This is a genomic window from Nonomuraea sp. NPDC004186, assembly GCF_053603495.1.
In genome coordinates this window covers 57,240-112,423 of sequence record NZ_JBSGFQ010000004.1, presented here as the reverse complement: position 1 = coordinate 112,423, position 55,184 = coordinate 57,240, and the positions used below count along the sequence as shown (strand labels likewise).

Annotated in this window: 54 protein-coding genes (1 of these 54 only partly in view); 29 read left to right on the top strand and 25 right to left on the bottom strand. The window is 71.6% G+C overall.

All coding sequences use genetic code 11. The features are described from left to right. The 6 genes from ACWEPL_RS04740 to ACWEPL_RS04715 all read left to right on the top strand — a co-directional run. Positions 1-115: the 3' end of a hypothetical protein gene (locus tag ACWEPL_RS04740; protein ID WP_363981876.1), read on the top strand. 401 nt of this gene lie to the left of the window's left edge; only the last 115 of its 516 coding nucleotides appear in the window; its start codon lies beyond the left edge, outside the window; its stop codon occupies positions 113-115. A gap of 118 nt (positions 116-233) precedes the next feature. Beyond that, complete coding sequence (locus tag ACWEPL_RS04735) at positions 234-827, top strand: MBL fold metallo-hydrolase (RefSeq protein ID WP_452435225.1); 594 nt, start codon at positions 234-236, stop codon at positions 825-827. Positions 828-923: 96 nt separating this feature from the next. Beyond that, the gene (locus tag ACWEPL_RS04730; RefSeq protein ID WP_452435224.1) at positions 924-2,366 is read left to right on the top strand and encodes an ABC transporter substrate-binding protein; all 1,443 of its coding nucleotides are present in this window, start codon (positions 924-926) and stop codon (positions 2,364-2,366) included. Beyond that, positions 2,363-4,120, top strand: a complete 1,758-nt coding sequence (locus ACWEPL_RS04725; RefSeq protein WP_452435223.1) for an ABC transporter permease subunit — start codon at positions 2,363-2,365, stop codon at positions 4,118-4,120. Before ACWEPL_RS04730 ends, ACWEPL_RS04725 begins: the two co-directional genes overlap by 4 nt. Continuing rightward, positions 4,117-5,094: an ABC transporter ATP-binding protein gene (locus tag ACWEPL_RS04720; protein WP_452435222.1), complete on the top strand. Its 978-nt coding sequence runs from the start codon at positions 4,117-4,119 to the stop codon at positions 5,092-5,094. Before ACWEPL_RS04725 ends, ACWEPL_RS04720 begins: the two co-directional genes overlap by 4 nt. Next, a complete protein-coding gene (locus tag ACWEPL_RS04715; protein ID WP_452435221.1) occupies positions 5,091-5,864 on the top strand; it encodes an ATP-binding cassette domain-containing protein in 774 nt (257 codons plus the stop codon). The genes ACWEPL_RS04720 and ACWEPL_RS04715 overlap by 4 nt, the downstream gene beginning before the upstream one ends. Here ACWEPL_RS04715 and ACWEPL_RS04710 read toward each other — a convergent pair. Then, entirely contained in the window at positions 5,826-6,662 is an 837-nt protein-coding gene (locus ACWEPL_RS04710; protein ID WP_350728118.1) for a D-alanyl-D-alanine carboxypeptidase family protein, read from the bottom strand. The genes ACWEPL_RS04715 and ACWEPL_RS04710 overlap by 39 nt on opposite strands. Before the next feature lie 101 nt (positions 6,663-6,763). Between ACWEPL_RS04710 and ACWEPL_RS04705 the strand changes: the two genes are divergently transcribed. Then, positions 6,764-6,973 (top strand): YegP family protein, encoded by a 210-nt coding sequence (locus tag ACWEPL_RS04705; protein ID WP_363981897.1) that lies wholly within the window; start codon positions 6,764-6,766, stop codon positions 6,971-6,973. Here ACWEPL_RS04705 and ACWEPL_RS04700 read toward each other — a convergent pair. After that, positions 6,950-7,468: a DedA family protein gene (locus ACWEPL_RS04700; protein WP_355199461.1), complete on the bottom strand. Its 519-nt coding sequence runs from the start codon at positions 7,466-7,468 to the stop codon at positions 6,950-6,952. The two genes, ACWEPL_RS04705 and ACWEPL_RS04700, sit on opposite strands and share 24 nt — an antisense overlap. Before the next feature lie 153 nt (positions 7,469-7,621). Here ACWEPL_RS04700 and ACWEPL_RS04695 point away from each other — a divergent pair, with 153 nt between their 5' ends. Continuing rightward, positions 7,622-8,122, top strand: a complete 501-nt coding sequence (locus tag ACWEPL_RS04695; protein ID WP_452435220.1) for a hypothetical protein — start codon at positions 7,622-7,624, stop codon at positions 8,120-8,122. Here the strand turns inward: ACWEPL_RS04695 and ACWEPL_RS04690 are convergent. The 3 genes from ACWEPL_RS04690 to ACWEPL_RS04680 all read right to left on the bottom strand — a co-directional run bounded on the left by ACWEPL_RS04690 (position 8,091) and on the right by ACWEPL_RS04680 (position 13,461). Further along, a complete protein-coding gene (locus ACWEPL_RS04690; RefSeq protein ID WP_350728114.1) occupies positions 8,091-11,486 on the bottom strand; it encodes a BTAD domain-containing putative transcriptional regulator in 3,396 nt (1,131 codons plus the stop codon). The two genes, ACWEPL_RS04695 and ACWEPL_RS04690, sit on opposite strands and share 32 nt — an antisense overlap. A 66-nt stretch (positions 11,487-11,552) precedes the next feature. Further along, positions 11,553-12,611 (bottom strand): lysylphosphatidylglycerol synthase domain-containing protein, encoded by a 1,059-nt coding sequence (locus ACWEPL_RS04685; protein ID WP_363981904.1) that lies wholly within the window; start codon positions 12,609-12,611, stop codon positions 11,553-11,555. A 49-nt stretch (positions 12,612-12,660) separates the two neighbouring features. Further along, entirely contained in the window at positions 12,661-13,461 is an 801-nt protein-coding gene (locus tag ACWEPL_RS04680) for a PIG-L deacetylase family protein (protein ID WP_350728112.1), read from the bottom strand. 56 nt (positions 13,462-13,517) lie between these two features. Here ACWEPL_RS04680 and ACWEPL_RS04675 point away from each other — a divergent pair, with 56 nt between their 5' ends. Then, positions 13,518-14,624, top strand: a complete 1,107-nt coding sequence (locus ACWEPL_RS04675; RefSeq protein ID WP_452435219.1) for a glycosyltransferase — start codon at positions 13,518-13,520, stop codon at positions 14,622-14,624. On the opposite strand, the gene ACWEPL_RS04670 is transcribed toward ACWEPL_RS04675, so the two are convergent. The 3 genes from ACWEPL_RS04670 to ACWEPL_RS04660 all read right to left on the bottom strand — a co-directional run bounded on the left by ACWEPL_RS04670 (position 14,600) and on the right by ACWEPL_RS04660 (position 17,201). Next, on the bottom strand, positions 14,600-16,069 hold the full coding sequence (locus ACWEPL_RS04670; RefSeq protein WP_452435218.1) for a DUF2079 domain-containing protein: 1,470 nt from the start codon (positions 16,067-16,069) through the stop codon (positions 14,600-14,602). The two genes, ACWEPL_RS04675 and ACWEPL_RS04670, sit on opposite strands and share 25 nt — an antisense overlap. 93 nt (positions 16,070-16,162) lie before the next feature. Further along, positions 16,163-16,579, bottom strand: coding sequence for a hypothetical protein (locus tag ACWEPL_RS04665; protein WP_363981917.1), 417 nt, complete (start codon positions 16,577-16,579; stop codon positions 16,163-16,165). 67 nt (positions 16,580-16,646) lie between these two features. Then, on the bottom strand, positions 16,647-17,201 hold the full coding sequence (locus ACWEPL_RS04660) for a DUF1707 SHOCT-like domain-containing protein (RefSeq protein WP_363981920.1): 555 nt from the start codon (positions 17,199-17,201) through the stop codon (positions 16,647-16,649). Between the two features lie 180 nt (positions 17,202-17,381). Between ACWEPL_RS04660 and ACWEPL_RS04655 the strand changes: the two genes are divergently transcribed. Then, positions 17,382-18,314: an anti-sigma factor RsbA family regulatory protein gene (locus ACWEPL_RS04655; RefSeq protein WP_452435217.1), complete on the top strand. Its 933-nt coding sequence runs from the start codon at positions 17,382-17,384 to the stop codon at positions 18,312-18,314. 13 nt (positions 18,315-18,327) lie between these two features. On the opposite strand, the gene ACWEPL_RS04650 is transcribed toward ACWEPL_RS04655, so the two are convergent. Beyond that, on the bottom strand, positions 18,328-19,302 hold the full coding sequence (locus ACWEPL_RS04650; protein WP_452435216.1) for an aldo/keto reductase: 975 nt from the start codon (positions 19,300-19,302) through the stop codon (positions 18,328-18,330). A gap of 214 nt (positions 19,303-19,516) precedes the next feature. Between ACWEPL_RS04650 and ACWEPL_RS04645 the strand changes: the two genes are divergently transcribed. Next, the gene (locus ACWEPL_RS04645) at positions 19,517-20,146 is read left to right on the top strand and encodes a DUF998 domain-containing protein (RefSeq protein WP_355199451.1); all 630 of its coding nucleotides are present in this window, start codon (positions 19,517-19,519) and stop codon (positions 20,144-20,146) included. On the opposite strand, the gene ACWEPL_RS04640 is transcribed toward ACWEPL_RS04645, so the two are convergent. Next, positions 20,107-20,472 (bottom strand): hypothetical protein, encoded by a 366-nt coding sequence (locus ACWEPL_RS04640; protein ID WP_363981929.1) that lies wholly within the window; start codon positions 20,470-20,472, stop codon positions 20,107-20,109. The two genes, ACWEPL_RS04645 and ACWEPL_RS04640, sit on opposite strands and share 40 nt — an antisense overlap. 84 nt (positions 20,473-20,556) lie before the next feature. On the opposite strand from ACWEPL_RS04640, the gene ACWEPL_RS04635 reads away from it, so the two are divergent. The 5 genes from ACWEPL_RS04635 (at position 20,557) to ACWEPL_RS04615 (ending at position 25,410) form a co-directional block, all read left to right on the top strand. Further along, positions 20,557-21,048, top strand: a complete 492-nt coding sequence (locus ACWEPL_RS04635; protein WP_452435215.1) for a universal stress protein — start codon at positions 20,557-20,559, stop codon at positions 21,046-21,048. Between the two features lie 87 nt (positions 21,049-21,135). Continuing rightward, positions 21,136-22,389, top strand: a complete 1,254-nt coding sequence (locus tag ACWEPL_RS04630) for an APC family permease (protein WP_452435214.1) — start codon at positions 21,136-21,138, stop codon at positions 22,387-22,389. 153 nt (positions 22,390-22,542) lie between these two features. After that, a complete protein-coding gene (locus ACWEPL_RS04625) occupies positions 22,543-23,955 on the top strand; it encodes a methionine--tRNA ligase (protein ID WP_452435213.1) in 1,413 nt (470 codons plus the stop codon). A gap of 58 nt (positions 23,956-24,013) precedes the next feature. Then, on the top strand, positions 24,014-24,991 hold the full coding sequence (locus tag ACWEPL_RS04620; protein WP_363981941.1) for a phosphotriesterase family protein: 978 nt from the start codon (positions 24,014-24,016) through the stop codon (positions 24,989-24,991). A gap of 41 nt (positions 24,992-25,032) precedes the next feature. Beyond that, the gene (locus ACWEPL_RS04615) at positions 25,033-25,410 is read left to right on the top strand and encodes an STAS domain-containing protein (RefSeq protein ID WP_363981944.1); all 378 of its coding nucleotides are present in this window, start codon (positions 25,033-25,035) and stop codon (positions 25,408-25,410) included. Between the two features lie 436 nt (positions 25,411-25,846). On the opposite strand, the gene ilvD is transcribed toward ACWEPL_RS04615, so the two are convergent. Beyond that, positions 25,847-27,496 (bottom strand): dihydroxy-acid dehydratase, encoded by a 1,650-nt coding sequence (gene ilvD, locus ACWEPL_RS04610; protein WP_350728098.1) that lies wholly within the window; start codon positions 27,494-27,496, stop codon positions 25,847-25,849. Positions 27,497-27,544: 48 nt separating this feature from the next. Next, a complete protein-coding gene (locus tag ACWEPL_RS04605) occupies positions 27,545-28,765 on the bottom strand; it encodes a saccharopine dehydrogenase family protein (RefSeq protein WP_449970425.1) in 1,221 nt (406 codons plus the stop codon). Positions 28,766-28,867: 102 nt separating this feature from the next. Between ACWEPL_RS04605 and ACWEPL_RS04600 the strand changes: the two genes are divergently transcribed. Next, positions 28,868-29,563: a TetR/AcrR family transcriptional regulator gene (locus ACWEPL_RS04600; RefSeq protein WP_350728096.1), complete on the top strand. Its 696-nt coding sequence runs from the start codon at positions 28,868-28,870 to the stop codon at positions 29,561-29,563. On the opposite strand, the gene ACWEPL_RS04595 is transcribed toward ACWEPL_RS04600, so the two are convergent. Then, positions 29,556-30,428, bottom strand: coding sequence for an NmrA/HSCARG family protein (locus ACWEPL_RS04595; protein WP_363981951.1), 873 nt, complete (start codon positions 30,426-30,428; stop codon positions 29,556-29,558). The two genes, ACWEPL_RS04600 and ACWEPL_RS04595, sit on opposite strands and share 8 nt — an antisense overlap. Positions 30,429-30,507: 79 nt before the next feature. Between ACWEPL_RS04595 and ACWEPL_RS04590 the strand changes: the two genes are divergently transcribed. Continuing rightward, positions 30,508-31,092 carry a TetR/AcrR family transcriptional regulator gene (locus tag ACWEPL_RS04590; RefSeq protein ID WP_363981954.1) on the top strand — a complete coding sequence of 195 codons (585 nt, stop codon included), beginning with the start codon at positions 30,508-30,510 and terminating at the stop codon, positions 31,090-31,092. Between the two features lie 241 nt (positions 31,093-31,333). On the opposite strand, the gene ACWEPL_RS04585 is transcribed toward ACWEPL_RS04590, so the two are convergent. Next, the gene (locus ACWEPL_RS04585) at positions 31,334-32,410 is read right to left on the bottom strand and encodes a hypothetical protein (RefSeq protein ID WP_452435212.1); all 1,077 of its coding nucleotides are present in this window, start codon (positions 32,408-32,410) and stop codon (positions 31,334-31,336) included. Positions 32,411-32,591: 181 nt separating this feature from the next. On the opposite strand from ACWEPL_RS04585, the gene ACWEPL_RS04580 reads away from it, so the two are divergent. Further along, a complete protein-coding gene (locus ACWEPL_RS04580; protein ID WP_452435211.1) occupies positions 32,592-33,797 on the top strand; it encodes an RNA-guided endonuclease InsQ/TnpB family protein in 1,206 nt (401 codons plus the stop codon). Positions 33,798-34,046: 249 nt separating this feature from the next. Here ACWEPL_RS04580 and ACWEPL_RS04575 read toward each other — a convergent pair whose 3' ends face one another. The 4 genes from ACWEPL_RS04575 to ACWEPL_RS04560 all read right to left on the bottom strand — a co-directional run bounded on the left by ACWEPL_RS04575 (position 34,047) and on the right by ACWEPL_RS04560 (position 38,591). Continuing rightward, positions 34,047-36,569 carry a Tex family protein gene (locus tag ACWEPL_RS04575; protein ID WP_363981962.1) on the bottom strand — a complete coding sequence of 841 codons (2,523 nt, stop codon included), beginning with the start codon at positions 36,567-36,569 and terminating at the stop codon, positions 34,047-34,049. A gap of 27 nt (positions 36,570-36,596) precedes the next feature. Then, positions 36,597-37,760, bottom strand: coding sequence for an amidohydrolase (locus ACWEPL_RS04570; RefSeq protein ID WP_452435210.1), 1,164 nt, complete (start codon positions 37,758-37,760; stop codon positions 36,597-36,599). A gap of 156 nt (positions 37,761-37,916) precedes the next feature. Next, on the bottom strand, positions 37,917-38,141 hold the full coding sequence (locus tag ACWEPL_RS04565; protein ID WP_350728090.1) for a hypothetical protein: 225 nt from the start codon (positions 38,139-38,141) through the stop codon (positions 37,917-37,919). 15 nt (positions 38,142-38,156) lie between these two features. Next, the gene (locus ACWEPL_RS04560; RefSeq protein ID WP_452435209.1) at positions 38,157-38,591 is read right to left on the bottom strand and encodes an RpiB/LacA/LacB family sugar-phosphate isomerase; all 435 of its coding nucleotides are present in this window, start codon (positions 38,589-38,591) and stop codon (positions 38,157-38,159) included. A 106-nt stretch (positions 38,592-38,697) separates the two neighbouring features. On the opposite strand from ACWEPL_RS04560, the gene ACWEPL_RS04555 reads away from it, so the two are divergent. From ACWEPL_RS04555 to ACWEPL_RS04525, 7 genes are read left to right on the top strand one after another with little or no spacing between them, the layout of a single operon-like run. Then, a complete protein-coding gene (locus ACWEPL_RS04555) occupies positions 38,698-39,768 on the top strand; it encodes a DUF917 domain-containing protein (protein WP_397365692.1) in 1,071 nt (356 codons plus the stop codon). Further along, positions 39,761-41,335, top strand: a complete 1,575-nt coding sequence (locus ACWEPL_RS04550) for a hydantoinase/oxoprolinase N-terminal domain-containing protein (protein ID WP_452435208.1) — start codon at positions 39,761-39,763, stop codon at positions 41,333-41,335. The genes ACWEPL_RS04555 and ACWEPL_RS04550 overlap by 8 nt, the downstream gene beginning before the upstream one ends. A 23-nt stretch (positions 41,336-41,358) precedes the next feature. After that, entirely contained in the window at positions 41,359-42,984 is a 1,626-nt protein-coding gene (locus tag ACWEPL_RS04545) for an ABC transporter substrate-binding protein (RefSeq protein ID WP_452435207.1), read from the top strand. Positions 42,985-42,986: 2 nt separating this feature from the next. Continuing rightward, positions 42,987-44,003 carry an ABC transporter permease gene (locus tag ACWEPL_RS04540; protein WP_350728085.1) on the top strand — a complete coding sequence of 339 codons (1,017 nt, stop codon included), beginning with the start codon at positions 42,987-42,989 and terminating at the stop codon, positions 44,001-44,003. Beyond that, positions 44,000-44,854 (top strand): ABC transporter permease, encoded by an 855-nt coding sequence (locus tag ACWEPL_RS04535; protein WP_452435206.1) that lies wholly within the window; start codon positions 44,000-44,002, stop codon positions 44,852-44,854. The genes ACWEPL_RS04540 and ACWEPL_RS04535 overlap by 4 nt, the downstream gene beginning before the upstream one ends. Continuing rightward, complete coding sequence (locus tag ACWEPL_RS04530; RefSeq protein ID WP_452435205.1) at positions 44,851-45,654, top strand: ATP-binding cassette domain-containing protein; 804 nt, start codon at positions 44,851-44,853, stop codon at positions 45,652-45,654. Before ACWEPL_RS04535 ends, ACWEPL_RS04530 begins: the two co-directional genes overlap by 4 nt. 2 nt (positions 45,655-45,656) lie before the next feature. Continuing rightward, complete coding sequence (locus ACWEPL_RS04525; protein WP_452435284.1) at positions 45,657-46,523, top strand: ABC transporter ATP-binding protein; 867 nt, start codon at positions 45,657-45,659, stop codon at positions 46,521-46,523. Here the strand turns inward: ACWEPL_RS04525 and ACWEPL_RS04520 are convergent. Further along, positions 46,516-46,977 carry a MarR family winged helix-turn-helix transcriptional regulator gene (locus tag ACWEPL_RS04520; protein ID WP_452435204.1) on the bottom strand — a complete coding sequence of 154 codons (462 nt, stop codon included), beginning with the start codon at positions 46,975-46,977 and terminating at the stop codon, positions 46,516-46,518. The two genes, ACWEPL_RS04525 and ACWEPL_RS04520, sit on opposite strands and share 8 nt — an antisense overlap. Before the next feature lie 75 nt (positions 46,978-47,052). On the opposite strand from ACWEPL_RS04520, the gene ACWEPL_RS04515 reads away from it, so the two are divergent. Further along, positions 47,053-48,462, top strand: a complete 1,410-nt coding sequence (locus tag ACWEPL_RS04515; RefSeq protein ID WP_452435203.1) for an MFS transporter — start codon at positions 47,053-47,055, stop codon at positions 48,460-48,462. Here the strand turns inward: ACWEPL_RS04515 and ACWEPL_RS04510 are convergent. Continuing rightward, complete coding sequence (locus ACWEPL_RS04510) at positions 48,440-48,796, bottom strand: DUF742 domain-containing protein (RefSeq protein WP_185067699.1); 357 nt, start codon at positions 48,794-48,796, stop codon at positions 48,440-48,442. The genes ACWEPL_RS04515 and ACWEPL_RS04510 overlap by 23 nt on opposite strands. Continuing rightward, the gene (locus tag ACWEPL_RS04505; protein ID WP_452435202.1) at positions 48,789-50,675 is read right to left on the bottom strand and encodes a sensor histidine kinase; all 1,887 of its coding nucleotides are present in this window, start codon (positions 50,673-50,675) and stop codon (positions 48,789-48,791) included. Before ACWEPL_RS04505 ends, ACWEPL_RS04510 begins: the two co-directional genes overlap by 8 nt. Positions 50,676-50,846: 171 nt before the next feature. On the opposite strand from ACWEPL_RS04505, the gene ACWEPL_RS04500 reads away from it, so the two are divergent. After that, on the top strand, positions 50,847-52,406 hold the full coding sequence (locus tag ACWEPL_RS04500) for an ABC transporter substrate-binding protein (RefSeq protein ID WP_452435201.1): 1,560 nt from the start codon (positions 50,847-50,849) through the stop codon (positions 52,404-52,406). A 9-nt stretch (positions 52,407-52,415) separates the two neighbouring features. On the opposite strand, the gene ACWEPL_RS04495 is transcribed toward ACWEPL_RS04500, so the two are convergent. Then, complete coding sequence (locus tag ACWEPL_RS04495; RefSeq protein ID WP_363981999.1) at positions 52,416-52,583, bottom strand: hypothetical protein; 168 nt, start codon at positions 52,581-52,583, stop codon at positions 52,416-52,418. A gap of 20 nt (positions 52,584-52,603) precedes the next feature. Here ACWEPL_RS04495 and ACWEPL_RS04490 point away from each other — a divergent pair, with 20 nt between their 5' ends. Beyond that, complete coding sequence (locus ACWEPL_RS04490) at positions 52,604-53,221, top strand: hypothetical protein (RefSeq protein WP_350728296.1); 618 nt, start codon at positions 52,604-52,606, stop codon at positions 53,219-53,221. Position 53,222: 1 nt separating this feature from the next. Here the strand turns inward: ACWEPL_RS04490 and ACWEPL_RS04485 are convergent, their stop codons facing one another. From ACWEPL_RS04485 to ACWEPL_RS04475, 3 genes are read right to left on the bottom strand one after another with little or no spacing between them, the layout of a single operon-like run. After that, positions 53,223-53,555: a DUF4326 domain-containing protein gene (locus ACWEPL_RS04485; RefSeq protein ID WP_350728078.1), complete on the bottom strand. Its 333-nt coding sequence runs from the start codon at positions 53,553-53,555 to the stop codon at positions 53,223-53,225. Between the two features lie 55 nt (positions 53,556-53,610). Beyond that, complete coding sequence (locus tag ACWEPL_RS04480) at positions 53,611-53,943, bottom strand: hypothetical protein (protein ID WP_452435200.1); 333 nt, start codon at positions 53,941-53,943, stop codon at positions 53,611-53,613. Beyond that, positions 53,940-55,043 carry a zinc metalloprotease gene (locus ACWEPL_RS04475; protein WP_452435199.1) on the bottom strand — a complete coding sequence of 368 codons (1,104 nt, stop codon included), beginning with the start codon at positions 55,041-55,043 and terminating at the stop codon, positions 53,940-53,942. Before ACWEPL_RS04475 ends, ACWEPL_RS04480 begins: the two co-directional genes overlap by 4 nt. Positions 55,044-55,184 lie beyond the last annotated feature (141 nt).

The window sequence follows — 55,184 nt, the reverse complement described above, 5'->3', positions numbered from 1 at the left end:
CGCGCTCAAGGGGGAGCGCGTCCGCGGCGGCCTCTCGCCGGCGGCGGCCATCCTCGGCTGCGCCGCTCGGGGGATGAGCACGCTTCCTGGGAGCGGCAAGATCACCTTCGGGTGAGCCCTTTTCGCGGGTCCCCTGGCCGCTGGTGGTCGCCTGCGGTGTGGGCGCGTCGTCGACGTCGGTTGTCGGGCTGGGGGAGTGGGTAGCGGCTGCGTCTGGGGTGGGGGTGGCGGTCGTGTGGTTGCGGTTGGTGGGGGTCGGTGCGATGAACTCGCCGCGCTACAGCCCGGCCGGGCTACTGGTCGGCTGGCGCGGTCACCGCGTCCTGCTCGACGGGGGTGGCGACGCCGCGGCCGGTGAGCGGCTCGACGGCTGGCTGGTCTGCGATGAGCGGGCCGAACTGATGCCCCAGATCCGCCGTACGGCGCGGGCGCTCGGGCTGGCCGCCGCGGTGGCGACCTTCGAGACCGCGGGAGTGGAGATCGTGCCACTGCCGGTCAGCCACACCTCTCACCCCACCTACGGCTACCTGATCAGGACGGCCGGGGCGCGGGCCGTCTGGGCGCCGGAGTTCTGGGGCTTTCCGGACTGGGCGGCCGGGGTGGACCTGATGTTCGCCGACGCCGCCGGTTGGGACCGGCCGATCCGCTTCGCCGGGGGTGTGGGCGGGCATGCGAGCGTGCTCCAGGTCGCGCGGGAGGCGCGCGATCACGGGGTGGGGCGGCTGGTGTTCGCCCATGTGGGCCGCCCTTCCATCCGGGCGATCGACCGGGGAGAGCGGCCGCCGTTCGGGGAGTGGGGCGTCGAGGGGCGCGCTTATCGGATGTGAATATGGAAACGGTTATCATATGCTAGTGTCTCGTCCCGCTCATTCCCCCTGAATTTGGGACAATCCGTGCAACATCGCAGCCTCTGGCTTGCCCTCATGACAGTCCTCTCCCTGTCCGCGTGCTCCGCCCCGGCGGGCGGGCAGAGCACGGGCCGGATCAAGGTGGCGATGCTCCAGCCGCCGCGTTCCGGCCTGTCGCCCTTCAGCGACGACGCCTTCAAGCTCTCCCGCTGGTCCACCGCCGAGACCCTGGTCAACCTGGACGCGAGAGGCGACGCGCGACTCGCCCTCGCCACCGCGTGGACCCGTACCTCCGAACGGACCTGGGAGTTCACCGTCCGCGACGGCGTGACCTTCCACGACGGCAGCCGGTTGACCGCCGGGGCCGCCGCTGCCGCGCTGACCCGCGCCACCCAGGCCACGCCCAAGCCGCGCATCCTCGACGGCGTCGAGCTGACCGCGAGGGCCGAGGGCGGCAAGGTCGTCGTGACCACCCGCGAGCCCGACCCGCTGGTCCCGCACCGCCTGTCCTCGCCGCAGCTGGCGATCCTGGCCGAGCGCGCGTACGGCACCGACGGCAAGGTCGATCCGGTCGGCACCGGGAGCGGCCCGTTCAAGCTGGTCAAGGTGAACGGCACCACCACCGCCACCCTCGACCGCCACGACGGCTACTGGGGCACGAAGGCCAAGGCGCCGGGCATCGACGTCTCCTTCGTCCCGGACGGCGCCGCCCGCGCCGCCGCCATCCGCAGCGGCGAGGCGCACATCGCGGAGGCGGTGCCGGTCTCGCAGGCCGCGCTGCTGGCGAAGGAGACGATCAGCGAGGTGCCGATGCCGCGCACCAACACCCTGTACCTGAACACCGCCAAGGGGCCGTTCAAGAGCCCCGGCCTGCGCGCCGCCGTGCGCGCGTCCGTCGACGCGGGGCAACTCGTGCGGGGGGTGTACGAGGGGCGCGCCGACGTGGCCTCGGGCCTGCTGGGGCCCGCCCTGCCGTGGGCCGCCGAGGGCCGCGAGAGCTTGGGGGAGCGTACGGCCCCCGCGAGCGCGAAGGGCGTGGCGATCACCCTGGCCACCTACTCCGACCGGGCCGAGCTGCCCGAGGTCGCCTCCGTGCTGCAGCAGCAGCTCCGGGAGGCGGGGTTCGCGGTCGAGCTGGTCGTACGGGAGTACGCGCACATCGAGGAGGACGCGCTGGCCGGGAGGTTCGACGCGTTCGTCCTCTCCCGGGCGACCGTGCTCGACTCGGGGGATCCGGTGGCGTACATGCAGGCCGACTTCACCTGCGACGGCTCCTTCAACCTGGCCCGCCTGTGTGACGAGGACGTCGACCGGGCGGTGCGCGAGGCCGCGGCGGCGGACGCCGGTCCCGCCAGGCACGCGGCGACCCTTGAGGCCGAGGCGGCGATCCTGCGTACCGACGCCGCCGTCCCGATGCTGCACGAGCGCGTGATCCAGGGCGATGCCACCACGGTGCTGGACTCGGTGAAGGACCCGCGCGAGCGCGTCCTGATCACGGCGGAGACCCGCCTCAAATGACCGGCGGGGTGCTGTTCTCGCGGGGTGTCGCGGTCGTGGCGGTCGTCGCGGTGGTCGGGCTGTTGCCCTGGCTGTCCGGTCGTGATGCCGCGCTGTCGCTGCTGCGGGCCCGTTCGGCCGAGCAGGAGCCGACGCCTGAGGCGTTGGAGGCCATCCGCCACGAGCTGGGCCTGGACGGCGGCCCGCTGCCGCTGCTCGGCGAGTGGCTGGGCGGCGTCCTGCGCGGCGACTTCGGCCGCTCGTGGGCGGACGGGAGCGCGGTGCTGCCGTCGGTGCTGTCCGGTCTCGGCGTCTCGCTGACGCTGATGGCCGCCGCGCTGGCGGTGACGCTGGCACTGACGTGCGCCCTGTGCGCGCCCACCCTGGTGCGCGGCGCGCGGGGCACCCTGCGGGGCGGCGGTACGGGGGCGGTGGCGGCGATGCTCGGGGCCTTGCCCGAATTCCTCATCGCGACGGTGCTGCTGGTGACGCTGTCGGTGTGGCTGGGCCTCCTGCCGCCCTACGGCTGGCAGGAGCCGCGGCACCTGGTGCTGCCCGCGTTGGCCCTGGGCATCCCGGCCGGCGGGGTCCTGGGGCGGCTGGTGGACGACACGCTGCCCGCGGCCTTCGCCGAGCCGTGGGTGGGGCTGTGGCGTTCGGCGGGCTGTGGTCCCGGCGTCATCGCACGGGCGGCGCTGCGCCGCGCGCTGCCCGCGCTGGTGCCCCAGCTCGGGCTGGTCGCCGTGGGGCTGGCGGGAGGGGCGGTGGCCGTGGAGACGGTGTTCGCGGTGCCCGGCATCGGCCGGACCGCGCTGGGGGCCGCGGAGGCTCAGGACCTTCCGCTGCTCCAGGCCGCGGTACTCGCCCTGGTCCTGCTGGGTGTGCTCGCCGGGATCCTGGCGAGCGCCGCCCGGCACCGGATGCTCGGCCCAGGCCTCCGCGACGCCGCCCTCTCGCTCCCCGCACCGGCCATCGGCGGCGGCCAGGGAAACGGCAGCCGGCGAGGCGGTGGCGGGCGAGGTGGTGGCCCGGTCGCCGGCGTGTGCGGGGTCGTGCTGGCGGTCGCCGTCGGGTGGGGGTCGCTGCTCGACCCCCTGACCGTGGACGTGGCGGCGCGCCTGGCGGGGCCGAGCTGGGATCATCCGCTGGGCGCCGACGCGCTGGGCCGGGACGTGCTGGCCAGGGTGGGTCATGGCGCCGCGGCCACGCTCGGCGTCTCCGCGCTGGTCTGCGCGGGCTCGTACGTCATCGCCCTGGCCGTCGGCCTCCTCCCCGGGCTGGCCTCCGGCGCGGCCGAGGTGGCCAACGCCGTGCCGCCGGTGATCGCCGGGATCCTGGTCGCGGCGGTGCTCGGGCCCGGCACGCCGGGCGCGTCCGTCGCGGTCGCCCTCGTCTCGTGGCCCGCGCTCGCGGCCCACGCCGCGGCCCTCGTCGCAGAGGTACGTGCCGCGGCCCACCTGACCGCCCAGCGCGCCATCGGCTCCTCGCCCGCCTGGATCCTGACCCGCCACGTCCTGCCCGCGATCGCGGGCCCGGTCGCCAGGCACGCGGTGCTGCGGCTGCCGGGGATCGCGCTGGCCATGGCCTCCCTCGGCTTCCTCGGCCTGGGGGCACAGCCGCCCGCTCCGGAGTGGGGCCTGACGCTGGCCGAGTCGCTGCCGTACGTGGAGCGCGCGCCGTGGGCGGCCCTGGTCCCCGCGGGGATGCTCCTGCTGCTGGCCGCCCTGGCGGTCTCGCTCTCCACGGCGGGCCGCCGGACCGGGGGTGCCGCATGACGCTGCTGCGCGTACGGGACCTGCGGGTCGGCGTGGCGGGCACGGAGGTCGTACGGGGGCTCTCGTTCGAGGTGGCCGAGGGCGAGACGCTCGCCGTCGTCGGCGAGTCCGGCGCGGGCAAGTCGCTGACCGCCCGGGCCGTGCTCGGGCTGCTGCCGCCCGGCGCGCGCATGTCCGGCAGCGTGCGCCTGGACGGGCGGGAGCTGTCCGGCGCGCCCGAGCACATCTACCGGCAGGTACGCGGCCGGCGGATCGCCTTCGTGCCGCAGGACGCGCTGTCGGTGCTCAGCCCCGTGTACCCGGTCGGAGACCAGCTCGCCCGCGCCGTGCGGCGACTGGGCCGCAAGCAGGCCTGGGAGCGCGCGGTGGCCGCGCTGGAACGGGTCGGCATCCCCGACGCAGCGCGGCGGGCCCGCGCCTACCCGCACGAGTTCTCCGGCGGGATGCGCCAGCGGGCGGTGATCGCCATGGCCACCGTCAACGACCCCGCCCTCGTCGTCGCCGACGAACCGGCCACCGCGCTGGACCCCGTCGTCCAGGCCCGGATCCTCAGCCTGCTGACGGAGCCCCGCGAGGGGACGCGGCCGGCCGTGCTGCTCATCACGCACGACCTGGGGGCGGCGGCCGCGTACGCGGATCGCGTCCTGGTCATGTACGCGGGGCGGCTCGCCGAGTCGGGCCCGGCCGGCGCGGTGCTGCGCGGGCCGCGCGCCCCCTACACCGGCGGCCTCGTCGCGTCCCTCCCGCCGCGCGAGGTGACGGGACGGCCGCTACCGGCGATCGCCGGTTCGCCGCCCGCGCCAGGAGCGCTGCCGCCCGGGTGCGCCTTCGCCCCCCGCTGCCCGGCCGCCGCCGACGTCTGTCACGAGCGGGAGCCACAGCCGCAGGAGACCGGGGAACACAGGCTGGCCGCCTGCCACCGGCTCGGCGAGCTGCCCGGCCCGGCCACCGACCTCTACCAGGAGCCCGCATGACGACACCCCTGCTGGAGGTGCGCGATCTCACCGTCCGCTACCCCACGCCTGTCCTGGCGGTGGACCGCGTCTCGTTCACCCTGACCGCCGGCGAGACGCTCGCCCTGGTCGGCGGGTCGGGGTCGGGCAAGTCGAGCATCGCCGCCGCCGTCCTCATGCTGCGCAGGCCCGAGGCGGGCTCGGTGCGCTTCGAGGGCCGCGAGCTCACCGCGCTCGACGAGCGCGCCCTGCGCCCGCTGCGGCCCGCGCTGCAACCGGTCTTCCAGGACCCGTACGGCTCGCTCAGCCCGCGCCTGCGGGCACACGACGCGATCGCGGAGCCGCTGCGCGTCCAGGGCCGCTGGGACCCGCTGACCGGCCCCGCCCGGGTCCGCGAGCTCCTCGACCTCGTCCGCCTGGATCCCGCGCTCGCCCGGCGCAGGCCGTACGAGCTGTCCGGCGGGCAGTGCCAGCGCGTCGGCATCGCCCGCGCCCTGGCCTGCGAGCCCAGGCTGCTCGTGCTGGACGAGCCCGTGTCCGCGCTGGACCCGTCCGTACGGGCCGGGATCGTCAACCTGCTCACCGAGCTGCGCGACGAGCTGGGGCTGGGCCAGCTGTTCATCGGCCACGACCTGGCCCTGATCCGGCACGTGGCGCATCGCGTGGCGGTGCTGCGCCACGGCCGGATCGTCGAGACCGGTCCGGCCGGTCAGGTGTGGGCCGCCCCCGCCGACCCGTACACCCGCGAGCTGCTAGCCGCCGGCGATCTGCTCGCCCGCGTAGTCCAGTAGCCGCTCGGCCGTCTCGAAGCGGCGCTCGTTCTGGTCCCCGAGCAGCACGCCGACCACGCGCTTGCCGCCCCGCTCCCCGGCGAAGAGCAGGCAGTAGCCGGCGGCGCGCGTGTAGCCGGTCTTCACGCCGAGCACGCCGTCGGCGCGCGAGAGCAGCTTGTTCGAGTTGCGCCAGGTGTGCGCCCGGTGTAGCGCGGTCTTGGCCACCTTGTGCACCTTGGTGCCCGTCACGGCCGCGAAGGTGCTGTTGTCCAGCGCCTTTTCCGCCAGCTTGACCTGGTCGACGGCCGTCGAGTAGCCGCCGTTCCCGGGGGTGGGCAGGCCGTCGGGGTTGGTGTAGCGGGTGTCGGACAGCCCCAAGGCGCGGGCGGCGCGGTTCATCTTGGCGACGAACGCCGTCTTGCCCGGGCCGTAGCGCCGCGCCAGGGCGTTGGCCGCGTCGGCCCCCGACGGCAGCATGAGACCGTACAGCAGATCGTTGACCGTGAGCCGCTCACCCTTCTTCAGCGCCGCCGTGGTCGCGCCGTTGCTGGTCGCGTGCTTGACGTCGGTCGCCGTGATCGTGATCGTGTCGTTCAGCCTGGCCTCGCGCAGCACGACGTACGCCGTCATGACCTTGACCAGGCTGGCCACGGGCACCCGGCGAGTCTCGCGCTTGCCGAAGTGGATCGTTCCCGCAGAGTCGACCAGGTACGCCGACTTTGCCCCGACCTCCGGCGCGTCCGCCGCCGCGGCCGGGGAGGCGACTCCCACAACCAGCGCGAGTACGGCGGAGCCAATGAAACCCCCAATACGCATGGCAATCATGTTGACAGGAGATCAAGGGTCCGTTTGCCTAACTACGCCATAAAGCCCGATCAGATGGGGGTAAATCAATGCCAGGTTAGAGAGGAGCGGCAGTGGCGGGCAGGTTCGTGATCAGTGAGGACGGGCAGGGCGGATTCCGGTTCGCCCTCGTGGCGAACAACGGGCAGACGCTCGCGGTCGGCGAGGGCTACCCGAGCAAGGCCGCCTGCGTGAACGGCATCGAGACCGTGCGCAGGAACGCTCCCGAGGCCGCCATCGACGACCGGACCGGGCGGGGCCTAGGAGACCAGAGCCTTCTCTGACGCGGCCGCGCGCCGCTTCCTCCTGCGCCGCACCACCAGCCAGAACGCCGCCGCGACGGCCAGCACGGCCACGACCCCGGCCGTGACGGGCGAGCGCGCGGCCAGCTCCAGCCAGCCCCACACGAGCGCCGTGATGCCGAACCACCAGATCGGCGCCCAGGTCAGGCAGCCCAGCGCGCTCGCGACCACGTACCAGGGGTAGGACACCCGCAGCGCCCCCGCCACCCACGGCAGCGTGTGCCGGAGCATGGGCACCCAGAAGCAGCCGTAGACGGCCAGCGCGCCCCACTTCTCGACGACGTGCTCGATCTTCGCGATGCGCTCGCGTCCCACCCGGGCGCCGACGCGCGAGTCGTAGAGCTTCACGCCGAGCTTGCGCCCGACCCAGTAGTAGACCTGGAACGCGCCGAACAGGGCCAGGATCAGGATGGCGCCCACCAGCCAGTAGGGCAGACCGAGCCAATAAGGCCTCGTGGGATCGGCGATGCCGGTCATGCTCTCCCACCCCTCCCAAGCCTTAGGTCAGCCTTACCTTAGTTCAAGTTGCAAGCTTTCGCCATATCGGCTTGCAAGCCGCCGCAACCAGCCGACAAGCAGGCCTCAACCACCCGAGCTCACTCTATGGGTGAGGCAAAAGGGGTGTTGAAGATGGCGTCGAGAAGCGCGGCCGTCCTGGCGAGTGGCACGACGAACGCGGTCAAGCTCATCGTGGCCGCCCTGGCGTTCACCAGCGCGTACATCGGCTTCTCCGCCTACAGCGCAGCCGACGGCGCGCCGGCCGCCGTGACGACCATCACCCTGTCGGCCCGCGAGGTGCCCGTCGCCGAGGAGCTGGCCCCGGCCGCCCAGCCCGGCCAGGTCACCCTCGGCGGACTGGCCGGCGCCTGCTCGGGGCCGCTCGTCGCGCGCAGCGTGCTCGTCAGCCCCGAGCCCGGCCGGAGCGTGCACTACGGCTGGAAGCTCGCCCGCTGGAGCCCCTCCACCAAGTCGTGGCGCACGTACCTGGTCGACTACGACGGCTTCGTGGGCTCCGCGCAGACCGTCGAGTGGCGGCCCGAGCTCTCCGGCGACCCCGGCTGGTATCGCGTCGAGCTGTCGGCCAAGGGCGTCAAGACCGTCATGAGCGACCGTTTCCAGGTGAGCTGCTGACCGACCGCCGCGCCGCCTCCACCCAGCGCGGCACGCCGACCCGCTCGGCCACCTCCAGGGCCTTCTCGTAGTGGGCGCGGGCCGCGTCCGGCTGGCCCAGGCGCACGGCGAGGTCGCCCAGCGTCAGCGCCACCGGCCACAGCGCCACCACGCCGGTGCCCGCGCCCGCCACCCGGTCGGCGAACGGTTTGAGCTTGTCGTAGCAGTCGACCATCCGCTCCCGGTCGTCGAGCAGCATGCCGGCCAGCGCCCGCCAGGTCATCGCCAGCTCGTAGAGGAAGTCGGGCCGCACCGGCGGGCGGGTGGCGGCCACGGCCTTGGCGTCCTGGAGGTGCCCGGACGAGGCCAGGGCCAGCGCGTACGCGTCGAGCGTCCACTTGGCGCCCCGCCGGTGGGCGTCGGCGAGCAGGTCGACCATCTCGGCCGCCCGGCCGTCCACCAGATGCAGGCAGAACGTCGTGATCAGCGGGAGGTCCTGGCGGCCCTCCAGCATGCCCGCCCGCGCCGTCATCCTGGTCGCGTCGCGATAGGCCCGCTCCGCGCCCGTGTAGTCGCCGGCGATCATCAGCCGCTGGCCCGCGTACCAGACCACGACCGCGGCCGGCGCCGACAGGTCGTACTGCCTGGCCAGGGCGTCGGCGGCGGACGCGTGCTGGTCGGCGACCGCGAACTCGCCCCTGGCCGCCGCGCACTCCAGCAGCACCAGGTGGGCCAGCGCCTGCGTGGCCATCTGCCCCGAGCGCTGCGCGACCTCCAGCAGCTCCCTGCCGATGCTCTCCCGGGTGTCCACGGCGGGGATGTCGTACGACTGCCGCAGCCGCCCGCTCAGCGCCGCCGCGATCAGCGTCGGGTCGCCGCTCTGCCGGGCCAGCTCCAGCGCCTCCAGCGACGCCTGACGACCGCGCTCGGGGGAGGAGGAGCCCTCCAGCTCCAGCGCCAGCGTGGTCAGCAGGCTGGCCCGCAGCCGCTGCTCACCCTCGGGCAGCTCCATGAGCGCCTTCTCGGTGATGTCGACGATCTCCCACGCGGTGCGGGTGAAGTCGCGCGCGATGCCCTTGTGCGGCACGGCCAGCGACGCCGCCACCTTGGCGGTGATCTCCAGGTCGCCCAGCGGCAGCGCGGCGTCCATGGCCTGGCGGCGCAGCAGCCGGGCCGCCGTCATGTCGCCGCACAGCGCCAGCGCCCTGATCTGGCGCAGCATGAGCCGCAGGCGCTCCTTGCTGCGCTCGGGCGTCTGCGCGCCGCTCTGCTCGTCGCGCGAGCGGTCGAACGCCGCGATCGCCTGCTCCCACAGGGTGGCCGCCTCGCGGTGGGCGAAGCGCCGCTCCGCCTGCTCGGCCGCCAGCCCCGCGTAGTGGACCGCCTTCCCGGCCGCGTCGGCCAGGAAGTAGTGGTGGGCAAGCGCCGCCACGTCGGACGGCGTGTGCTGCTCGATGACCGCCGCCACGGCCGCGTGCAGCCGCGTGCGGCGCAGCCTGGAGGCGTCGGAGTAGATCGTGTCGCGCACCAGGTCATGGTCGAACCTGAGCAGCCCCGGACCCGGCTCGGTCACCAGCCCGGCCAGCAGCGCCGCCTCCACGGCCTCGATCACCGCGTCCTCGTCGCCCGACACGGCGATCAGCACGTCGAGATCGACGTCGCGCCCGATCACGGCGGCCTGGAGCAGGATCTGCTGGGCGCCCGACGGCAGCCGCGAGATGCGCCGCCGCAGCACGTCGCGCACGCCGGAGGGCACCTGCGAGAGCACCTCGGTGGCGCTGGCCCGGTCGGCCGCGCCCTCGGAGTCGAGCAGGCGCACGGTCTCGCGGACGAAGAACGGGTTGCCGCCCGTGCGCTCGACGATCGACTCGACCGCGTCCTCGTCGATGTCGCGTACGCACGTCGCCTTGACCAGCTCGGCCACGGCCTTCGGGTCGAGCCCCGACAGGCCCACGCGGACCGGGCCCAGCCTGGCCAGCGCGGCCAGCACGTCGGACTGGCGGTCGTCGAGCTCGCTCTCCCTGCACGTCACCACGAGCAGCACCCGGCTGGTCGCCAGCAGGCTCGGCAGCGCGCGCAGCAGGGCGAGCGTCTGGTCGTCGGCCCAGTGGAGGTCCTCCAGGGTCAGCAGCACCGGCGCGCGGCGCGCGACCCCGGCCAGGTAGCCGCCGACCGCGCGGTGCAGCCGGAAGCCGCCGGACGCCTCGTCCTCGTCGGGGTCGGGGGCGGCGTCGTCGAGCAGCGGCGCGAGCAGCTGCGCGTATTCGCCCGCGCCGGTCGCGACGGTGAGCGTGCGCAGGATCTCCACCCACGCCCAGCCCGGCGGGGTGGCGCTGGAGTCGGGGCACGCGCCGGACGCGGTGATCCAGCCGTCGGTGGCGAGCCTGCTCTCCAGCTGGCGCAGCAGCGTGGTCTTGCCCGCGCCCGCGACCCCGGCCACGATCGCGACCTGGAACCGGCCCGTGCGCGAGGCCGCCGTGGTCAGCCTGGCCAGCTCGGCGTCGCGGCCGACGAACGGCTCGGGCTCCAGCGGCGGCGGCTCGACGGCCGCGGCCGGCCTGGGCGGCCAGGTGTCGGTGACCGGCGCGGCGGGCCGCGCGGGGCGCGCGGTGACGGCCAGATCCAGCTCCGGGGACTGCGCCAGGATGTCGGACTCCAGCTTGCGCAGCGCGGGCCCCGGGTCGATGCCCAGCTCGTCGGCCAGGATGTTCCTGGCCCGGCGCAGCGCGGCCAGCGCGTCGCCCTGCCGGCCGCAGCGGTAGAGGCCCAGCGCCAGCAGCCGCCAGCCCTCCTCGCGCAGCGGGTTCTCGGTGGTGAGCGCCTCCAGGTCGGGAACGGTCTCGGCGTGCAGGCCGAGCCGCAGCCCGGTGTCGGCGTGCCGCTCGCGGGTCACGAGGCGCAGCTCCGCCAGTCGGTTGACCTCGGCCTCGGCCCACGACTGGTCGGCGAAGTCGGAATAGGGAGTGCCGCGCCACAGGCCCAGCGCCTTTTCCAGGCGGCCTCGGGCGGACTGCGGATCGCCCTCTTCGAGGTGCTCGCCCGCCGCGCGGACGAGCTGCTCGAACTTGAGCGCGTCGACCTGGTCGGAGGCCACCCGCAACGCGTAGCCGGACGCGACCGTCACCAGCAGCCGGTTGGGCCCCCCGCGCGGGCGGCCGGGCTCCAGCACCCGGCGCAGGCGCGAGATGTAGACCTGCAGGCCCGACTGCGCGCCCTTGGCCCCGTCGTCATCCCACAGATCGTAAAGAAGCGTGTCAACGGGCACGACCTGACCTCTGGCCACGAGAAGCCGGGCGAGGACGGCCCGCTGCCGCAACCCGCCGAGGTCGAGTTCGTCGTCGTGTTCGTACGCCTCGACTGGCCCCAGAACTCGGAACGCCACCATGTCAGCCGCCACGCTATGCGGGCCTAGGAATCACGCACAAGGTCTTTGATGGGTTTGGGATTGTCACTACTGGGCCTTCGAGATCGCGGATGGGGGCTCCGCCCCGGCGTTCCGGCCGTTGCGCCTGCGCAGGAGCGCCCATGCGCCCAGAGCCAGGCCGCCGAACGGGATCTCGATAGTGTAAGTCCAGAAGCCGAAAAGCAGTGCGGTCGCGGTGGCCGGAGCGACTCCGACACCGAACCCCTCGGTGAGGAGGAGCACCACGCCGCCCTCCATGATCCCGGCCCCGCTGGGCGTGATCAGGACGGCGGTGAGCACGCGGGAGAGGGCGAAGACGGCGATCGACTGGGCGAACCCCGGCCAGGCGCCCGTCACCTGGAGGCACAGCGCCATGATCGACCACTGGAACCCCAGGAAGAACACCATCGCCAGCGACAGCCCGGGCCATCTCGACCTGACGACGCCGGCGGTGTCGGCACGCAGCTTGTGGAACGCGTCCGAGGCGTGGATCTTCAGCCGCAGCAGCCGGGTGACGCCGTCGAGCGCGCGGCCGAGCGCGACGGCGGCGCGGTCCCAGTAAAGAGCGACCGCCACGATCACGCAGAGCACGAGGATCGAGATCGCGCCCGTCCACCCGGCCTTGGCGACGGTGGGATTGGGCGCCTCGCCGGCCGCCAGCAGCGCGATGATCCCGACCGCCGGCAGGATGAACCTGAACATCGTGTTCCAGATGCCGCTGACCAGCGTCATGACCACGATCGACCGGCTGGAGAAGCCCCAGCCCCTGGTCATCGCGAACGACACCGCCACGCCGACCGCCCCGCCGAACGGCAGCAGGTTGCTGACCGCGCTCCCGGCCGCGTTGAGCGTGAGGCCCTGGAGGTTGTTGAGGCCGGGCAGGGAGTTGGTCAGCACGAACGTGTACGCCAGCAGGCTCAGCAGCCACAGCACGGTCATCAGCGCGATCTCGCCGGCGCCGAGCGTGCCGAAGACCTTGCCGATCTCGTGCCAGGAGACGGGCTTGCCGGTGAGCGTGCGCACGATCTGCGGAAGGTAGACCACGAGCAGCACGGCCAGCCCGAGCGACAGCACGGACAGCGCGATCTGGAGCCACTTGTTCTTCATCGGGGTCCAGTCTGACGGGTCGCCGGACGAGGATCCTCCTTCGGAGGAATCATTTCGGCCACTGGTCGAAGGGATGAGTGAGCCGGGTGCCCGGCGGCAGGTCGCGGCGGACGTACCACTCGGTGCCGAAGACGAGGCGGTAGATCGGGCGCGGGACCTTCAGCATGACGGCGAGCGTGCGGTCGCTGTCGCCGCCGCTGGCCTGGGAGGCGTGCGCGGCCATGGACGCCCGTTTCTGGCGGGTGTATTTCCTGACGTTGACCCGGTGGGTGATCGTCTCGCTCGACGAGTACGCGCTCTCGAACGTCCGTACGTCGAACTCCGGCGGGAACTTGTAGAACCGCCCCGCCAGCCGCAGCAGCCTGACCAGCGGATCGCGGTTGACCGTCGCCTCCAGGACGATCTCGGTCCCGGCGATCTTGGCCGCCCGCTTGCCCACCCGGTGCACCTGCACGTGGTCGGGGTGCCCGTAGCCGCCCGCCGGATCGTAGATCGCCAGCAGGTCGGCCTCCTCCTCCTGCAGGATCGCGGCCAGCGCCTTGGCCGCAGCCTCGGTGTCGGCGTCGATGAAGGCGTTGTCGGGCCGCTCCTCGGCGATGCCGCCCTTGGGGCTCAGCCCCGAGTCGCCGTAGCCGAGGCACTCCACGCGGGCGCAGCCGAGCAGCGCGGCCGACTCGTAGAGCTCCTTGAGCCTGGTCTCGCCGAGCGCCTCGCCGGGCTCCATCTCGGCCAGGCCGCGCTCGCCCGCGGTGGCCACCACGAGCACCACGCGGTGTCCCTCGGCCGCGAGCATCGCCATGGTGCCCGCCGTCAGCAGGGCCTCGTCGTCAGGGTGAGCGTGAAAGAACACTGCGGTACGTGGAGGCACACGCCCAGATTAGTCTGGGAGGGGTGCGGATCTTTCACGTGAGCGACTGTTACCTGCCGCGACTCGGAGGGATCGAGGTCCAGGTGGCCGATCTCGTGCGGATGCAGCGGGAGGCGGGACACGACGTCTCCGTGGCCACGGCGACGAGGGGCGAGCCGCTGCCGGGGGTCCACCGGATCGTCGCCAGAATGCCGTTCGACCTGCCCGTTCACCCGTTCGGAGTGGGGCATCTCACGCGCCGGCTCACGTCCCTGCGCCCCGACGTGGTGCACGTGCACACGGGGGCGGTCTCGCCGTTCGCCTGGATGGGCGTGCGGGCCGCCGCGCGGGCCGGGCTGCCGTGCGTGGTGACCGTGCACAGCATGTGGGACCCGGTCACGCGGGCGCTCTACCGGCTGCTGCGGCTGGCGTTCGGCTGGCAGCGGTGGCGGCTGGTGGCGACCACGGTCAGCAACGCCGCCGCGGTCCCGATCCGCGCCGTGGCCGGGCCCGAGGTGCCGGTCCGGGTGGTCTCCAACGGCCTCGACCTGTCGGGCTGGGCGCCGCCTCCCGGCACGCCCGACCGGCAGGAAGAGGTGCACGAGGTGCACATCGTCGCGGTGGGCCGGCTGGCGCCGCGCAAGCAGCCCGTACGCCTGCTGAGGCTGCTCCAGGCGGCCAGGCGGCGGGTGCCCGCCGGGATCCCCATGCGGGCCACCATCGTCGGCGACGGGCCGGCTCGCGGCCAGATGGAACGTTTTCTCGCCCGGCACGGCATGGCCGGCTGGGTCTCCCTGCCGGGCCGCTACACGCGGGAGCAGGTCGCGAAGGTGCTGGAGGCCGCGGACGTGTTCGTGGCGCCCGCGCCGCGCGAGTCGTTCGGCATCGCGGCGCTGGAGGCGCGGGCGGCGGGGCTGCCCGTGGTGGCCAGGGCGCAGAGCGGGGTCGCCGACTTCGTCGCGGACGGCACGGAGGGGCTGCTCGGCCACACGCTCGGCGACCTGGCCCGCGCGGTGGCCCGGCTCTGCACGGACGCGGCGCTGCGCGAGTCGATCGCCGCGCACAACCGGGCGACCCCTCCGGCGGCGGGCTCGTGGCCGTCGGTCCTCGACGGGTTCGACCGGGCCTACGCGGAGGCGCTTCAGCCGCGCCGGAGCACCACGTAACCGTCGCGCTCGAACACCTTCGCGTACCCCTGGCCCTGCAGCGCGTCGACCGCGGCGCGCTGCTCGTCCGCCGAGCCGAAGGGGAACTCCCAGCGGGAGGTGTCGGCCACCACCCACGGCGCGCCGTGCGACTGGGCCGTCCACAGCAGGACGGTGGTCCTGGAGGTCAGGGCGGGGCCGACGGAGTTGACCGCCTCGACGGTGACCCCGGAGGGCACCTTGCTCACGGCCTCGGCGGCGGCGGCCGCCTTGGGCTCCTGGTAGAAGGGCGGATGGTAGAGCTGGTCCAGCGCGAATCTGGGCACCAGGGTGATCGCGACCACGCAGGCGGCCGTCGCCCAGGCGAGCTTGAGCGAGGTGTCGTCGGAGCGCTTCATCCAGCGCAGCAGCCTGGCCAGCCCGTCCACGCCCGCGCAGAAGAGGATGACCACGGTGAACGCGCTGTACTGGAAGTCGGCCTGCCACCACTGGGAGCGGTCGGACAACATGCGCTCCAGCACGTGCGGCAGCGCCACCAGCGACAGCGGCGAGAGCAGGCACAGCAGCAGCGTCGGCCACACCAGCAGGAACAGCGTGTCGACCTTGGCCTCCTCGCTGAACGGCAGCAGCACGGCCGCGATCGGGTCGCGCAGCAGCGCCAGGATCGCGCTCGGCACGTCGGGGCCGAGATGGTTGTAGGCCCAGAAGTCCTTGGAGTCGCCGCCGAAGGCTGTGATCGCCAGCCCGCGTACGAGCAGGACGGCCCCCATCCCGAGCGCCATGCACAGCAGCCCCCGCAGCCGGTCGCCCAGGACGAGCAGGCACAGCCCCGCCCCGATCACCATCAGCCCCATGTCCTCCTTGACCAGCAGGAGGTCGAGCATCGCGATGAGGGCGGGCAGCCGGTGGCCGGCGTGGTAGCGCTCGATCATGATCGCGGTGAGCACGGGGACGAACATGACCTCGTGCGCGTCGAACGCGACGGCCTGCGCGACGGGCCACGACAGCGCGTACGCCACGGAGACCAGGTAGGCGGGCGCCACGCCGAGCACGCGCCGGGTGAACAGCCAGATGAACGGGATCGCGGCGGCGAACAGCAGCGCCTGCGCGACGATCAGCGTCTCGGGCCCGTCGTGGATCCAGTAGAAGGGCGCGAGCATCGCGTAGACGGGCGAGAAATGGTCGGCGAGCTGCACGTAGTCCATGCCCCGCCCGTGGAACATGCCCAGCACGGGGATGTGCGGCGGCCGAAGCGCCGCGTAGTTGCGCACCGCCTGGTCCACGATCACCAGGTCGAACGACGTGGCCCGGAACGTGGCCAGCTTGACCAGGCCGAGCACGGCGTAGGCCACCGCGGCGACGAGCGCGATGGCGCCCACGCGTACGCGGTGGCCGGACAGCCGGATCTTCCAGAGGAAGGCGGCGGCGGACGCCCCCTGTCGCGCCGCCAGAGTGTCACCCGTCACGGGCAGCAAGGGTAGAACGAATCCACCCGAACGTGGCGCGGCCGCCGCGCCGTCCTGCCCCCCACAGGCGGAACGGCGACCGCGGGCTCAGCGTCAGCTGCAGGCAGAGGTGATCTTGGTCGAGAAGCCCTGCATCTTGCCCGTGAACGAGGACACTTCGGCCAGGTCGCCCTTCTCCAGGGTCTCGAAACCGGCGGCGAGGTCGTTCAGCGCGGCGGCGACTTCGCCGTCGTACTTGCCCGCGAGCTCCTTGGTCTTGCCCGCCGCGTCCTTCGAGGCCGTGCCGATGGCCTTCGTGTCGGTGGCGTCCTTGGTGATCGCGGTGGTCCACTCATTCATGATCTTGGTGGCCTCCTGGGCGGCGGTGTTGCAGTCAACCGCCTGGCCCAGCGCACCACAGCCGGTGCTCGTGAGGACAGCAAGGGTCAGCGTCGCGGCCGCGACGGCCAGGCGACGACGAGGGGGAGTCATTTCTTGCCCTTCGGTGGTTTCTACGAACGAAGGGAACATTATGGATCAGCCCTTGACTGTCGCTTGCACCCCACTAACACCACGGGTATCAAGTGGGCGTAAAGCCTCAGCGGGCGAGCCAGCGTTTGCGCGGGTAGCGGACGGTCAGGCTGCCGTACTTCGTGCTACCGCTGATCACCACGTGCACGGCGCCGGGGCGGGGCCTGCCGGGCACGTCGGAGGTGTGGACCTGGCCCCAGTCGCTGCGGAAGGCGTCCACGTTCGCGACGCCGCCGTCCGGGAGGATGATCTTGGCGGAGCCGTACGCGAGGTCGAGCTCGATGTCCACCACCGGGTGGGTGATGACGGCCTCGGAGAGGTCCAGCTCGACGCCGCCGTACTTGGAGGCCACCCGCAGCCGCCGGGGGACGGCCCAGTCGCCGGCGCGCTTGATCTGGCCGTTCTTGGACTCCAGGTCGACCACGTCGTCGACCTGCGGCTGGTCGGTGGGGAGATCCTCGATCAGGCCCAGCAGTTCGCCGTAGGTCCTCGCGGTGAGGGCGATCTCAAGGCGGTCTTCGAGCTCCAGCTGGGTGAGCCGGCCTTCGGCGAAGGCGTGCTGGAGCTGTTGCGCGGTGCGCTCTCGGTCCTCGTCGGACACTCGCATCTGCAATTGCGACATATCTTGAGCATAGAGTCGCAGCGCTCAGAACGGGAGTTGTCGGCCGGAAGGGGTGCGGAGATCAAGGGGGAGCGGCCCCCGGACGAGGCGGGGGCGGCGAACGACCCGGATTCGCTTCACGCCAATTACCTACCCACCGGATTGCTGTGAAGTCATCTTCCTTGGGTAGCGTGAATGCTGATGTTGGCGGAACCGTTCACGCACCCGGCGCTCCTCTATCGGGGCGACCGGGAATATGTGGCTGCCACCAGCGCATTCGTCCGCGCGGGGCTGGCCCTGGACGAGCCTGTCGCGATCGCGGTGCCGGCCCGCAATCTGGCCCTGATCGAGGCCGAGCTCGGCGACGACGCCAAGGCCGTGCACCTGCTCGACATGCAGGAGGCCGGGCGCAATCCGGGGCGGATCATCCCCGCCGTGCTGCGCGACTTCGCCGACCGGCATACCGGCGGGCACGTGCGGATCATCGGAGAGCCGATCTGGCCGGGGCGCACCAGGACGGAATACGGGGCCGCCGCGCAGCACGAGGCGCTGATCAACCTGTCGTTCGCGGGGCGGCGGGTCACGATCCTGTGCCCGTACGACGCCGACCGGCTCGCTCCCGAGGTCCTCCAGGAGGCGGAGCGCACCCACCCCGTGCTGTGCGACCTCTCGGGGGAGTGGGCCAGCGCCGAATACGCGCCCGAGCTGGTGGTGTCCGCGCACAACCGGCCGCTCGACGAGCCCGCCGACTTCGTCTCGCTGCGCTTCGATCGCACCAGCCTGTCGGCGGCCCGCGGCCTGGCCGCGCGGCGGGCGGCGGAGATGGGATTCTCCGGCGACCGGCTCGACGACATCCAGCTGACGGTGGCCGAGCTGGGCGCCAACAGCCTCGACCACGGCGGCGGCTCGGGCACGATCCGGGCCTGGGCCGAGGACGGGCGGCTGGTGTGCGAGGTCAGCGACGCCGGGCACATCACCGACCCGCTGGTGGGCCGCCGCCCGGTCGACCCGCGCCACGCGGGGTCTCGCGGCCTGCTGATCGTCAACCTCCTGAGCGACCTCGTACGCGTGCACACCCGCCCGGGGGCGACCGCCATCCGCGTCTACTTCGACGCGCCCGGCCCCGTCGCCTGAGCCCGGCCGGCCACTACCCCTCGATCTCCGACATATCCGGATAACGGGTGCCGGCGACGGCGTCCGCCGGGACGGCGCGGGCCAGGGCGGCGAGCTGGTCGGCGGTCAGCGTGATGTCGGCCGCCGCCGCGTTCTCCTCCAGGTACGTCAGCCGCTTCGTCCCCGGGATCGGCACGACGTCGTCCCCCTGGGCCAGCACCCAGGCCAGCGCGAGCTGCGCGGCGGTGATCCCGGCGGCGTCGGCGATCTTCCGTACCTCCGCGACCAGCCCGGCGTTGCGCTCGGCGTTCTCGCCCGCGAGGCGCGGCATCCACCGGCGGACGTCGTCCTCGGACAGCTCCTCCACGGGCGGCAGCGCGCCGGACAGGAAGCCGCGGCTGATCGGCGAGTACGCCACCAGCGCCACGCCCAGTTCCCTGGCCGTGGGCAGGATCTCCGCCTCCAGCCCCCGGGTGAACAGCGAGTACTCGCTCTGCAGGGCCGCGATCGGGTGGACGGCCGAGGCCCTGCGCAGGGTGCCCGCGCTCACCTCCGACAGCCCGAGATGGCCTACCTTGCCCTGCTCGACCAGCTCGGCCATCGCGCCGACCGACTCCTCGACGGGGACGTTCCTGTTGCGGCGGTGCATGTAGTACAGGTCGATGTGGTCCACGCCGAGGCGCCGGAGCGAGGCGTCGCAGGCGGCCCTGATGTACTCCGGGCTGTTCTCGACGGAGCGGGTGCCGCCGCCGCGCTTGACGCCGAACTTGGTGGCCAGCACCACCTCGTCCCGCCGGTCCCTGACGGCCCGGCCGACGAGCTCCTCGTTGGCCCCGAGCCCGTACGTGTCGGCCGTGTCCAGAAAATTCATGCCCAGGTCGAGTGCGCGGTGGATGACGGCGATCGACTCCTTCTCGTCGCCCGGCCCGTAGAAGTCGGACATGCCCATGCAGCCGAGGCCCAGCGCCGAGACCTGAGGCCCGCGGTTCCCGAGAGTGCGCTTCTTCATGTTTCCAGGTTCACCCCTGGAGTGCGTTCCAGGTCAAACCGGGTCAGGCGCCCGGGACCCACCCTGAGGGGGGAGTCCCTACTCAGGGTCACGTCTGCGCAGGTGGCCGGGTGTTCTCAGGGTCGTTTCCGACCGAGGTATTAAGGGATCGTTCAGGTCACTTCAGGGTCGATCTCCGATATTCCGCGAGGCCGCTTTCCACGAGCTTTGAGGCATGAAGGCATTGCTTGTCAGCGGATTCGCGGCCATCGGCACCGGAAGCGGCGCCATGCTCACCCTCCACGCGGAATCCGACCTCGACCCGTTGCACAGCGTCATCAGCGAGTACGCCTTCCAGGCGTCCGGCTGGTTGCTGCCCGCCTCGCTGACGTTGTTCGCGGTGGGCTCCGCGTTGATCGCCGAGGCGATGCGCCGCGCCGGGATGAGCCGCTGGGTCGTCGCGCTGCTGCTGGCGTGGGGGGCGAGCATGTTCCTGATCGGCGCCTTTCCCACCGACCGGCCGGGAGTGCCGCTGTCGTTGTCGGGTGGCATCCACCGCTACGCCGCCTTCGCCGCGTTCCTGGTGATGCCCGCGGCGGGGATGCTGCTGGCCAAGGCCAGGATCCGGTACGCCAGGGCGGTGCGGATCCTCAGCGGGGTGGCGCTCGGAGCCCTGCTGCTGGTCGTGGTCCCGTACGTGGTGCGGATGTTCGGCATCCCGTTGACCAACGACGAGATCCCGGCCGGGCTGACCCAGCGGGCCGTGGTCGTCACCGAAATCGGCGTGCTGGCGCTGGCCGGGCTGTCGATGCTCAAGCCGCTGGCTCAGCGCTCCCAGGGCGGCTCCTCGCCCAGCTTGGCGTAGTAGCGCGCCAGGTGCTCCTTGACGGGTTCGATGTCCTTCTTCGGCAGATCGACCCCGCCCCTGGCGCCCTCTATGACCGCGGCCGCGGCGAACACGGCCCGGGGCACCGCCTTCAGCTCCCCGTTCACGACGTCGGCGATCGGCAGCTTGTACGCCCCGAACTCGTCGGCGTTGTCGGCGTCGTACCAGATGAAGGCCTCGCGGTATTTCGCGTTCGGCTTGTCCTCGGCGTCCGCCCACTTGCGCACCCGCTTGTCCGCCGCGGCGGCGTCCCACTCGCGGTCGCGCTCGGCGAGGGGCAGGTCGTGGAATCGCGTAACGGTCATATGAGGCGGCTACCCCTGACGTAGGCGTGAAACGGCTTGCCCGGGATAGAGGTACGGGCCCGATCACGATGTGGGAGTGCTGAGATGACGATTTTGATTGCGTATGACGGTTCCGACGACGCCAAGGCCGCGATCGCCTTCGCGGGCGAGCTCCTGAAGGGGGAGTCCGCCGTCGTGCTGACGGTGTGGGAGCGGGCGGCGATGGCCTCGGCCAGGGCCTCCGCCGGGCTCATGATGGCGATCGACCAGTTGGGCACGGAGGACGCGGCGATCGAGGTGGCGATGCGGGAGCTCGCCGAGCACGGCGCGGACCTCGCCCGCAAGGCCGGCCTGGACGCGACCCCTCGGTGCGATGCGGACTCGGTGGCGGTGTGGTCGACGATCGTGGACGTGGCCGACGAGATCGACGCCAGGCTCGTCGTGACGGGGACGCGGGGCTTCGGCGGGGTGCGTTCGCTGCTGCTCGGCAGCACGTCCGACCGGGTGCTGCACAACGCGGGCCGGCCGGTGCTGGTCGTGCCCGCCCCCGCCACCGACGAGGCCACCGACGACGCCACTGACGACGCGGAGACCTGACAGCGGGCGTTCACCCCGCCGTCGGCCGGGTTGTCGGTGCGATGCGGCAGAGTGGGAGCCTCCTGAGGCGGGAGAGGGGGCGGGCACGTGCCGGAGGAGCTGTCGCGGCGGCTCGGCACCACCGACGCGGTCGTGGTGGGGCTGAGCGCGATGATCGGCGCGGGCGTGTTCGCGGCCTTCGCGCCCGCGGCGGCCGCGGCGGGCGCCTGGCTGCCGGTGGCCCTCGTGCTGGCCGGCGTCGTGGCGTACTGCAACGCCACCTCCTCGGCCCGCCTGGCCGCGCTCTACCCCGAGTCCGGCGGCACCTACGTCTACGGCAGGCGGCGGCTCGGCCCGCTCTGGGGCTACCTGGCGGGCTGGGGCTTCACGGTCGGCAAGACGGCCTCGTGCGCGGCGATGGCGCTCACGTTCGGCGCCTACGTCGCCCCCGCGCTGGCCAGGCCGCTGGCCGTCGGCGCGGTCGCCGCGCTGACGGCGGTCAGCCTGTACGGCGTGCAGCGCTCGGCCGGGGTGGCCCGGGTGATCGTCGTGTTCGTGCTGGCCGTGCTCGCCGCGGTGGTGGTCACGGGGCTGCTCGGCGACGACACGGTCACGTTCGGCTGGTTCGCCTACGAGCCCCTGCCCGGGTCACAGGTCGACGTCTGGGGTGTGTTGCAGGCGGCCGGGCTGCTGTTCTTCGCGTTCGCCGGTTATGCCCGGATCGCCACCCTCGGCGAGGAGGTGCGCGACCCGGCCCGCACCATCCCGCGGGCGGTCGGCATCGCGCTGGGCGTCACGTTCGTCGTCTACGCGCTGGTCGCGGTGGCCGCGCTGCGCGCGCTCGGGCCGGAGCTGCTGGCCAGGTCCCCGGCGCCGCTGGCCGGCGTCGTCAGGGCGGCCGGGGCCCCATGGCTGGTGCCGGTGGTGGGCGCCGGGGCCGCGGTGGCGGCGCTGGGCGCGCTGATGGCGCTGCTGCTGGGCGTCTCGCGCACGGTCCTGGCCATGGCGCGCGAGCGCGACCTGCCCGGCGCGCTGGCCGTGGTGGATCCGGCGCGGCAGGTGCCGCGCCGGGCCGAGCTGGCCGTCGGGGCCGCGGTGATCGTGCTGCTGCTGGTCGCCGACCTGCGGGGGGCGATCGGGTTCTCGTCGTTCGGCGTGCTGGTCTACTACGGCATCGCCAACGCGTGCGCGCTCACGCTCGACCGCGCGGAAGGCGCGCCGCCCCGGCCGGTCGCCGGGCTGGGGCTGGGCCTGTGCGTGCTGCTGGCCGCCACGCTCCCGCCGGCGTCGGTGCTGGCGGGCCTGGCGGTCTTCGCGGTCGGCCTGGCCGTCTGGCTGGTCCGCCACCGCGCCGGGCGTTAACGGGTGGCCGGGGCGGGTGCAGGTCGTTAGCATGGGCGGCATGACGATCTCGCCGAAGATGATGGCCCCTTAGGGGGTTTCGTCGGCGACGTCTTGTCGAGGCCCTGCGAGCCGGGGCCTCTCGTCGTGTTCGGGGCCCCTTGGAGGCACCTGATGTATCTCACGACGACCATCCCGTACGTCAACGCCCGTCCCCACCTCGGGCACGCCCTGGAGCTCGTGCAGGCCGACGTGCTGGCCAGGCACCACCGGCGGCGCGGCGAGCCGGTGCGGTTCCAGACCGGGACCGACGACAACTCGCTGAAGAACGTGCTGGCAGCCGAGGCGGCGGGCGTGCCGGTGCGGGAGCTGGTGGACCGGAACGCGGCCGCGTTCGAAGGGCTGCGGGGGCCGCTGGACCTGTCGTTCGACTCGTTCATCCGGACGAGCGTCCACCCCGGGCACCGGGCCGGGGTCGAGCGGATCTGGGAGGCGACCGGGCACGACCTCTACCAGCGGCACTACGAGGGGCTCTACTGCGTGGGCTGCGAGCAGTTCTACCCGGAAGGCCCCTGTCCCGACGGGCACGAGGCGCCGCTGCAGCGCGTCTCCGAGCACAACTGGTTCTTCCGGCTCTCCCGCTACCAGGACGCCCTGAGCGAGCTCATCCGCGGCGGGCGGCTCGGGATCGAGCCGGTCGCGCGGCGGAACGAGGTGCTGGCGTTCATCGAGGCCGGGCTGGACGACATCAGCGTCTCGCGCTCCGCCGCCCGCGCCCGCGGGTGGGGGATCCCCGTGCCCGGCGACCCGGACCAGGTGGTGTACGTGTGGTGGGACGCGCTGGCCAACTACGTCACCGCCCTCGAAGGGGACGACTACGACCGCTGGTGGGTCTCCGAGCGGCGCAAGGTGCACCTGATGGGCAAGGGCGTGATCCGGTTCCACGCCGTGTACTGGCCGGCGATGCTTCTCTCCGCGGGCGAGCCGCTGCCCACGGAGATCTTCGTGCACGACTACCTCACGGTGGGCGGCCGCAAGATCAGCAAGTCGTCGGGCGGCGCGGCCGATCCGGTGGCGCTCGTGGACGCGTACGGGGTCGATGCCGTGCGGTGGTGGCTGCTGCGCGAGGTGCCGCGCGTGGGCGACGCCGACTTCACCGAGGAACGGCTGGTCGCCCGGGCGGACGAGGACCTGGCCAACGGCCTGGGGAACCTGGTCAACCGGGTCGTCACCATGGTCCACCGCTTCCTGGACGGCCACGTGCCCCCGGCAGGGGAGGAGCTGGCCGCGGTGCCGGTGGACGAGGCGCTGGAGGCATTCGATTTCCGGCGGGCGGCGACGGCCGTCTGGGCGCTCGTCGAGGAGGCCAACAGGTACGTCGAGCGGACTCAACCGTGGCGGCAGCCCCGGGCCGGGCAGGAGGCCGCGCTGGGGACGCTGGTGCACGCCTGCCGGACGCTGGCCGTACAGCTGGAGCCCTTCCTGCCGACGGCGGCGGCTCGGGTGGCGGCTGCGGTCGCCGGCGAGCGGCTGCCCCGGCCCGAGCCGCTGTTCCGCCGCCTCGCCACGGCCGGAGTGGCTGGTTGACGGAGTCCCGGAGGGAGCCTACGGTGGCGCACACCGACCAGCCGGTATGGAGGCGCCCATGGCCACCGTCCCCACCATTCGCGGCCCCGTAGACGTCGAGGAGCTCGGGCAGACGCTCATGCACGAGCACGTGTTCGTCCTCGCCACCGAGCACCTCGACAACTACGGCAGAGGTGCCTGGTGGGACGAGGAGGCCCGGGTGGCGGACGCGGTCGCCAAGCTGAACGCGGTGGCCGCGAAGGGCGTGCGGACGATCGTCGACCCGACGGTGTGGGGCCTCGGCCGCTACATCCCGCGCATCCAGCGCGTCGCCGAGCAGGTGCCCGGCCTGAACATCGTGGTCGCCACCGGCATCTACTCCTTCGAGGAGCTGCCCCACCAGTACGAGCACCGCGGCCCCGGCCTGTTCATCGACATGCCGGACCCGATGATCGACGACTTCGTCCGCGACCTCACCGAGGGCATCGCCGACACCGGTGTGAAGGCGGCGTTCCTCAAGTGCGTGGTCGAGCAGAAGGGCCTGACGCCCGGCGTCGAGCGCATCTGCCGGGCCGTCGCGCAGGCGCATCTGCGCACCGGCGCGCCGATCACCATCCACACGAACTCCTTCACGCAGAGCGGGCTGATCGCGCTCGACCTGTTCGCCAAGGAGGGCGTCGACCTGGCGAAGGTGGTCGTCGGGCACGCGGGCGACAGCAACGACCTCGACTACCTCATGCGCCTGGCCGACACGGGCGCGACGCTGGGGATGGACCGGTTCGGGCTGGATCCGTACAACCCGACCGCGCAGCGGGTGGCCACGGTCGCGCAGCTGTGCGGGCGCGGATATGCCGATCGCATGGTCCTCAGCCACGACACGGCGTGCTTCATGGACTACTTCGGCGGCGCCTGGGACGAGGCCCGCTCAACGCTCGCGCCGAACTGGCGCTACGATCACATCCACGACGACGTCTTGGCCGCACTGCTGGACTCGGGTGTGACCGACGACCAGATTGAGCAGATGCTGGTGTTCAACCCGAAGCGCTACTTCTCGTAAAGTAGGTGGATCGGGCGAGCAATGCAGGTAGGTGGAGCTGGGTGACTTCGGAGCAGGCCTTGTCGATAAGCCTCGGGCTCCAGGGACCCTGTGTCATCGCGCGACTGACGGGGGACTTCGACTTCGGGTCTGCCGCCGAGGTCCGTGATCGTGTCACCAAGGCCCTCGATCTCACCCAGCCCCCGATGCTCGTCATCGACATGCAGGCGGTCAGCGTCTGTGACTCCTCCGGCCTGTCCGTGCTGGTCTACCTGCACAAGGCCGTCACCGCCTCGGGCGGCCGGCTGCTGCTGGCAGGGCTGAACGGCCGGTGCAAGCACCTGTTCGCGATCACCGCGCTCGACAAGTTCTTCGACATCCGCACCACGGCCGAGCTGGCCATCGCCGAGCTCAACGAGCCCGGGAGCTTCACCGCGTAGCCCGCTGGCCTCATGGGAGAACGGATAACCGTTTCGTATCGGATCTTCTTTACCGCCGCCACACTCATGGCGGCACCCGCCAGCTCATCCGCACCAAGGTCTACTTCGGCCGGTGCAGAGAGCACCGTGCGGACGCGGTCCCTGTCTCAGGCTTACAACAACTGGCTGGACGGCTTCAGCAGCTTCAACCGCTACGCCAACACGTACGTCTCGTACAGGTACTACCGCTGAGCGGCCGCCAGGGGCCAAGCCGACCCCCGGCTGAGCCCCTGGCTCACGCGGTGACGAGGAGTGCCACCCCGATCAGCACCGCGACCGGAACGAGCCACATCACGGCCTCGACAGCGAACTCCTTGTACATCGCGCAAATCTCCTAACAGCGACTCGAGTACGTCACTGCGCAGCATAGCGGCCCGCGCCGCCTGCTCGACCCGGATCAGGCCGTGACGGCGCCGTCCGAGGCGGAGGCCACTGTCGCCATGTACTTGGTCAGCACCCCCCGCTCGACCTCTCTCTCGGGCCGCTTCCACGAGGCGCGGCGCAGCGCCAGCTCCTCCTCCGGCACCACCAGCTCGATCGCCCCCGCCGCGCTGTCGATGACCACCGTGTCACCGTCGCGCACCAGCGCGATCGGCCCGCCGTGGTACGCCTCCGGCGCCACGTGCCCGACGACGCGCCCGTGCGAGACCCCGCTGAAGCGCCCGTCGGTGACCAGCGCCACCGAGGCGCCGAGGCCGCGGCCGACGAGCGGACCCGTGATCGAGAGCATCTCCTGCATGCCGGGACCGCCCGCGGGGCCCTCGTAACGCAGGACGATGACGTCGCCCGGCACGATGTGACCCTCCTGGATGGCGACGTAGCAGTCGTGCTCCGAGTCGAACACCTTGGCCGGGCCCTCGTGGCGGAAGTCGTCCTTGCCGCCCAGCTTGAGCACGCAGCCGTCGGGCGCGAGCGAGCCCCGCAGGATGGCCAGCGCGCCACGCGGCTTGAACGGCTCGGCCACGCTCGCCACCACCTCCTGCCCCGGCGTCTCCTCGGCGTCGGCCGCGACCTCCGCCAGCGTGCGGCCGTCCACCAGCGTGGCGTTCTCGCGCAGCAGCCCGGCCTCCAGCAGGCGGCGCACCACCAGCGAGGTGCCGCCGGCCCGCCACAGGTCCAGGGCCGTGTGGTCGCCGCCGCTCGGCTTGAGCCCCGTGATGATCGGGACCCGGCGGCAGACCTCGCCGATCTCGTCGATGCGCAGCGGCAGCCCCGCCTCGCGGGCGATGGCCAGCAGGTGCAGGACGGCGTTGGTGGAGCCGCCCATGGCGGCGACCGAGACGATCGCGTTGTGCAGGGCGTCCGCGGTCAGCACCCGCGAGGGGCGGGCGTCGCGGGCCAGCGCCTCCATGGCGATCTCGCCGACCCGCCGGGCCGCGGCGTTCTTCTCCTCGGCCACCGCCGGGATGTCACCCACCCCGAACGGCGCCAGGCCGAGGAAGTCGGCGACGCTGCCCATGGTGTTGGCGGTGTACTGGGCGGCGCAGGTGCCGGCGCCCGGGCAGGCGTGCTTGGCCAGGTCGTCCAGCTCCGCCTGGTCGAGGCGGCCGACGGCGCGCTCGCCGAGGGCCTCCCACATGTCCTGGATCGTGACGTCGCGTCCGCGCCACCTGCCGGGCATCATCGTGCCGCTGTAGAGGACGACGGCGGGCACGTCCAGGCGGGCGAGCGCCATGATCCCGGCCGGCACGGTCTTGTCGCAGCCCACGATGACCACCAGCGCGTCGAAGCCGTGCGCGCGGCCCATGAGCTCGATCGAGTCGGCGATGACCTCGCGGCTGACCAGCGACGTGCGCATCCCGGGGGTGTGCATCGTGAGGTTGTCGGAGACCGCGATCGTGTTGAACTCCATCGGCGTGCCGCCCGCCGCGCGCACCCCCTCGGCCACGTGGGCGGCCAGCTCGCGGTGGGTGAGGTTGCACGGCATCGTGCCGGTCCAGGTGGAGGCGATGCCGACCACCGGGCGGCGCATGTCCTCCTCCGACCAGCCCATGGCGTACAAGTGGGAGCGGGCCGGTGCGCGGTCGGGGTCGTCGGCGATGCTCAAGGCGCTGTCCTTCGTCGTGCGGGTCGTTACGCCTCCATGATCTCGCGCTCACTGTTCGCGCATGCGCCAGGGTGACCCGTACTCCACCAGGAGGTCCAGGAACGGGCCCGGCTCGAACGCCTCGGGCCCCAGCACGCCCGTGCCCTTCCAGACCCCGTTCGCCATCAGTTCCAGGGCCACGACCGGGTTCACGGCGGTCTGCCAGACCACGGCCTGGGAGCCGTACTCGCGCATCGACCACTGGTTGTCCACCACGTGGTAGAGGTACACCTCGCGGGGCCGCCCGTCCTTGACGCCCTTCACCCAGGTCCCGGCGCAGGTCTTGCCGCGCATGCGGTCGCCGAGGCCCGCCGGGTCGGGCAGCACGGCGGCCACCACGTCGCGCGGCGACACCCTGGCGGTGCCGTCGTCGGTCCGGACCGCGACCGGCTCGGTGCGGTCCACGCCGAGCGCGTGCAGGGTCTTGAGCTTGCCGATGAAGTCCTCGCCGAGCCCGTACTTGAAGGTGACCCGCTGCGCCGGGATCCACCGGGGGACCAGCATGACCTCCTCGTGCTCGACGTTGACGCACTCCACGGGGCCGATCCCGTCGGGGAAGTCGAAGATCTCGGGCTCGCTGAACGGCTCGGTGGTGTACCAGCCGCGGTCCTTCTCGTAGATGACCGGCGGGTTGAGGCACTCCTCGATGGTGGTCCAGATGCTGAACGACGGGGCGAACTCGTAGCCGTCGACGGTCAGGTTGGCGCCGTCCCTGATGCCGATCTCCTCGATCTCGTCGAAGAGCTCGTCGGCGGCGTAGCGGGCGAACACGTCGGCCAGGCCGGGCTCCACGCCCATGCCGACCAGCGCCAGCCGGCCCTGCGCGGCCCACTCGGCGGCGCGGGCGAACTGGTCGTCGCCCAGCTTGACCCCCACCTCCTCGTACGGGCGGTCGGGGTGCGGCCTGGACATCGACATGGCCATGTCGAGGTAGTCGGCGTCGGCCGCGAGGGCCGCGTCGAACAGCGGCAACACGAATCGGGGGTCGGTCGCGTTCAGGAGGACGTCGCACCGGTGCTCTTTCAGCAGCGCGGTGACCGCGGCCCGGTCGGCCGCGTCGATCTTGACAGGGGTGAACCGGTCCGCCTGCTCGCCCAGCGCGGCGACGGCGGCCTTGGCGCGGGGGAGATCGTAGTCGGCGACCACCATGTGGTCGAGAAAAGGGCGGCGGGCGGCGATCCGGGTGATGGCGGTTCCCACGCCGCCGGCTCCAACGAGAAGGATACGCATGACGATAAGTCCCCTTTTAATGCTGTTTTGGGGGGTGTGTCGAGAATTTAACTTGGGTAGGCTCGTCAACGTCAATGGCGTTGGCATAAGGAGGCCGTACTCGTGGCCAAGCGAGTGGTGCCGGAGGCGGCGCGCAGGCGGCGCCGCCCCACCAAACACGGGCAGGTCCTCACCCATCAGCTCATCGTGGAGACCTCGCTCCGCATGCTCCGCGAGCACGGGGCGGCGGGGCTGTCCGCCCGCCGCCTGGGTCTGGCGCTGGGCGCGGACGCCAGCACGGTCTACCGCTATTTCCGCGGCATGGACGACCTGGTGCTGGCGATCGCGGACGAGCTGTTCGGCACGGCGATGGCCGACTGGCGGCCTACCGGCGACTGGCGCGCCGACCTGCGCGAGCTGGGCCTGCGCATCCATCACGCGTACCTGGCGCACCCGCAGGCCGCGGTGCTGACCGCCAGCCGGGTCACCGGCCGGCCGAACGAGGTGGCCGGGGACGAGACCATCATCGGCATCCTGCGCGGTGCCGGGTTCGCGGACGGGGACGCGGTGCGGATCTATCACGCGTTCATCGACCAGAGCCTGGCCTTCGCCATCCTCGACGCCGCCACGCTGGCCCTGCCCAAGGCGGCGCGGGAGGCGGACGAGGAGGTGTGGCAGGCCACGTACGCGCGGCTGCCCGCCCGTACGCACCCGAACATCGCCGCGACGGCGCCGCTGCTGGTGGCCGAGATGAACGACAGCGCCTACCCCACGGCCCTCGACATGCTCCTGTCGAGCGCGTCCGCGCAGCTCAGGTGAGCAGGGCCCGGATCTGCTCGGTGCCGCCGTCCCGGAGCCAGGTGCGGAAGTCCAGGAGACCGGGGTGGCGTTCGCGCAACGCCGCGATGTCGGCGCGCCACAGTCCGCGCTCGTCCGCGAAGGCGCTCTCGGCGTCCGGACCGAGCCCGAGAGAGCCGATGGGCAGCTGCCGGTAGGTGATCTCGCGCCCGAGGCTCCGGCTGATCAGCTCCACCGTCCGCCTGGGGGTCAGCTCGTCCCCGGCGATCTCGATCGCCTGCCCGAGGTAGTCCCGCGGGTGGGAGAAGGCGAGGCGGGCGAAGACGCCGATGTCGGCGGCGGCGATGAGCTGCACCGGCGTGTCCGGGCCGAAGAGATGCCTGAGCTCGCCGCCTGCGATCCCGCCGACGGGCAGGCCGGGAATGGTGTGGTTCTCCATGAACCGGACCGGCCGCAGGATCGTCGCGGGCAGGCCGGACGCGCGTATGTGCTGCTCGATCTGCCACTTGCTGTCCCAGTAGGGCAGTCCGGCACCTCGGTCGGCGCCGCCGACCGAGGTGAACACGAAGTGGGAGGTTCCGGCCGCGGCGGCGGCGTCGACGAGGGCGCGGCCGCGGCGGATCTCCCGGTCGAGGTCGTCGTCGTCGGGCGTGACGCCGAAGACGCCGTACGCGCCGGCCGCCGCTTCCGCGAGCGAGCCGGTGTCGTCGAGGTCTCCAACGCGTAGCTCGGCGCCCTTCGCCTTCAGCGCCTGGGCCGCCGGCGCGTCCGGGTCGCGGACGAGGGCGCGGACCGGCCAGCCGGAGGCGAGCAGTTGGACGGCGGTGGCGCCGCCTTGGCGTCCGGTGGCGCCGGTCACCAGGACGGGCTTGTCGACGAGGTTCACCAGGGCTCCTAACGGTAAGATGAGACTGTCTCAAGAAATATATTGAGATAGTCTCAAGTTAAGCAACCTGGGAGTGTCCATGACGACCACCGGCCCAGCGCCCCGGCGCCGGATGCGCGCCGACGCGCGCCGCAACTACGAACGGCTGCTCGCCGAAGCGGCGGCGGCGTTCGCCGAGCACGGGGTGGAGTCCTCGCTGGAGGACGTCGCGCGGCGCGCGGGGGTGGCGAACGGCACGCTCTACAGCCACTTCCCCACCCGGCAGGCGCTGCTCGAGGCCCTGATGCGCGACCGCATGGAGGCCCTGGCCGGCCGGGCCCGCGACCTCCTCGACCACCCGGACGCCCACGAGGCGCTGATCACCTGGGCGCGCGCGGGGATCGCGCATGCGGCGATGTATCGGGGGCTGGCCACCTCGCTCATGCGCAGCATCGAGGACGAGACCTCGGAGCTGCACGCCGCCTGCCAGTCCGTGCTGACCGCCGGCGAACGGCTGCTCGAACGCGCGCAGGCGGCCGGCGCCGTGCGCCCCGACGCGACCGCCTCGGACTTCTACACCTTGATCAACGCGCTTGCGTGGGCGGGCGAGCAGACGACGCCCGAGCAGGGGGAACGGCTGCTGGCCTTCGCCATCGACGGACTACGACCCTCAGCGCGGCCGTAGCGGGGGGCCGCCGGCGGCCGCATCCGGATATGGCGGCGCACTCGTGGGCGTACCGGGACGCCGGCCTGCCTCTGGGGGGTACCGGAAGGCTGGCGCACCGCCGGGGAACACCGGAACGCCCGCATACCTCCTGGGAGGCACCTGAACGCCGGGATGTCTCCTGGGAGGCACCGGAACGCCGGCGTACCTCCGGGGGACACCGGAACGTCGGCGAACCTCTGAGGGTATCGGGACGCCGGCGTCAGAGGCGGTTCTTGGCGATGCGCTTGCCGAGGCTCGCCAAGGACTCGTCGGCCATGAGGGCGGGCAGCCGCGGCGCGTCCGCCTCGACCTGGGCGAGCACCGCGGGATGCGCTCCGCAGAAGCGGCTCCAGGCCCGCACCACCTCCGGCATCGCCGCGATTCCCGCCTCCGACAGGATGGCCTCCCTGGGCAACCAGGACGTCAGGAACTGGGTGACCCGCGCCGGGCTCCACCACAGAGGACGATCGCCCACGAACTCGGCAAGCTTCTCGAACGCCTCCCGCGCCCCGGGCAGGTCCGGCAGCTCGCGGAACCGGCTCACGGTGTCGTCGGGCGCCGGACGTACGAGATCGGGCACCGCGCGGGCCCTGGAGAGCGCGACCGGCCGCACGGCGGGCAGCGTGTCGGCGACCAGCGCCCCCATGATCCGGTCGCCCAGCTCGAACGCGTCCAGCACCCGCCCAGCGACCGCCCCCGGCTCCTCGGCCCGCAGGCCCAGGTCGTCGAGGAACTTCACCTCCTCGACCACCGCGTCCACCGCCAGACCGCCGTTCACCTGGTCGATGGCGACGACGAGGAGGTGCGGCTCCTTGCCGTTCTCGTACCGGAACGACAGGGCCGCGAGGGCCTGCTCACCGTACGGGTCCGCCTTGCCGTACCAGCCGCCCTCACACGCCACCCGCCCCATCCGCCGCACCCACCCGGGCAGCGTCTCCAGGACGCCGTCAGCGGCCCTGACGTACACGCTCGCCGCCGCCTGGTCCTGAGACCCCGCCCCACCCCGAGCACCTGCTCCGAACTCCGGGCTCACATCGGACGCGAGACCTTCGCTGGACACGGGTCCTGCATCGGACGCGAGCTGTGCGTCGGATGCTGGGCGTGCCTCGGCGGCCGGGTCGACCGCCGCCAGGGCCGCGAGCGCGAGCCGCGCCTCCGTCCCGCCGTCCTCGGACAGTTGCCGCAGGAAGGGCTCCACCTGGTCCGGCTCGAGATCGGCGGCGAGCCGCGCCGCCCACAGCTCGGTCCTCAGCGGCGAGCACCACCGGAGCAGGTCACGTGCTTGGGTAATCGCCATGGTAAACACTGTCGTGTTCACTTAAACCTCTGTAGGAGGGCCGGTCCTTTAGGGCCAGATGGAACCAGACCCCCGCCGGCATAACGCCGACGTGGCCGCGCTGGTCTCAAGCGCAAAGCGTACATAGCCACTCCTTTCCAAAATGCTTATGGATCTTCTTGGATTTCGGTAGGATTCGAACGTGCGTACGGCGTACAAAATGCGGGCCTACCCTACCCCCGAACAGGTCGCGGGGCTCAACCGCACGTTTGGATGCGTACGTCTGATTTGGAACACGGTCCTGGCCTGGCGGCACGCCCGCTACCACACCGAAGGCCGGAAGACCTCCTACGCCGAAACAGACCGATACCTGACCCAGCTCAAACGTGACGGCGAACACGACTTCCTGTACGAGGTGTCGTCGGTGCCGCTCCAGCAGACGCTCAGGCACCAGTACACAGCGTTTATGAATTTCTTCGCCGGACGTGCCCGTTACCCGCGCTTCAAGTCCCGGCACGGCAAGCAGGCCGCAGCCTACACGCGGTCGGCTTTCCGCTGGCGTGACGGGCGTCTGCACCTGGGCAAGCTGGACGGCCCGCTGGAGTTCGTCTGGTCGTGGCCCGACGTGGACCCGGCCACACTGAACCCGACCACCGTGACCGTCTCCCGAGACCCCGACGGCCGCTGGTATGTCTCCATCGCTGTCGACACCGAAGGCAACGACGGCGAGCAACTCCCGCTGGCCGGGCGGATGATCGGCGTTGACCTGGGTGTCAAGGATTTCGCGGTGACCTCCAATGGGGACCGTGTCGCCAACCCGCGCCTGCTGGACCGCAAGGCGCGCAACCTGGCCCGCTACCAGCGGCGCATGGCCCGCAAGGAACGTGGGAGCAACAACCGGGCCAAGGCCAAGGCCAAGGTCGCCCGCGCCCACCGCAAGATGCGGGACGCCCGACAGGACTTCCTGCACCGGGTCAGCATCCGAATGGTCCGCCAGGCCGACACTATCGTCATCGAGGACCTCAACGTGCGTGGCATGGTCCGCAACCGCAGCCTGGCCAAAGCGATCTCCGACTGCGGATGGGGCTCCTTCCGTCGCATGCTGGAGTACAAGGCAGCCAAGTATGGTCGCCGCCTGATCGTGATAGATCGCTGGTATCCCTCGTCCAAGACATGCTCCCGCTGTGGGCACCTGCTCGCTGAGCTGAGCCTGTCCACCCGGCACTGGACTTGTCCGGGCTGCCGCACCCGGCACGACCGGGACATCAACGCGGCCAAGAACATTCTGGCGGCAGGTCTTGCCGTGTCTGCCTGTGGAGCTGATGTGAGACATTCCGGGTACTCCCGGGTGCGGTCGGCTGTGAAGCAGGAAGCCCAGCCCGTGAGGGCTGGAACCCTCTGCCCTTAGGCGGAGGAGGAAGTCAACCTTCAACCGTATCGCCCCCCGGCCCCGGGTTGTTCGGCTGTCCCGCGTGTGGAGGATCGCCCGCGGGTGCGGGGCGTCTTCGCCGAGTGGTCTGGGGCGACCAGGGGTGGGGTGCGCGTGTGGCGGCGTGCCAACTGCGCCGGAGGGAGGGCCGTCGTCCTCGCTGGGGTGGTACGCCGTGGCCCCTCGCGCGGCTGGTTCCGCGGGAGGGGCCGGTGGGTTGGTGGTGGGTTAGTCGGTGAGGCCTGCCTTGCGGAGGGCTTCGGCCATGGCGCCGGAGGGGGCCGGGCGGTCCTGGCGGCGCTGGCCGCCGCGCTGGCCGTCTCCGCGACCGCGCTGGTCGCCCCCGCCGCCTCCGCCGCGACGGCCACCGTCCCCACGACCGCCGTCTCCCCGGCCGCGCTGGTCGTCGCCGCGGCCCTGGGTGCGGTCGCGCTGGCCGCCGTTGCCCTTCCCGTCGCCGCGCCCGCCGTCACCGCGTGCACCGTCGCCACGTGCACCGTCACCGCGTGCGCCGTCTCTGCGGCCGCCTTCGCCGCGACCCCCGTCGCCGCGGTTGCCCTCTCCGCGGCCGCCGCCTCGGCGGGAGCCGTCGCCCGGGGACTGGGCGGGGGTCTCGTCGTCCAGGCGCAGGGTCAGGGAGATGCGCTTGCGGGGGATGTCGACGTCGAGGACCTTGACGCGGACGATGTCGCCGGGCTTGGCCACGTCACGCGGGTCCTTGACGAAGTTTCGCGACATGGCCGAGACATGGACCAGGCCGTCCTGGTGGACGCCGATGTCCACGAAGGCGCCGAAGGCGGCGACGTTGGTGACCACGCCCTCCAGGATCATGCCCGAGGACAGGTCGGAGAGCTTCTCGACGCCCTCCTTGAAGACGGCGGTCTTGAAGGCGGGACGCGGGTCGCGGCCGGGCTTCTCCAGCTCGCGCAGGATGTCGGTGACCGTCGGCAGGCCGAACGTCTCGTCGGTGAAGGTCTCGGGCTTCATCGAGCGCAGGGCCGCGGTGTTGCCGATCAGCGACTTGAGGTCGGTCTTGGCCGAGGTGAGGATCCGGCGGACCACCGGGTAGGCCTCCGGATGCACGCTCGACACGTCGAGCGGGTCGTCGCCCTCGCGGATGCGCAGGAAGCCCGCGCACTGCTCGAACGCCTTGGGCCCGAGCCGGGGCACCTGCTTGAGCGCGGCGCGCGTACGGAAGGGGCCGTTGGAGTCGCGGTGGCGGACGATGCTCTCGGCCAGCGTGGAGCCGATGCCGGACACGCGCGTGAGCAGGGGCGCCGAGGCGGTGTTGACGTCGACCCCGACGGCGTTGACGCAGTCTTCGACCACCGCGTCGAGCGAGCGGGAGAGCTTGGACTCCGCCAGGTCGTGCTGATATTGGCCGACGCCGATGGACTTGGGGTCGATCTTGACCAGCTCGGCCAGCGGGTCCTGGAGCCGGCGGGCGATCGAGACCGCGCCGCGCAGGGACACGTCGAGCTCGGGCAGCTCCTGCGACGCGTACGGCGAGGCCGAGTAGACCGAGGCCCCGGCCTCGGAGACGACGATCTTGGTGATCGACGGCATGTGCTTGACCAGGTCACCGGCCAGCTTGTCCGTCTCGCGGGAGGCGGTGCCGTTGCCGATGGCGATCAGCTCGACCCCGTGGCGCTGCGCGAGCGCGCCCAGGACGGCCAGCGACTGGTCCCACTGCCGCTTGGGCTCGTGGGGGTAGATGGTCGCGGTCTCGACGACCTTGCCCGTGGCGTCGACCACGGCGACCTTGACCCCCGTACGCAGACCGGGGTCGAGGCCCATGGTCGCCCGGCTCCCGGCGGGGGCGGCGAGCAGCAGGTCGCGCAGGTTGGCCGCGAAGACCCGCACCGCCTCGTCCTCGGCCGCCTGCCACAGCCGCATCCGCAGGTCGATGCCGAGGTGCACGAGGATGCGGGTGCGCCAGGCCCAGCGCACGGTCTCGCCCAGCCACTTGTCGGCCGGCCGCCCCTGGTCGGAGACACCGAACCGGGAGGCGATGCGCATCTCGTATTCGGGGCTGTCGTCCGGCTCCAGCGCGACCGACAGCACCTCCTCCTTCTCGCCCCTGAACATCGCCAGGATCCGGTGCGAGGGCAGCTTCGTGAACGGCTCGCCGAACTCGAAGTAGTCGGAGAACTTGGCCCCCGCCTCCTCCTTGCCCTCGCGGACCTTCGACACGAGCTGCCCGCGGCTCCAGAGCTGCTCGCGCAGGCCGCCGATCAGGTCGGCGTCCTCGGCGAACCGCTCGATCAGGATCGCCCTGGCCCCCTCCAACGCCGCGCCCGCGTCGGCCACGCCCTCGGTGACGAAGCCCTCGGCCGTGGCGGCGGGGTCGAGCGTCGGGTCGCCGAGCAGCTGGTCGGCCAGTGGCTCCAGGCCGAGTTCGCGGGCGATCTGCGCCTTGGTGCGCCGCTTGGGTTTGTACGGCAGATAGATGTCCTCGAGCCGGGCCTTGGTCTCGGCCGCCATGATCTGCTCGCGCAGCTCGTCGTCGAGCTTGCCCTGAGACTCGATCGACTCAAGGATCGCCGCCCGCCGCTCCTCCAGCTCGCGCAGGTAGCGCAGGCGCTCTTCGAGCGTGCGCAGCTGCGCGTCGTCGAGGGTGCCGGTGACCTCTTTTCGGTATCGCGCGATGAACGGCACGGTGGCGCCGCCGTCGAGCAGCTCGACGGCCGCCTGCACCTGGCCGTCGCGTACGCCCAGCTCTGCCGCGATCCGCTGGTGAATAGAGAGCACTTGCCTGCCTTTCGATGGTCCCGCCGGTCAATTGTGCAGGACGACGCCGTCTTTCATGACCAGAGTGCGCGCAGGGTGAACGACCACGGCCTCCGCCGCGCCCCCGCACGGCACCACGACCAGGTCGGCCCGGTCGCCCGGGGACAGGCCGTACGACTCCAGCCCGAGCGCGCGGGCGCCGCCGTAGGTGGCGGCCTCCAGCGCCAGCTCGATGTCCTCGTCCCTGCGGAACGTGCTGCGGTAGGCGACGTGCATCGCCCGCTCCAGCATGTCGCCGCTGCCGTAGGGCCCCCACAGGTCGCGGATGCCGTCGTGGCCGCAGGCGACGGTGACGCCCGCGGCCCGCAGCTTCTTGATCGGCGGCACGGGGAAGCTGTAGACGGCCGCGGTCGCGATGGCGACGCCCGCCTCGGCGAACCCCTGGACCAGGCGGTCCTGGTAGGCGTCGTCGAGCTGGCCGAGCGCGTACGCGTGGCTGACCGTCACCCGGCCGCCCAGCCCCAGCGCCCTGGTGCGCTCGGTGATGAGCTCGAGCTCCCACCCGCCGAGCGACCCGCCGTCGTGCAGATGGAGGTCGAGGTGGGCGCCGTAGCGCTCGGCCAGGCCGAAGACCAGGTCGAGGTGGCGTACGGGGTCGCGGTCGATGCCCGCAGGGTCGAGGCCGCCGACCGCCTCCACGCCGCTCTTCAGCGCCTCTTCGAGCAGCTCGGCGGTGCCGGGGTTGATCAGCACGCCGTGCTGGGGGAAGGCCACCTGGCGAACGTCGACGGGGGCGGAGGCGGCCGCCTCGAGCACGGCCTCCACGCCCCGCAGCCCCACCTGGGGGTCGATGTCGGTGTGGGTGCGGACGTGGGACGTGCCCGCCGCGCTCATGCGCGCCAACAGCGCGGCGATCCGCTCGGCGCTCGGCACGCCCAGCTCCGCGCGGCGGCCGAGGTCGTTTCCGATGCGCCCGGCCAGCGTGTCGTCGGCCGAGTGGGGCACCCACGGGCCGCCGTAGAGGGTCTTGTCGAGGTGACAGTGCGCCTCGACGAGGCCGGGCAGCACGAGTTGCCCGGTGATGTCGACGATCCGGGCGTCCGGCGCCTCGACGCCCGGGGCGACGAGGTGGATCCGGCCGTCACGGACGAGGATGTCGGCGGGGGCGTCGCGCCCCCAGGGGTGCCCGCCGCGGAGCAGCACGTCGGTCATGGCAAGCACCCTAAACGGCGGTGCCGACGATTTCCGCCTCCCGGCCGGGATCGGCCGAGACTGGTCACGTTCACGGGTGGCGCCGCGCGAAAGATCTTGCCGTTTCTCGGCCGCGACCGGTCGCGTCAAGTAATGGCCAGTCACGGAAGGTCGCGCTCAGTCGCGGCGGGCCGCGAAAAGCTCCACGTGGTAGCAGTATCGGCAGCGGTAGGCGTCGATCTCCCACTTCGGCCGGCCCATCAGCTTGGCGCCGCCGAAGATCCCGCGCTCCAGCGCGCCCTCGACCCATCTGGCGAAGCCCGGAGAGTTCTCGCCCGAGTCTCGGATGAACCCGGCCTCGAGCCCCTCCTCACCGCAGTGCGTACAGTGTAAGTTCGGCATGCCTATACAGATTAGTCAGATCTCGTCCAGGTGGGAGATGTTCGCCACGTCGGCGGACTCGGCGCTGGCCCGCCCCGCCAGCCAGGCGTCGAGGATCTCGTCGAGCACCACCTCGGACGTGAGCCGCAGGCTGAGCGCCAGCACGTTGGCGTCGTTCCACTTCCTGGCCCCGTCGGCCGTGTAGGCGTCCACGCACAGCGCCGCGCGGATCCCGGGCACCTTGTTCGCCGCGATCGAGGCGCCCGTGCCGGTCCAGCAGCAGACCACCGCCTGGTCGGCCCGCCCCTCGCGCACGTCGCGGGCGGCCAGCTCGGAGGCCCATGCCCAGTCGTCGCGCTCCTCCTCGCTGAGCGCGCCGTGGGTGACCACCTCGTGTCCCCGCCTGCGCAGCTCCGACACGACCCGTTCGGCCACCCCGTCCTTGCTGTCGGCGGCCACCGAAATCCGCATGTGCCCTCCCGTTCCGACCTCAGATGTATCAAGGGCCGCGGCCCAGGCGCCAGCACATGCCCTGGACTGGCTAAATGAGATGAAGTGTGCTTGGTTGTGTCGCCATATGAATATTGACGAGAGCGATATTCCGGCGCTCGCCCGCGGGTGTGCCGTCCTGGGCACCGGGGGCGGTGGTGACGTGCGTACCGGATCGCTGGCGGCGATCGGGGCCGTCCGCGAGTACGGCGAGGTCCCGCTGATCGGCCTGGACGACCTGGACGACGACGCGTTGATCGTGCCGCTGTCGGGCATCGGGGCTCCGACCGTGAGCCACGAGATGATCCACAGCGCGGACGAGCCCAAGCGCATCGCCGAGGAGATCGAACGCCTCTTCGGCCGTCCCCCGAGCGCGATCATGTCCTCCGAGATCGGCGGCTCCAACGGGGTCGCGCCCGTCGCCTGGGCCGCCCGGCTCGGCCTGCCACTGCTCGACGCCGACGGCATGGGGCGGGCGTTCCCCGAGGTCCAGATGGTGTCGATGTACGTGGCGGGGCTCCCGGCCGACCTGGTGATCATGTCTGACATCGTCGGCAACGTGGTGACCATCCGCCCGGTCGACGGCCTCTGGTCGGAACGGCTGGCCAGGGCGGTCTGCGTGGCCGCGGGCTCGTCCGCGCTGATGGCCGACTACGTGCTCACCACCGTACGGGCCAGAGGCGCGGTCATCGAGGGCACGGTGACCCGCGCCATCGAGATCGGCAGGGCCACGGAAGGCGCGGCGGACCCGCTCGGCGCGCTCCAGGGGAGTCTGGGCGCCGCCCGGCTGATCACCGGCAAGCTGACGGACGTGGAGCGGCGCACCACGGGCGGGTTCGTCCGGGGGACGGCCACGATCGAGGGCACCGGCGAGGACCGGGGCCGCCGCCTCACCCTGGAGTTGCAGAACGAGAACCTGGTCGCCCTGGAGGACGGCCGGGTGCGGGCCATCGTGCCCGACCTCATCACCGTCGTGGACACCGAGACGGCCGCCGCCGTCCAGACCGAGGGGCTCAGGTACGGCCAGCGCGTCACGGTGCTCGCCTGGCCGTGCGACCCGCTCTGGCGCACCCCCAAGGGTCTGGAGACGGCCGGGCCGCGGGCGTTCGGTTACGACCTGGACCACGTTCCCGTCGAGGAGCTGACGGCGCATGGCTGACCTGCGGGTGGGGATCGACGTCGGCGGCACGAACACGGACGCGGTGGTGCTCGACGCCGACGGCCGCGTGATCGCCAAGGCCAAGCGGCCGACCACCCCCGACGTGACGGAAGGGCTGCGGGCCGCCCTGGACGCGGTGCTCGCCGAGCTAGGGAATGAGCAGGACCGGATCGGCCGGGTCATGCTCGGCACCACGCACGCGACCAACGCCCTCCTCGAGCGGCGCAACCTCGGCCGCGTCGCCGTGCTGCGGCTCGGCGCGCCCGCCACCACCTCCGTCCCGCCGCTGTCCGGCTGGCCCGGCGACCTGCGCGCGGCCGTCTCGGCGGGGGAGGCGATCGTGCCCGGCGGCCACTACGTGGACGGCCGCGAGATCGGCCCGCCGGGGCTCGACGCCGTACGCCGCTTCCTGGACGGCCTGGAGGCCGACGCGGTGGCGGTCACCGGCGTGTTCAGCCCGGCCAGCGGCGATCACGAGCGCGTCGTCGAGGAGCTGATCAAGGCCGAGTACGGCCTGCCGGTCTCGGTGAGCCACGAGATCGGCTCGCTCGGGCTGCTGGAGCGCGAGAACGCCACCGTGCTCAACGCCGCCCTGTACGGCGTCGCCGCCCACGTGACCGAGGCCCTGGTCACCGCGCTGGCCGAACGGGGCCTGGGCGCGAAGCCGTACCTGGCGCAGAACGACGGCACGCTCATGACGCTGGAGCACGCCGCCCGGCTGCCGGTCTCCACGATCGGCTCGGGTCCGGCGAACTCCCTGCGCGGCGCCGCGTACCTGTCGGGGGTCGCCGACGCGATCGTGGTGGACGTCGGCGGCACCTCCACCGATCTCGGCGTGCTGGTGGGCGGCTTCCCGAGGGAGTCGGCGGCGGCGGTCGAGATCGGCGGGGTGCTGACCAACTTCCGCATGCCCGACATCCTGGCCATCGCGCTCGGCGGCGGCACGGTCGTCCGCAATCCGGGCATCGGCCCCGACTCGGTGGGTTACCGGATCGTCGAGGAGGCGCTCGTGTTCGGCGGCTCCACGGTGACGATGACCGACGCGGCCGTGGCGGCGGGCCGGACCCCGGACGAGGCGTCCGGCTGGCGCGAGCGCCTCGAGGCCGCCGTCCGGGCGCGCGACTCGGGTGACATGTCGGAAAGAATGGCAGACACCCTGCAAAGAGCGGTGGCCATCGCGGACGAGATGATCATCGACGCGGTGGACCGGATGGCGCTCGGCAAAACGGACAGACCCCTGGTCGCGGTGGGTGGCGGGGCCTTCCTGCTGCCCGACGCCATCCCCGGCGCGAGCCGGGTCGTCCGCCCCGAGCACGCCGAAGTGGCCAACGCCGTGGGCGCCGCCATCGCACTCGCGAGTGGCAGAGTGGATACGATCTTGCCTGCGGGAGATAGCCGGTCAAAAGCGATCGAAAGGGCCAAAGAGGAGGCGGCGGCGCGAGCCGTCGCGGCGGGGGCGGATCCCTCCGGCGTAGAGATCGTGGACCTCCTCGAGGTGCCGCTGAGCTACCTCTCCGAGCCCGCCGTGCGGGTACACGTCAAAGCAGCCGGACCACTCGCCCGGTGACAGACCGAAAGGATCCCCCCTTCATGAGCTGGCACAAGCGTCTGCTCGTCGCCGGGGTCACCGGTGTCCTGGCCTTGACCGCATCCGCGTGCGCGGGCGGTCAGGTGCGCGGGGCCGGCGGAACCCCCAAGCCGGCCGAGAGCAGCGGCAGCAGCCAACCGGCGGCCTCCCCGGCCGCGCAGGCCAACGACAGCACGTTCGTGTACGTGCCGAACCTCGACGTGGTCACCGACTGGGACCCCGCGACCTCGTACTCCAACGAGATCGTCGCCATGCAGAACATCTACGAGGGCCTGACCAGGTACAACTCCCAGGAGAAGAAGGCCGAGCCGCGCCTGGCCACCGAGTGGACCTCGGCGAACGAGGGCAAGGAGTGGACGTTCAAGCTGCGGCAGGGCGTCAAGTTCCACTCCGGCGCCGCGCTCGACGCCGAGGCCGCCAAGAAGGCCATCGAGCGGACGATCGAGAAGAAGGGCGGCGCCGCCTACATCTGGGACGCGGTCAAGACGATCGACGCGGTGGACGCGTCCACGCTGAAGTTCACGCTCAAGTACGCCACCCCGCTCGACCTCGTGGCCTCCTCCGGCTACGCGGCCTACATCTACGACGTGAACGCCGTGGACAAGGACGGCAAGTCGGACGCCGGCACCGGCCCGTACACGATCGGCTCCTGGCAGAAGGGCAAGGAGACCGAGCTCACGCTGAAGGCGTACGAGGGCTACTGGGGCGGCTGGAAGCCGGAGCAGTACAAGAAGGTCGCCTACCGCGTCACCCCCGAGATCACCACGGCCTGGCAGCTGCTGCAGAAGGGCGAGGTCAATTTCGTCCAGCGGCTGAACCCGCAGCTCTTCCAGCAGGCCGGGACGACCCCGAACGTGCAGACCTCCGCCTCGCCGTCGTTCCAGAACCTGCTGGTGCTGTTCAACACCGCGAGCGGGCCCGCGAAGGACGTCAGGGTCCGGCAGGCCCTGCAGTACGCGATCGACTACGACGGCCTGGTGGCGGCGCTGAAGGGCTCCGGCCAGAAGGCCAACGGCCTGGTGCCGCAGGGCCTGCTCGGCCACGCCAACGACATGGAGCCCAAGCAGGACCTCGCCAAGGCGCAGGCGTTGCTCGCCGAGGCCGGCTACGGCCCGGACAACCCCGAACTCAAGCTCACCATGACCTACGCGCAGGGCGACGACGACCAGAAGCTGCTGGTCACGCTGCTCAGCTCGGCGCTGAAGGGCATGAACGTGACGCTGCAGGCCAAGCCCATGACCTGGAGCGCGCAGTGGGACCTGGGCAAGAAGCAGGGCCAGGACATCTTCGTCATGTACTGGTACCCGGACTATCCGGACGCCTACTCCTGGTACGTCAACGTGTTCAAGAGCGCCGACAAGCCGCAGTTCAACCTGTCGTACCTGAAGGACTCCGCCATCGACACGGAGATCGACGCGCTGCCGCAGCTCACGGCCACTGACCAGCTCAAGGCCGACCAGGCGTACAAGGACCTGCAGAAGAAGATCATCCAGGTCCAGGCGGCGGTGGCCGTGCCGTACGTGCAGACCTACCAGCGCGCGCTGACGTCCGACGTCGAGGGATACGTGGACAACCCCGCCTATCCGAACGTGGTCTTCTTCTACGACCTCAAGAAGCGCGCAAGCTGACGATGTCGCGTTATCTGACCCGCCGGCTCGGCCAGGCCCTCCTGGTCGTGTCCGGCGTGGTCGTGCTCACGTTCGTCGTGATGCGGCTGGTGCCGGGGGATCCGGCGGTCGCGTTCGCCGGGCCGAAGGCCACGCCCGAGGAGCTCGCGGCGGCGCGCACGCGGTTCGGGCTCGACGACCCGATCCCCGTGCAGCTCCTCAACTACGTGCGCGACCTGCTCACCGGCGACTGGGGCGTCAGCCTGCGCACCCGGCAACCGGTGCTCGACGACCTCTACGTGGCGTTCCCCGCCTCGCTGGAGCTGGTCGGCACGGCCCTGCTCATCGCGGTCGTCGTGGGCATTCCGGTCGGAGTGCTCGCCGCCCGCTATAAGGCGAAATTTCCGGATCTGGGGGTTCGGGTCGGCAGCATGCTGGCCGTCTCCGTCCCCGTCTTCTGGCTGGCCCTGGCCCTCCAGACGGTCTTCGCCAGCAACCTCGGCTGGTTCCCGATCGCGGGCGAGTACGACTCCTCGCTCGACACCACCAGCCCGCTCACCCTCTGGACGAACATCACGATCGTCGACGCCCTCATCACCGGCAACTGGCCCATCTTCACCAGCACGCTCCAGCACCTGGTGCTGCCCGCGCTGGTCGTGGCCGCCTACCCCACGGGCGTGATCGCCCAGATGACCAGGGCGGCGCTCATCGAGGAGTCCGGCCAGGACCACACCAAGCTGGAGCGCGCGCTCGGCTTCGGCGAGACGTCCATCCTGACCAGGTTCGCCCTCAGGCCCGCCCTGAACCCGGTTCTGTCGCTGATCGCCCTGGTCTTCGCGTACGCGATCGTCAACGGCTTCCTCGTCGAGGCGGTCTTCAACTGGCCCGGGCTGGGCCGCTACGCCGCCGAGTCGATCAAGTCGCTGGACACCCCGGCCATCGCGGGGGTCACGCTCCTGGTGGCCCTGGTGTACGTGCTGGCCAACCTGGTCGTGGACATCCTCCAGGGCTTCGTCGACCCGCGAGCGAGGGCCCGATGACGAGCGTCGAGGCGCCGCTGCGGCGCACCTTCCTGCCCAGGATCCCCGACCGGTTCGCCGCGTTCGGGGCGGTGCTCATCGTGCTGGTCGTCCTGGCCGCGATCCTGGCGCCGTGGCTCGCGCCGTACCCGGTGGACCAGGTCAAGCCGCTGGAGAACCTGCAGCCGCCGAGCGCCGCGCACTGGTTCGGCACCGACCAGGTCGGCCGCGACGTGCTCACCAGAGTCCTGTACGGCGGCCGCACCTCCCTTTTCATCGCCGTGGCCGTGCTGGTCGTGTCGGCGGTGATCGGGGTCACGCTCGGCGTGGTCGCCGGGTACGCGGGCGGCTGGATCAGGGACGTGATCATGCGGATCACGGACATCTTCCTGGCCTTCCCCGCGCTGCTGCTCTCCCTGGCCCTGGCCGTGGTGCTCCAGCCCAGCGTGAACACGGTCATCCTGGCCATCGCCGTGACCTGGTGGCCCTGGTACACCCGGCTGGCGGCCTCCGTGGCGGCCTCGATCGCCACCCGCAGCTACGTGGACGCCGCCCGGTGCCTCGGCGTGCCCGCGCCGCTGATCATCCTCAGGCACGTCCTCCCGAACTCGCTCACGCCCGTCCTGGTCCAGCTCTCGCTCGACGCGGGCGGCGTGATCCTGACCTCGGCGGCGCTGTCGTACCTGGGGCTGGGAGCGCAGGAGCCGACGGCGGAGTGGGGGCTCATGGTGCAGCAGGGGCAGACGCTCTTCACCACGAACTGGTGGGTGGTCACGTTCCCCGGCCTGGCGATCCTGGTGACGGCGTTCGCGTTCAACGTCCTGGGCGAAGGGCTGCGCAACGCGCTGGACCCGCGAAGGGCGGTCAGATGATCGAGGTGCGCGACCTCCGGGTGCGCTACGGCGGGCGCGTCGTGGCCGACGTGCCGGAGCTGGACGTGCGCGAGGGCGAGTGCGTCGCGATCGTGGGGGAGAGCGGCTCGGGCAAGTCGACCACGCTGATGTCGCTGCTGGGCCTCACCCCAGATGCCGAAATTTCAGGTCATGTACGGGTGTGCGGCGTCGACGTGCTCACGGCGTCACCCCGCAGGCTCCGCGAGATCCGGGGCGCCAGGGTGGCACTCGTGATGCAGTCGCCGCAGGCGGCCCTCAGCCCGGCCACCCGCCTCGGCGTCCTGATGCGCCGCGCCCTCAAGCTCCACGGCGTCGGCAAGCCCGCGGGCCCACGCCCCCGCCCGAAGGACGGCACCCCTCCACAACCCGCAGCCGGGAAGGGACGGCTGGAGGAGATCATGGGGGAGGCCGTGGAAGCGGTCATGCTCGACCGCGAGATCCTGCGCCGCTACCCCCACGAGATCTCCGGCGGCCAGGCCCAGCGCTTCGCCATCGCGCTGGCCATCGCCCTGGGCGCCGAGGTGATCCTCGCCGACGAGCCCACGAGCGCGCTGGACGTGACCGTGCAGGCCGAGGTGGTCGGCGTCCTGCGCAGGCTGCGGGAGGAGCGGGGGCTGGCGCTCCTGCTCGTCTCCCACGACCTGGCCCTGGTCTCGACGATCGCCGACCGGGTGCTGGTCATGAAGGACGGCACGGTGGTGGAGTCGGGGCCGGCCGCGCGGGTGCTGGCCGAGCCGTCCCATCCGTACACGCGCGAGCTGCTGGAGGCGCTGCCGTGACCATGCTCAGGGCCGAGCGCGTGACGCTCGGCTACGGCCGCACCCCGGTCGTGCACGACGTGACCCTGGACATCACCGAGGGCGGCGTGGGGCTGATCGGGGAGAGCGGCTCGGGCAAGACGACCCTGGCGCGCGCGTTCCTGGGCCTCCTCACCCCCATGTCCGGAAATATCTGGTACGGCGACCAAACGCTGAAAAAAGCGGACATGCGGAAGTTCCGGAAAGACGTCCAGCCCGTGTTCCAGGCCGAGGCCCTCGACCCCAGGATGCGCATCGGCGCCTCCGTTGCCGAGGCCCTGCCGCGCGCCGCGCGAGGCCGGGTCAAGGACCTCCTCGAACAGGTCGGCCTGGACCCCGACCTGGCCACCCGCCGCCCTCACCAGCTCTCCGGCGGCCAGCGCCAGCGCGTGGTGATCGCCAGAGCCCTGGCGGTGGACCCCCGCCTGCTCATCCTGGACGAGCCCACCAGCGCGCTCGACGTCACCGTCCAGGCCAGGATCCTCGACCTGCTGGCCTCCCTCGACACCGAGCGCCTGCTCATCACCCACAACCTCGCCGTCGTGGACCGGCTGTGCCGCACCGCGCACGTGCTCTTCGCGGGCCGCGTCGTCGAGTCGGGGCCGACGGCCGAACTCCTCGCGAAGCCGGCCCACCCCTACACGCGGGCCCTGCGCGACGCCGTGCCGAAGCTGGGCGGCGCCCCGCCCGTGGCCAAGGGCAGGACGGAAGCCGTGCCCGCCCCGACCGGCTGCCCGTTCCGGCTCCGCTGCCCGCTGGCCGCGCCGGAGTGCGAGCGGCCGCCCGCGCTCAGGGACCTGGGCGGCCGCCAGGTCGCCTGCCACCGCGCCGAGGACGTGCTGCTCAGTTAGCGAGGCCCTTGAGGTAGGCGCAGAGGTCGCCCGAGAGCTTGTCCATCAGCCTGGACAGCTCCGCCCGGTCCTCCTCCGGCCAGTCCGTGAGCGCACCGTCGAACCACTCGATGGTCACCCGGCGGCACTTGCTCGCCACCTCGGCCCCCTCCTCGGTCAGCGCGATGCGCCAGGCCCTGCCGTCGTCGGGGTCGCGTACCCGCTCGACCAGCTCGCGCTGCTCCAGCGAGGCGACGTGCCTCGTCACGTGAGGGCTCTCCACCTGCAGTGCCTCGGCGATCGCGCCGATCCTGCGCGGCTCGGGCGCGTCCAGCAGGTGGACGAGGATCTTCACGTCGGGCCGGTCGAGCCGGACGCCGGCGGCCTCGGTCAGGCGCTCGTGCGTCTTGGCGCGGTTCAGCGCGTCCACCACTGAGCGGAACGCCGACACCGTCCTGTTGAGATCTTCGTCCATAACCGATTTGCTTACCTAACTTACGTATGTATTATCTTGCCCTGTTACTTACCTAACTTAGCTAAAGGAGCCGACATGGCGACAGTCGTCGCGTCCGCGGCACGTACGACGTCCACCAGAAGTCCGTGGCCCGGGGTGGTCGCGCTGGCCTTCGCGGCCTCCATCGCCGCACTTCAGAACACCGCCGTGGTCCCGTTGCTTCCCGTGCTGCAGCGGGAGCTGAACGCCCCGCTCTCGTCCGTGACCTGGACGCTCACGCTGAGCCTCCTGGTCGCGGCGGTGGCCACGCCGCTGTTGTCGCGCTTCGGCGACATGTACGGCAGGCGCCCCATGATCCTCGGCGCCCTGGGCCTCCTGGTGGTCGGCTCGATCATGGCCGCGCTGGCGCCCTCGCTGACCTGGTTGATGGTGGCGAGGGTGCTCCAGGGAGCCGTGGCCGCGCTGGTGCCGTTGTCGATCGGGGTGGCGCGCGACGTGCTGCCCAGGGAGCAGCTGGCCACCGGCATCGGGGTGATCAGCGCGACGATGGGGTTCGGGAGCGGCGGCGGGATGATCCTGGCCGGGCTCGCGTCCGGTGACTTCCACCTGGTCTTCTGGATCACGGCCGGCATCTCGCTGGGGGCCGTCGCGATCGTGGCCCTGCTCGTGAAGGACAGCGCCCCGGCGGGTCCCAAGGGCCGTCCCGACCTGGCCGGCGCGGCGCTGCTGGCCGCCTGGCTGGTCGCGCTCCTGCTGGGCATCAGCGAGGGCGGCTCGTGGGGCTGGACCTCGCCGGGCGTGCTCGGCCTGTTCGCCGCCGCGGCGGCGCTGGCGGCGGTCTGGGTCGCGGTCGAGCGCCGGGTGGCCGAGCCGCTGGTGGAGATGGCGATGCTGGTCCACCGGGGCACGGTCGGCGCGACGGTGGCCTCGATGCTGCTCGGGTTCTCGTTCTTCACCCTCATGACGGGTACGTCCAGCTTCGCCCAGGTGCCGACGGAGACCGGTTACGGTTTCGGCGCCTCCACCCTCCAGGTGGGCTTCTTCCTGCTGCCGAGCACGATCTTCATGCTGGTCATCTCGCTGTTCGCGGGCCGGATCATGCGCCGCTTCCAGGCCTCGTCCATGGTGGCGGCGGGGTCGGCGGTCACGGGCCTGGCGGGGCTGTGGCTCGTGGTCGCGCACACCAGCCCGGCCCACCTGTACGTGGCGACCTCACTGATGGGCATCGGCCTCGGCGTCGGCTACGCGGCGCTGGGCACCATGGCCGTGGAGCACGTGGACCCGGGCAAGACGGCCCTCGCGGCAGGCGTGAACGCGCTCGTACGCATCGTCGGCGGCAGCACGGCCGGCGCGGCCATCGCCGCCATCCTGGCCGCCCAGCCGGGCGTGGGCGGCTACCAGTGGGTCTTCGGGACGGCAGCCGTGGCCGGGGCCACGGCCGCGCTCTTCGCGGCCGTGTACGGGCGGCTCAACCGCGCGACGGTCACAGCGCCTTCAGGCCGCTGATCACCTCGAGCAGCACCTTCGCGTCGGGCGCGGGGGGCGGGTGCTCGACCTGCACGAGCTGCTGCGCGTGCAGGTCACCGACCAGCACCCGTACCACGCCGATGGGCAGGTTCAGCTCGGCCGCGACGTCCACGAGCCGGGTCGGTTTGGTGCACTTCTGCATGATGATCAGATGCTCGGGGCCCAGGCCCATCGGCGGCGCCAGGCCACCGGCCGTGATGATCACCGCGATGAGGTCGATGGCCTCGCTCGCGGGGACCGTACGGCCCCGGGTCAGTAGGTAGGCCGGGACGATAGGACCGGCGTCCTCGTCCAGCCAGCGTTCGTCACTCACTTCGCACCACCCGCATGGGTCGAGCGGGTTCCTTCACGTGGGCCTCCGGTTCGGGCTCTGCCACGTGCTCTTCCGGGATCAACACGATCGCGGTGGTCCCTCCATATGGTGAACCGCGTAACGTCACGCGGATGTCGTGCCTGGCGGCCAGGCGGGAGACGACGAAAAGGCCGAGCCGGTCGCTGTCGGCCAGGTCGAACTCCGGTGGGCTGGCCAGCCGCTCGTTGAGTTCGGCCAGCTCCTCTGCGCTCATCCCGAGCCCGCGGTCCTCGACCTCGAAGGTGAAGCCGCGGGCCGCCACCTCGCCGCGCACGATGACCGGAGTGTGCTTCGGCGAGTAGACGGTGGCGTTCTCGATGAGCTCGGCGATCAGGTGGATCACGTCGCCGACCACGGGTCCGGCCAGGCGCTGGCCGGACATCGGCTCGACGGTGACCCGCTGGTAGTCCTCCACCTCGGCCGACGCGCCGCGGGCCACGTCGAGCAGCGGCACCGGCCGGCTCCAGCCGCGGCCGGGGGTGGCGCCCGACAGGATGATCAGGCCCTCGGCGTGGCGGCGCATGCGGGTGGTCAGGTGGTCGAGCTTGAACAGGTCGTCCAGCGCGTCGGGGTCGGTGGCCCGGTGCTGCATGTCCTGCAGCTGGATGCGCTGGCGGTGCAGCAGGGTCTGGCTGCGCCTGGCCAGGTTGCGGAACACGTGCCCGACGCCCTCGCTGAGCTGCGCCTGGCCGACCGCGGCCTCGACGGCCGTCTGCTGGACGGTGGAGAACGCCTGGCCCACGTCGTCGATCTCGACCGTGGTGCTCGCCACGGACAGCTCCGGCATCTCGACCTTCTCGCCCTTGCGGAGCTTGGCGACCACGTGGGGGAGCCGTTCCTGGGCCACCTCCAGCGCGGCCAGCCGGAGCGCGCCCAGCTCCTTCGACAGCCGGTTGCCCATGCGCAGCGAGAACGCGATCGACACGACCACCAGCCCCAGCGTCGCGCCCGCCAGCAGGAGCGCCCGGGACAGCACCTGGTCGGCGATCGGCTCGGTCCGCGTGTTCAGCACCGCGCTGGCCCGCATCAGCGCTTCCTGGAACGACTTGGACAGCCCCTCTGTGAGGGTGAGCCAGCTCCGCGGCGCCTTCCCGGCGATGATCTGGTCCTCCATGATCCGCAGCCGTTGGTAGGCGGGGGAGGTGATCAGCGCCACCTGCTGGTCGCGCAGGCTCGGGTCGAGCTCGTTGAGCGACTGGTCGACCAGGAAGCGCCGGTTGCCGACGAGTTCCGTGAACAGCCGGCGCTCGGCGGGCTGGGTCGGCCCGAACGCGACGGCCTGTTCCCTGGTCAGCAGCTCCTTGGCGTACCCGAGGTCGATGACGATGCGCGACTGCTCGTAGATCGGGATGTCGTCGATCAGCGCGACCCGCTTGTGCAGGCCGAAGAGCGTGTCGTTGATCGCGCTGTAGGCCTCGACGGTGTGCAGACGGTCGGACAGGCCCGTGTCGATCTCGCCTCGGATCGCATCGAGCCTGTCGAGTTGCGTGTACACCGCGTCCACCTGTGTGCGGATCTCTTCCGATCGGTCCTTGGATGTGCTGGAGAGCTGCCTGAACGCGTCACTGGCGGCATCGGTGCGGGTGCGCTGCGCGGCGACGGCGGACTTCTCCCCCGAGTTGCGCAGGAGCCTGGCCGAGACTAGACGTTCACGCTGGATCTCGCTGATCAGTTTGTACGCGGGAAGACGGAGGTTCGTCCAGAGTGTCTTGTATTGACGCAGCTCCAAGCTCTCGGTGGCGGTGACGGCGGTAATGACCCCCCACAAGACCACCATGGAGGCCAGTGGCACGAGTAGTAGTCCGATGATCTTCATGCGGATCGTTCGGCTACGACCCATGACACCTCATTCCGGTCGGTCCCCTGCTGGCAACCCCGGACGGGACAAGCCCAGAGAATAGCAATTGGATCATCAAAATGCCCAATTTTTCGGGACTTTTGGACACCTGGGCCTTGATCCATCGATCTTGGAGTAGGTTTCCCGAGTACATCGCCGACAGAGGGAGATGCGTTGCGCCGTCGTCTCGCAGCGGCCGCCGCGCTCTTACTCCTCGCGGCCTGCTCGCCGCCTCCGGAGCCCCCGCAGGCGCCGTCCGGGCAGTCCCCGTTCGTCTACGTCGAGAACCTGGACATCGTCACCGAGTGGGACCCCTCCAAGTCCTACTCCAACGAGATCGTCGCCCTCCAGAACATCTACGAGACGCTCACCTTCTGGAACCCGGTCACCAAGAAGTCCAGCCCCAGGCTGGCCACGTCGTGGCGCTCGTCGCCCGACGGCCGGACGTGGACGTTCAACCTCCGCCCCGGGGTGACCTTCCACACCGGCAGGCCCCTGGACGCCGCGGCGGTCAAGTCGTCGGTCGAGCGCACCATGAGCGCCAAGGCGGGCGCCTCCTACATCTGGGACGCCGTCTCGTCCATCAGGATCGACGGGCCCACGACGGTGACGTTCGCGCTGAAGTACCCGGTCCCGCTGGACCTGGTGGCCTCCTCCACGTACGCGGCCTACATCTACGACACGCAGGCGGCGCCCGACCTCGGGAAGTTCTTCGCGTCGGGCAGGGACGCGGGCTCGGGGCCGTACACGGTGACGAAGTGGCAGAAGGGCAAGGAGGACGAGCTCACGCTCAGCGCGTACGACAAGTACTGGGGAGGGTGGGGCCGGCCGCACTACAACACGGTGAAGTTCCGCGTCGTGCCCGATCCCGACAGGGCGTGGCGAATGCTGCAGCGCGGCGAGGTGAGCTTCGTGGCGCGGCTGAACCCGCGCCTGTTCGCCGCCGCCTCGACCGCGCCGGGCGTGCGCACCTCCGAGCGGGCCTCGTTCCAGACGGCGATGCTGCTGTTCAACACCGCGAACGGCCCCATGAAGGACATACGCGTGCGCCGCGCGGTGCAGAAGGCCGTCGACTACCAGGGCCTGGTCAAGGACCTGAAGGGCGCGGTTTCACCGGCCAGCGGCATCATCCCCGAAGGGCTCATGGGGTACGTGCCGGGCCGCGTCCCCCGGCAGGACCTGGCGGGCGCGGCTCAGCTGCTGAACAGGGCGGGGTTCGGCCCCGGCGGCCGGCCGCTCCGGCTGCGGCTGACGTACGGGGAGGGTGACACCGACTGGCACCTGCTCGCCACGAAGCTCACCGCCGCCCTCAAATCGCTCAACGTGACGATCGACGCCCGGGCGATGCCCTGGAACGCCCAGTGGGAGCAGGGCAAGAAGCGCGGCCAGGACATCTTCGTCATGTACTGGTGGCCCGACTACGCCGACGGCTACTCCTACTTCGGCAACGTCTTCCACAGCGGGAACCCGCCCGTGTTCAACCTGGCCTACCTGCGCGACCAGGGCCTGGACGCGCTGCTCGACACCGTGCCTGAGCTGACCGTGACAGACCGGCCGGCGGCGCAGCGGGTGTACGAGCAGGCCACGAAGCGGGTGCTCGACCAGCGGGCGGCCGCGGCGATGCCATGGGTGGTCAACTACCAGCGGGCCTACCAGGGCGCGGTGCAGGGCTACAACGACAACCCGGCCTACCCGGACGTGGTCTTCGTCTACGACCTACGCCCCTCGGGCTGATTGCTGTGTTCATGGCCTCACTTCGTGAGGCGCTCCCTCGACGATCCTTTCGCGCAGCCGGGCCTTGATCTCCTCGGGCGTGTAGGCCCGGCGGCGGCGCTCGGCGCGCGCGATCACCACTCCCGTGGCCGCCACGCCCATGATTCCCGCCAGACCGAGCATCTTCCACCAGCGCATGTGCCTAGGCTAACGGTGTGCTGACTCTCGACGAGGCCGTAAGGGTGACGAGGACCGGCGATCTGTGGATTTTCCGCGGGCGCTCGGTCCCCGACCGCGCCATCCAGACGATGACCAACAGCCCGGTCAACCACGTGGGCATGGCGATCGTGGTCGAGGACCTGCCGCCGATGATGTGGCACGCCGAGCTGGGCAAGTCGCTGATCGACCTGTGGTCGGGCACGCACCAGCGCGGGGTGCAGCTGCACGACCTGCGCGACGCGGTGACCACGTGGGTCGGCCGCTACGGCCAGCGGCCCTGGCTGCGCCAGCTCGAGCCGGAGGCGACGCCCGAGATGGAGGACGCGGCCCTGCGCACGGTGGCCCGGCTCGACGGCACCCCGTTCCCCTCCACCGCCCGCCTGGCCGCCCGCTGGGCCAGGGGACGGCTGCCGCGACGGCGCCGCCGCCAGGAGACGCTGGAGAGCGCGTACTGCGCCGAGGTGGTGGCGGTCACGTACGAGGAGATGGGCCTGCTGCCCGGCGGTCGCCGGCCCAACTGGTACGACCCGGGGAAGTTCTGGAGCGGCGACGACCTGGAGCTGCTGATGGAGCGCCGGCTCGGCAACGAGATCACCGTGGGCGTCGAACGTCCGTGAGCTACGGCTCCGCGCCGGCCACGACGGCCAGCAGCGCGTCCGCGTGGCACTCCTGATCAGGGTCGCACCAGCAGGCCAGGTCCTTGCCGCGTAGCTCGCGGCGGGCCCGCTCGACGAGCTCGGGGTGCTCGCGGAGGTGGGCCAGGTAGAGCTCGATCACCTGGGACCGCTGGTGGACCCGGCCGCCGCAGACCCGGCAGCCCTTCTCCGACAGGCTGTGCGGGTTGGCGAACGGGCTGCGCCGGTGACCGGGGAACTCGCGCCCGACGTACTCGGCGCCCTCGGGCACGCGGCCGTGGAACCGGTCGCCCTCGACCTTGACGCGGTGTGCCATGGGTTTTCAGACCTCCGCCGCGGCGGCCACGTTCATGCGCGCGATCTCCGGCGGCTCATTTCGCGAAGGCCAGCTGGTCGTTCTCGCGGGACACGACGGTCAGGACGAACGGCTGTCCCGGGCCCCCGGGAAAGGTGATCCGGATCCGGTCGGCTCCCTGGCGCTCCCAGTGGCCGACGATCTTCCTGGGCCGGTCGTCCGGCCCGGGAAGCCACTCGACGAAGGTGCCGTCGGAGTGGAACTCCATCCCGCGCCGGGGCCGCCGCGAAGGCCGGAACGCGAAATCGTCCGGCCGGTACACCGCCATCGCGTCGGTGTCCTCCTCGTAGGAGTGCGTCCAGGCTCCGACGACGTCCGGCGCTTCCTCGTTCATCATGATGATGCTCATCGGACCTGGCGGTTCCCGGCCACCACGTTCAGCGCCGCGCGGGTGTCCTTCAGCACCTCCTGGAGCAGCTGCTCCAGGTCGCGCTGCGAACCGTTGCCGGTGAGCCGCGTCTCGGCGGGGGAGGCGACGCCCGCGGGGATCCGCTCCTCGGCGCGCGCGGCCAGCTGCGGGACCAGGAAGGACGCCCGCGGGCCCTCCAGGCAGGCGTTCATCCGCGTCGACTGACCGCTGGTGAACATCATCATGCCGGCGTCGTCGGTGTAGTCCATGTAGTTCACGAACATGTCGCCATTGGGACCGTTGTTGCACGAAATATGGGGAAATGTCGGTATTCCGGTGTTGTTGCCGGCCTGGTTCGGGGTGTCGGCCACCTTGTCGTCGCCGCTGCATCCCTCGCCGTCGTCGCCCCAGATGTGGAAGAGGTTCAGCCAGTGGCCGACCTCGTGCGTCGTGGTCCGGCCCAGGTGGAACGGCGGCGCGGCGGTGCCCGTGCTGCCGAACGCGGAGTGGCGGATGACGACGCCGTCCGTGTCCGGCGGCCCGCCGGGGAACTGCGCGTAGCCGAGCAACCCGCCCGTCAGCTGGCACACCCAGATGTTGAGGTACTGGTCGCTGGGCCACGGGGCGGCGCCGCCGCCGGCGCTCGACTTCACCAGGTCGTCGAAGGTGAAGCCCATCCGATGGGTCTCCACGCGGACGATCCCGTCCGTCGGCTCCCCGTTCGGGCCGCGGCTCGCGAGGTGGAACTCGACCATCGTGTCCGCCACCAGCGACCTCCAGACGGGCGGCACCTTCGTCACGTCGGGATTGGCGGCCCGGAAGTCCTGGTTGAGGATCTCGATCTGGCTGTGGATCTGGTCGGCGCCGATGTTCTGCTCGGGGCGGGCCGGGTTGTGGACGACGTGCACGACGACGGGGATGCTGATCACGCCGACGCGGCTGACCATGCGGGTGCCGAGCCTGTACTGCGTGGCCTGGTTCTCGATGGACGCCCGCCGCGCGCGGTAGGACATGCTCTCGTTGAGCAGCCGGCGGTGCACGGGCATGGTGCCGCACAGGTCTCGCGTGAGCGGTTCGGAAAACTCTGACTCGTCCATCATGATTTCCCCCCAGAAGTGAAGCGAGAGAGGCCGCCCGGCCGGATCGCGGAAGAAGGGCAGACCGCGATCCGGCCGGTCGGACGCTGATGCACTCGTACCGCGAACCGCCCGGTCGAAAGCCCAAAGGAGTGCAAGGCTTCC

Coding starts and splice junctions, on each gene's coding strand:
- ACWEPL_RS04730 (WP_452435224.1), top strand. CDS start 924: ATGACAGTCCTCTCCCTGTCCGCGTGCTCCGCCCCGGCGGGCGGGCAG.
- ACWEPL_RS04725 (WP_452435223.1), top strand. CDS start 2,363: ATGACCGGCGGGGTGCTGTTCTCGCGGGGTGTCGCGGTCGTGGCGGTC.
- ACWEPL_RS04720 (WP_452435222.1), top strand. CDS start 4,117: ATGACGCTGCTGCGCGTACGGGACCTGCGGGTCGGCGTGGCGGGCACG.
- ACWEPL_RS04715 (WP_452435221.1), top strand. CDS start 5,091: ATGACGACACCCCTGCTGGAGGTGCGCGATCTCACCGTCCGCTACCCC.
- ACWEPL_RS04710 (WP_350728118.1), bottom strand. CDS start 6,662: ATGCGTATTGGGGGTTTCATTGGCTCCGCCGTACTCGCGCTGGTTGTG.
- ACWEPL_RS04700 (WP_355199461.1), bottom strand. CDS start 7,468: ATGACCGGCATCGCCGATCCCACGAGGCCTTATTGGCTCGGTCTGCCC.
- ACWEPL_RS04695 (WP_452435220.1), top strand. CDS start 7,622: ATGGCGTCGAGAAGCGCGGCCGTCCTGGCGAGTGGCACGACGAACGCG.
- ACWEPL_RS04690 (WP_350728114.1), bottom strand. CDS start 11,486: ATGGTGGCGTTCCGAGTTCTGGGGCCAGTCGAGGCGTACGAACACGAC.
- ACWEPL_RS04685 (WP_363981904.1), bottom strand. CDS start 12,611: ATGAAGAACAAGTGGCTCCAGATCGCGCTGTCCGTGCTGTCGCTCGGG.
- ACWEPL_RS04665 (WP_363981917.1), bottom strand. CDS start 16,579: ATGTTCCCTTCGTTCGTAGAAACCACCGAAGGGCAAGAAATGACTCCC.
- ACWEPL_RS04660 (WP_363981920.1), bottom strand. CDS start 17,201: ATGTCGCAATTGCAGATGCGAGTGTCCGACGAGGACCGAGAGCGCACC.
- ACWEPL_RS04655 (WP_452435217.1), top strand. CDS start 17,382: ATGTTGGCGGAACCGTTCACGCACCCGGCGCTCCTCTATCGGGGCGAC.
- ACWEPL_RS04650 (WP_452435216.1), bottom strand. CDS start 19,302: ATGAAGAAGCGCACTCTCGGGAACCGCGGGCCTCAGGTCTCGGCGCTG.
- ACWEPL_RS04645 (WP_355199451.1), top strand. CDS start 19,517: ATGAAGGCATTGCTTGTCAGCGGATTCGCGGCCATCGGCACCGGAAGC.
- ACWEPL_RS04640 (WP_363981929.1), bottom strand. CDS start 20,472: ATGACCGTTACGCGATTCCACGACCTGCCCCTCGCCGAGCGCGACCGC.
- ACWEPL_RS04635 (WP_452435215.1), top strand. CDS start 20,557: ATGACGATTTTGATTGCGTATGACGGTTCCGACGACGCCAAGGCCGCG.
- ACWEPL_RS04625 (WP_452435213.1), top strand. CDS start 22,543: ATGTATCTCACGACGACCATCCCGTACGTCAACGCCCGTCCCCACCTC.
- ACWEPL_RS04620 (WP_363981941.1), top strand. CDS start 24,014: ATGGCCACCGTCCCCACCATTCGCGGCCCCGTAGACGTCGAGGAGCTC.
- ACWEPL_RS04605 (WP_449970425.1), bottom strand. CDS start 28,765: ATGCGTATCCTTCTCGTTGGAGCCGGCGGCGTGGGAACCGCCATCACC.
- ACWEPL_RS04590 (WP_363981954.1), top strand. CDS start 30,508: ATGACGACCACCGGCCCAGCGCCCCGGCGCCGGATGCGCGCCGACGCG.
- ACWEPL_RS04585 (WP_452435212.1), bottom strand. CDS start 32,410: ATGGCGATTACCCAAGCACGTGACCTGCTCCGGTGGTGCTCGCCGCTG.
- ACWEPL_RS04570 (WP_452435210.1), bottom strand. CDS start 37,760: ATGACCGACGTGCTGCTCCGCGGCGGGCACCCCTGGGGGCGCGACGCC.
- ACWEPL_RS04565 (WP_350728090.1), bottom strand. CDS start 38,141: ATGCCGAACTTACACTGTACGCACTGCGGTGAGGAGGGGCTCGAGGCC.
- ACWEPL_RS04560 (WP_452435209.1), bottom strand. CDS start 38,591: ATGCGGATTTCGGTGGCCGCCGACAGCAAGGACGGGGTGGCCGAACGG.
- ACWEPL_RS04555 (WP_397365692.1), top strand. CDS start 38,698: ATGAATATTGACGAGAGCGATATTCCGGCGCTCGCCCGCGGGTGTGCC.
- ACWEPL_RS04550 (WP_452435208.1), top strand. CDS start 39,761: ATGGCTGACCTGCGGGTGGGGATCGACGTCGGCGGCACGAACACGGAC.
- ACWEPL_RS04545 (WP_452435207.1), top strand. CDS start 41,359: ATGAGCTGGCACAAGCGTCTGCTCGTCGCCGGGGTCACCGGTGTCCTG.
- ACWEPL_RS04540 (WP_350728085.1), top strand. CDS start 42,987: ATGTCGCGTTATCTGACCCGCCGGCTCGGCCAGGCCCTCCTGGTCGTG.
- ACWEPL_RS04535 (WP_452435206.1), top strand. CDS start 44,000: ATGACGAGCGTCGAGGCGCCGCTGCGGCGCACCTTCCTGCCCAGGATC.
- ACWEPL_RS04530 (WP_452435205.1), top strand. CDS start 44,851: ATGATCGAGGTGCGCGACCTCCGGGTGCGCTACGGCGGGCGCGTCGTG.
- ACWEPL_RS04525 (WP_452435284.1), top strand. CDS start 45,657: ATGCTCAGGGCCGAGCGCGTGACGCTCGGCTACGGCCGCACCCCGGTC.
- ACWEPL_RS04520 (WP_452435204.1), bottom strand. CDS start 46,977: ATGGACGAAGATCTCAACAGGACGGTGTCGGCGTTCCGCTCAGTGGTG.
- ACWEPL_RS04515 (WP_452435203.1), top strand. CDS start 47,053: ATGGCGACAGTCGTCGCGTCCGCGGCACGTACGACGTCCACCAGAAGT.
- ACWEPL_RS04505 (WP_452435202.1), bottom strand. CDS start 50,675: ATGGGTCGTAGCCGAACGATCCGCATGAAGATCATCGGACTACTACTC.
- ACWEPL_RS04495 (WP_363981999.1), bottom strand. CDS start 52,583: ATGCGCTGGTGGAAGATGCTCGGTCTGGCGGGAATCATGGGCGTGGCG.
- ACWEPL_RS04485 (WP_350728078.1), bottom strand. CDS start 53,555: ATGGCACACCGCGTCAAGGTCGAGGGCGACCGGTTCCACGGCCGCGTG.
- ACWEPL_RS04480 (WP_452435200.1), bottom strand. CDS start 53,943: ATGAGCATCATCATGATGAACGAGGAAGCGCCGGACGTCGTCGGAGCC.
- ACWEPL_RS04475 (WP_452435199.1), bottom strand. CDS start 55,043: ATGATGGACGAGTCAGAGTTTTCCGAACCGCTCACGCGAGACCTGTGC.